Origin of the sequence: Tatumella saanichensis (genome assembly GCF_000439375.1) — a bacterium.
Lineage (GTDB): Bacteria > Pseudomonadota > Gammaproteobacteria > Enterobacterales > Enterobacteriaceae > Tatumella > Tatumella saanichensis.
Map to the genome: position 1 here is coordinate 1 of NZ_ATMI01000056.1, position 57671 is coordinate 57671.

56 protein-coding genes (1 of these 56 running past the window's edge) are annotated in these 57671 nt (G+C 51.7%); 48 read left to right on the forward strand and 8 right to left on the reverse strand.

Translation table 11 applies throughout. The features are described from left to right. From DW47_RS17170 to DW47_RS0115775, 11 genes are all read left to right on the forward strand, one after another. Positions 1-659: Bbp16 family capsid cement protein (locus tag DW47_RS17170; protein ID WP_241430781.1), on the forward strand; the 659-nt coding region annotated here is incomplete at its 5' end. 50 nt (positions 660-709) lie between these two features. Continuing rightward, positions 710-1312 carry a phage connector family protein gene (locus tag DW47_RS0115730; RefSeq protein WP_029687384.1) on the forward strand — a complete coding sequence of 201 codons (603 nt, stop codon included), beginning with the start codon at positions 710-712 and terminating at the stop codon, positions 1310-1312. After that, positions 1313-3628 carry a phage tail protein gene (locus DW47_RS0115735; protein ID WP_029687385.1) on the forward strand — a complete coding sequence of 772 codons (2316 nt, stop codon included), beginning with the start codon at positions 1313-1315 and terminating at the stop codon, positions 3626-3628. It abuts the gene before it with no gap. Beyond that, the gene (locus DW47_RS0115740; protein ID WP_029687386.1) at positions 3625-4038 is read left to right on the forward strand and encodes a hypothetical protein; all 414 of its coding nucleotides are present in this window, start codon (positions 3625-3627) and stop codon (positions 4036-4038) included. The genes DW47_RS0115735 and DW47_RS0115740 overlap by 4 nt, the downstream gene beginning before the upstream one ends. 2 nt (positions 4039-4040) lie before the next feature. Continuing rightward, the gene (locus DW47_RS0115745) at positions 4041-4481 is read left to right on the forward strand and encodes a hypothetical protein (protein ID WP_029687387.1); all 441 of its coding nucleotides are present in this window, start codon (positions 4041-4043) and stop codon (positions 4479-4481) included. A 21-nt stretch (positions 4482-4502) separates the two neighbouring features. Further along, positions 4503-6902 (forward strand): hypothetical protein, encoded by a 2400-nt coding sequence (locus tag DW47_RS0115750; RefSeq protein ID WP_029687388.1) that lies wholly within the window; start codon positions 4503-4505, stop codon positions 6900-6902. Continuing rightward, complete coding sequence (locus tag DW47_RS0115755; protein WP_029687389.1) at positions 6899-8686, forward strand: hypothetical protein; 1788 nt, start codon at positions 6899-6901, stop codon at positions 8684-8686. Before DW47_RS0115750 ends, DW47_RS0115755 begins: the two co-directional genes overlap by 4 nt. A gap of 1 nt (position 8687) precedes the next feature. Next, a complete protein-coding gene (locus DW47_RS0115760) occupies positions 8688-11180 on the forward strand; it encodes a hypothetical protein (protein ID WP_029687390.1) in 2493 nt (830 codons plus the stop codon). A gap of 60 nt (positions 11181-11240) precedes the next feature. Next, positions 11241-11699: a hypothetical protein gene (locus DW47_RS0115765; RefSeq protein ID WP_029687391.1), complete on the forward strand. Its 459-nt coding sequence runs from the start codon at positions 11241-11243 to the stop codon at positions 11697-11699. A 115-nt stretch (positions 11700-11814) separates the two neighbouring features. Next, positions 11815-15861, forward strand: a complete 4047-nt coding sequence (locus DW47_RS0115770; protein ID WP_029687392.1) for a tail fiber domain-containing protein — start codon at positions 11815-11817, stop codon at positions 15859-15861. Positions 15862-15871: 10 nt separating this feature from the next. After that, positions 15872-16165: a hypothetical protein gene (locus tag DW47_RS0115775; RefSeq protein WP_029687393.1), complete on the forward strand. Its 294-nt coding sequence runs from the start codon at positions 15872-15874 to the stop codon at positions 16163-16165. A 421-nt stretch (positions 16166-16586) separates the two neighbouring features. Here the strand turns inward: DW47_RS0115775 and DW47_RS0115780 are convergent, their stop codons facing one another. Then, the gene (locus tag DW47_RS0115780; protein WP_029687394.1) at positions 16587-17522 is read right to left on the reverse strand and encodes a DMT family transporter; all 936 of its coding nucleotides are present in this window, start codon (positions 17520-17522) and stop codon (positions 16587-16589) included. A 137-nt stretch (positions 17523-17659) separates the two neighbouring features. Between DW47_RS0115780 and DW47_RS0115785 the strand changes: the two genes are divergently transcribed. Next, positions 17660-18142, forward strand: a complete 483-nt coding sequence (locus DW47_RS0115785; protein WP_029687395.1) for an Lrp/AsnC family transcriptional regulator — start codon at positions 17660-17662, stop codon at positions 18140-18142. 34 nt (positions 18143-18176) lie between these two features. On the opposite strand, the gene DW47_RS0115790 is transcribed toward DW47_RS0115785, so the two are convergent. Further along, entirely contained in the window at positions 18177-19064 is an 888-nt protein-coding gene (locus DW47_RS0115790; protein ID WP_071846666.1) for a formate/nitrite transporter family protein, read from the reverse strand. A 444-nt stretch (positions 19065-19508) separates the two neighbouring features. Here DW47_RS0115790 and ccmA point away from each other — a divergent pair, with 444 nt between their 5' ends. From ccmA to sixA, 12 genes are all read left to right on the forward strand, one after another. Then, on the forward strand, positions 19509-20132 hold the full coding sequence (gene ccmA, locus DW47_RS0115795; protein WP_029687397.1) for a cytochrome c biogenesis heme-transporting ATPase CcmA: 624 nt from the start codon (positions 19509-19511) through the stop codon (positions 20130-20132). Beyond that, on the forward strand, positions 20126-20785 hold the full coding sequence (gene ccmB / locus DW47_RS0115800; RefSeq protein ID WP_029687398.1) for a heme exporter protein CcmB: 660 nt from the start codon (positions 20126-20128) through the stop codon (positions 20783-20785). The genes ccmA and ccmB overlap by 7 nt, the downstream gene beginning before the upstream one ends. A gap of 44 nt (positions 20786-20829) precedes the next feature. Beyond that, positions 20830-21570 carry a heme ABC transporter permease gene (locus DW47_RS0115805; protein ID WP_029687399.1) on the forward strand — a complete coding sequence of 247 codons (741 nt, stop codon included), beginning with the start codon at positions 20830-20832 and terminating at the stop codon, positions 21568-21570. Beyond that, positions 21567-21800, forward strand: coding sequence for a heme exporter protein CcmD (gene ccmD, locus DW47_RS0115810; RefSeq protein ID WP_029687400.1), 234 nt, complete (start codon positions 21567-21569; stop codon positions 21798-21800). The genes DW47_RS0115805 and ccmD overlap by 4 nt, the downstream gene beginning before the upstream one ends. Then, positions 21797-22288 carry a cytochrome c maturation protein CcmE gene (ccmE, locus tag DW47_RS0115815; protein WP_029687401.1) on the forward strand — a complete coding sequence of 164 codons (492 nt, stop codon included), beginning with the start codon at positions 21797-21799 and terminating at the stop codon, positions 22286-22288. The genes ccmD and ccmE overlap by 4 nt, the downstream gene beginning before the upstream one ends. Continuing rightward, positions 22285-24246, forward strand: a complete 1962-nt coding sequence (locus tag DW47_RS0115820; protein ID WP_029687402.1) for a heme lyase CcmF/NrfE family subunit — start codon at positions 22285-22287, stop codon at positions 24244-24246. The genes ccmE and DW47_RS0115820 overlap by 4 nt, the downstream gene beginning before the upstream one ends. Continuing rightward, the gene (locus tag DW47_RS0115825) at positions 24246-24803 is read left to right on the forward strand and encodes a DsbE family thiol:disulfide interchange protein (RefSeq protein ID WP_029687403.1); all 558 of its coding nucleotides are present in this window, start codon (positions 24246-24248) and stop codon (positions 24801-24803) included. The genes DW47_RS0115820 and DW47_RS0115825 overlap by 1 nt, the downstream gene beginning before the upstream one ends. Position 24804: 1 nt before the next feature. Further along, entirely contained in the window at positions 24805-25263 is a 459-nt protein-coding gene (locus tag DW47_RS0115830; protein ID WP_029687404.1) for a cytochrome c-type biogenesis protein, read from the forward strand. Beyond that, positions 25260-26471 (forward strand): c-type cytochrome biogenesis protein CcmI, encoded by a 1212-nt coding sequence (ccmI, locus tag DW47_RS0115835; protein ID WP_029687405.1) that lies wholly within the window; start codon positions 25260-25262, stop codon positions 26469-26471. The genes DW47_RS0115830 and ccmI overlap by 4 nt, the downstream gene beginning before the upstream one ends. A gap of 33 nt (positions 26472-26504) precedes the next feature. Beyond that, positions 26505-27362 carry a phospholipid-binding lipoprotein MlaA gene (gene mlaA, locus DW47_RS0115840; RefSeq protein ID WP_029687406.1) on the forward strand — a complete coding sequence of 286 codons (858 nt, stop codon included), beginning with the start codon at positions 26505-26507 and terminating at the stop codon, positions 27360-27362. Between the two features lie 311 nt (positions 27363-27673). Continuing rightward, positions 27674-27970 (forward strand): YfcZ/YiiS family protein, encoded by a 297-nt coding sequence (locus DW47_RS0115845; RefSeq protein ID WP_084689085.1) that lies wholly within the window; start codon positions 27674-27676, stop codon positions 27968-27970. Positions 27971-28293: 323 nt separating this feature from the next. After that, positions 28294-28776 (forward strand): phosphohistidine phosphatase SixA, encoded by a 483-nt coding sequence (gene sixA, locus DW47_RS0115850; protein ID WP_029687408.1) that lies wholly within the window; start codon positions 28294-28296, stop codon positions 28774-28776. A gap of 27 nt (positions 28777-28803) precedes the next feature. Here the strand turns inward: sixA and smrB are convergent, their stop codons facing one another. After that, the gene (gene smrB / locus DW47_RS0115855; protein ID WP_029687409.1) at positions 28804-29355 is read right to left on the reverse strand and encodes an endonuclease SmrB; all 552 of its coding nucleotides are present in this window, start codon (positions 29353-29355) and stop codon (positions 28804-28806) included. Positions 29356-29628: 273 nt separating this feature from the next. Between smrB and prmB the strand changes: the two genes are divergently transcribed. The 6 genes from prmB to DW47_RS0115885 are packed head-to-tail and all read left to right on the forward strand — an operon-like array spanning position 29629 to position 34226. Further along, positions 29629-30561 (forward strand): 50S ribosomal protein L3 N(5)-glutamine methyltransferase, encoded by a 933-nt coding sequence (gene prmB / locus DW47_RS0115860; RefSeq protein WP_029687410.1) that lies wholly within the window; start codon positions 29629-29631, stop codon positions 30559-30561. Between the two features lie 54 nt (positions 30562-30615). Then, positions 30616-31701: a chorismate synthase gene (gene aroC, locus DW47_RS0115865; RefSeq protein ID WP_029687411.1), complete on the forward strand. Its 1086-nt coding sequence runs from the start codon at positions 30616-30618 to the stop codon at positions 31699-31701. Between the two features lie 4 nt (positions 31702-31705). Then, the gene (gene mepA, locus DW47_RS0115870) at positions 31706-32530 is read left to right on the forward strand and encodes a penicillin-insensitive murein endopeptidase (protein ID WP_029687412.1); all 825 of its coding nucleotides are present in this window, start codon (positions 31706-31708) and stop codon (positions 32528-32530) included. Positions 32531-32538: 8 nt separating this feature from the next. Further along, entirely contained in the window at positions 32539-33333 is a 795-nt protein-coding gene (locus tag DW47_RS0115875; protein WP_029687413.1) for a TSUP family transporter, read from the forward strand. Between the two features lie 57 nt (positions 33334-33390). Next, positions 33391-33936: an elongation factor P hydroxylase gene (locus DW47_RS0115880; protein ID WP_029687414.1), complete on the forward strand. Its 546-nt coding sequence runs from the start codon at positions 33391-33393 to the stop codon at positions 33934-33936. 14 nt (positions 33937-33950) lie between these two features. Then, complete coding sequence (locus DW47_RS0115885) at positions 33951-34226, forward strand: YfcL family protein (protein ID WP_029687415.1); 276 nt, start codon at positions 33951-33953, stop codon at positions 34224-34226. Positions 34227-34242: 16 nt separating this feature from the next. Here the strand turns inward: DW47_RS0115885 and mnmC are convergent, their stop codons facing one another. Continuing rightward, a complete protein-coding gene (gene mnmC, locus DW47_RS0115890; protein ID WP_029687417.1) occupies positions 34243-36252 on the reverse strand; it encodes a bifunctional tRNA (5-methylaminomethyl-2-thiouridine)(34)-methyltransferase MnmC2/FAD-dependent 5-carboxymethylaminomethyl-2-thiouridine(34) oxidoreductase MnmC1 in 2010 nt (669 codons plus the stop codon). 153 nt (positions 36253-36405) lie between these two features. On the opposite strand from mnmC, the gene fabB reads away from it, so the two are divergent. Together fabB and DW47_RS0115900 are read left to right on the forward strand one after the other, a co-directional pair. Beyond that, positions 36406-37626, forward strand: coding sequence for a beta-ketoacyl-ACP synthase I (gene fabB / locus DW47_RS0115895; protein ID WP_029687418.1), 1221 nt, complete (start codon positions 36406-36408; stop codon positions 37624-37626). A 540-nt stretch (positions 37627-38166) separates the two neighbouring features. Continuing rightward, on the forward strand, positions 38167-39369 hold the full coding sequence (locus DW47_RS0115900) for an arabinose transporter (RefSeq protein WP_029687419.1): 1203 nt from the start codon (positions 38167-38169) through the stop codon (positions 39367-39369). Here DW47_RS0115900 and pdxR read toward each other — a convergent pair. Further along, positions 39342-40763: a MocR-like pyridoxine biosynthesis transcription factor PdxR gene (gene pdxR, locus DW47_RS0115905; RefSeq protein ID WP_029687420.1), complete on the reverse strand. Its 1422-nt coding sequence runs from the start codon at positions 40761-40763 to the stop codon at positions 39342-39344. The two genes, DW47_RS0115900 and pdxR, sit on opposite strands and share 28 nt — an antisense overlap. A gap of 88 nt (positions 40764-40851) precedes the next feature. Between pdxR and DW47_RS0115910 the strand changes: the two genes are divergently transcribed. After that, positions 40852-41295, forward strand: a complete 444-nt coding sequence (locus DW47_RS0115910; RefSeq protein ID WP_029687422.1) for a rhodanese-like domain-containing protein — start codon at positions 40852-40854, stop codon at positions 41293-41295. Here DW47_RS0115910 and flk read toward each other — a convergent pair. Together flk and DW47_RS0115920 are read right to left on the reverse strand one after the other, a co-directional pair. Next, positions 41292-42320, reverse strand: a complete 1029-nt coding sequence (gene flk / locus DW47_RS0115915) for a flagella biosynthesis regulator Flk (RefSeq protein WP_029687423.1) — start codon at positions 42318-42320, stop codon at positions 41292-41294. The two genes, DW47_RS0115910 and flk, sit on opposite strands and share 4 nt — an antisense overlap. Positions 42321-42448: 128 nt before the next feature. Then, the gene (locus tag DW47_RS0115920) at positions 42449-43354 is read right to left on the reverse strand and encodes a DMT family transporter (RefSeq protein WP_029687424.1); all 906 of its coding nucleotides are present in this window, start codon (positions 43352-43354) and stop codon (positions 42449-42451) included. A 159-nt stretch (positions 43355-43513) separates the two neighbouring features. Between DW47_RS0115920 and pdxB the strand changes: the two genes are divergently transcribed. The 15 genes from pdxB (at position 43514) to yfcD (ending at position 57534) form a co-directional block, all read left to right on the forward strand. After that, positions 43514-44686 carry a 4-phosphoerythronate dehydrogenase PdxB gene (pdxB, locus tag DW47_RS0115925; protein WP_051150986.1) on the forward strand — a complete coding sequence of 391 codons (1173 nt, stop codon included), beginning with the start codon at positions 43514-43516 and terminating at the stop codon, positions 44684-44686. A 76-nt stretch (positions 44687-44762) separates the two neighbouring features. Then, positions 44763-45770 carry an aspartate-semialdehyde dehydrogenase gene (locus DW47_RS0115930; protein ID WP_029687426.1) on the forward strand — a complete coding sequence of 336 codons (1008 nt, stop codon included), beginning with the start codon at positions 44763-44765 and terminating at the stop codon, positions 45768-45770. A 2-nt stretch (positions 45771-45772) separates the two neighbouring features. Beyond that, the gene (gene truA, locus DW47_RS0115935; protein ID WP_051150987.1) at positions 45773-46603 is read left to right on the forward strand and encodes a tRNA pseudouridine(38-40) synthase TruA; all 831 of its coding nucleotides are present in this window, start codon (positions 45773-45775) and stop codon (positions 46601-46603) included. A gap of 2 nt (positions 46604-46605) precedes the next feature. Continuing rightward, on the forward strand, positions 46606-47262 hold the full coding sequence (locus DW47_RS0115940; protein ID WP_029687428.1) for a DedA family protein: 657 nt from the start codon (positions 46606-46608) through the stop codon (positions 47260-47262). A 152-nt stretch (positions 47263-47414) separates the two neighbouring features. Beyond that, a complete protein-coding gene (accD, locus tag DW47_RS0115945) occupies positions 47415-48326 on the forward strand; it encodes an acetyl-CoA carboxylase, carboxyltransferase subunit beta (RefSeq protein ID WP_029687429.1) in 912 nt (303 codons plus the stop codon). Positions 48327-48391: 65 nt separating this feature from the next. Then, positions 48392-49660 (forward strand): bifunctional tetrahydrofolate synthase/dihydrofolate synthase, encoded by a 1269-nt coding sequence (gene folC / locus DW47_RS0115950; RefSeq protein WP_029687430.1) that lies wholly within the window; start codon positions 48392-48394, stop codon positions 49658-49660. Then, positions 49650-50507 (forward strand): cell division protein DedD, encoded by an 858-nt coding sequence (gene dedD, locus DW47_RS0115955; RefSeq protein WP_029687431.1) that lies wholly within the window; start codon positions 49650-49652, stop codon positions 50505-50507. Before folC ends, dedD begins: the two co-directional genes overlap by 11 nt. Before the next feature lie 209 nt (positions 50508-50716). After that, the gene (cvpA, locus tag DW47_RS0115960; RefSeq protein WP_029687433.1) at positions 50717-51205 is read left to right on the forward strand and encodes a colicin V production protein; all 489 of its coding nucleotides are present in this window, start codon (positions 50717-50719) and stop codon (positions 51203-51205) included. A gap of 38 nt (positions 51206-51243) precedes the next feature. Continuing rightward, a complete protein-coding gene (gene purF / locus DW47_RS0115965) occupies positions 51244-52761 on the forward strand; it encodes an amidophosphoribosyltransferase (protein WP_029687434.1) in 1518 nt (505 codons plus the stop codon). A gap of 122 nt (positions 52762-52883) precedes the next feature. Then, the gene (locus DW47_RS0115970; RefSeq protein ID WP_029687435.1) at positions 52884-53462 is read left to right on the forward strand and encodes a UbiX family flavin prenyltransferase; all 579 of its coding nucleotides are present in this window, start codon (positions 52884-52886) and stop codon (positions 53460-53462) included. Between the two features lie 255 nt (positions 53463-53717). Then, the gene (locus DW47_RS0115975; protein WP_029687436.1) at positions 53718-54500 is read left to right on the forward strand and encodes a lysine/arginine/ornithine ABC transporter substrate-binding protein; all 783 of its coding nucleotides are present in this window, start codon (positions 53718-53720) and stop codon (positions 54498-54500) included. A gap of 63 nt (positions 54501-54563) precedes the next feature. Then, complete coding sequence (gene hisQ, locus DW47_RS0115980; RefSeq protein WP_029687437.1) at positions 54564-55250, forward strand: histidine ABC transporter permease HisQ; 687 nt, start codon at positions 54564-54566, stop codon at positions 55248-55250. Further along, on the forward strand, positions 55247-55951 hold the full coding sequence (locus tag DW47_RS0115985) for an ABC transporter permease (RefSeq protein WP_029687439.1): 705 nt from the start codon (positions 55247-55249) through the stop codon (positions 55949-55951). Before hisQ ends, DW47_RS0115985 begins: the two co-directional genes overlap by 4 nt. 17 nt (positions 55952-55968) lie before the next feature. Then, complete coding sequence (hisP, locus tag DW47_RS0115990; protein ID WP_029687440.1) at positions 55969-56742, forward strand: histidine ABC transporter ATP-binding protein HisP; 774 nt, start codon at positions 55969-55971, stop codon at positions 56740-56742. Between the two features lie 246 nt (positions 56743-56988). Beyond that, the gene (yfcD, locus tag DW47_RS0115995) at positions 56989-57534 is read left to right on the forward strand and encodes an NUDIX hydrolase YfcD (protein WP_029687441.1); all 546 of its coding nucleotides are present in this window, start codon (positions 56989-56991) and stop codon (positions 57532-57534) included. A 46-nt stretch (positions 57535-57580) separates the two neighbouring features. Here the strand turns inward: yfcD and pta are convergent, their stop codons facing one another. Further along, positions 57581-57671 carry the 3' portion of a phosphate acetyltransferase gene (gene pta / locus DW47_RS0116000; RefSeq protein WP_038027659.1) on the reverse strand. 2045 nt of this gene lie beyond the right edge of the window, so 91 of the gene's 2136 nt are visible here — the last part of the coding sequence; the start codon falls outside the window, past its right edge; its stop codon occupies positions 57581-57583.

Below are 57671 nucleotides of genomic sequence, written 5' to 3' on the forward strand. Positions count from 1 at the left end.
AACCCGCCGTTTCAACGAACGTGGTCGACCTAGGCGTCGATCGTGATATCGGTATCGGCGAGCCCATCTATCTTGCCGCCCAAGTCGGTACTGCATTCGCGGGCCTGACTTCATTGACCGTGACGCTGCAGACCAGTACTGATAACAGCACCTGGACTGACCTCAATTCCTCCGGTGCAATTCCGGTTGCCGAACTGACAGCCGGCGCACAGCCGGTCCGTGTCGTGGTACCAAGCCGCACTGAGCGTTATCTCCGCGTCAACTACACCGTTGTGGGAACCGGTACTGCCGGGACCATTACGACAGCGTTGCTGCTCGGCCCGGATGGTTACCGCGCTTATCCATCAGGATCACCGACGCCAGACTTCTCGGCAATCTCGGGCGATGATTCGACAGCGGTTACTGGCGTAACTGTCAGTCCTTCAACCGCAAGTGTCGCAGTCGGTAGCACGGTTGCTCTGACAGCAACCCTGTCACCATCTGACGCAAGCAATTCTGGCATCACCGCTAAATCGTCTGATACCAGCAAAGCCACTGTGACCGTTAGCGGTGATACCGTTACCGTAACCGGTGTAGCTGCAGGCTCTGTGACTGTCACCATCACCACAGATGACGGAAGCTATACAGCGACTGTTACAGTTACTGTTACTGCTGCGTAATATCAACTGGTTCACTAGCCCTCTACGGAGGGCTTTTTTATTGGTGCGTTATGGCAACGAAAATTGAAGTAATCAACAGGGCGCTGATCAAGATCGGCAGTGAGCGCCTCATGAACGAAACGGACAATAATAAAGCCTCCCGAACCATCGAAGCCATCTATGATGGATTGCTCGACCGTATTCTGCGCAACTACCGCTGGGCTTTTGCCATTAAGCGAGTGCAGATTGCACCACTCGCTACACCTCCTGCATATGGATACCAGTTTGCGTATCAACTTCCGGCCGATTGCCTGCGCATTGATGTGGTGGGTGACAACCTGCCTCGTCATATTCACTGCGGCCACCATGAAATTCACGGTCGTCCAGTATGGCAGCGAGAAGGCAATCAGATCTTAACCGACATTGAGCCACCACTTTTCTTGCGCTACGGGGCGCGGATGACTGACTCGAGCCAATGGGACGCAGCATTTAGCGATGTGTTCTGCTGCTTTCTCGCATCAGAGATGGCAGAGGCCATCACCCAGTCATCCACCAAAAAGCAATCAGTGCTTCAGGATATGCAATTGGCTCTTGCCGAGGCCCGCCAGTCAAGCGCCATTGAGCGACCACCTATTCAGCAGCAGGAAACATCGTGGTTTACAGCGAGGTTATAAATGCCGTCAGTATCTCCCGCCATTAACTCCTTCAACGCCGGGGAGTTCAGCCCACTGATGATGGGGCAAACAGATTTCCAGAAGTGGAAGTCCGGCGTCAAAACGATGCTCAATTTTATTCCTCGCAGCCAGGGGCCTGCGGAGCGACGTGGCGGTACCTACTTTGTCAAAGAGGTAAAGGATTCATCTGCTCGGGTCTGGCTTGCTTCCTTCGTGTTCAATACGACCCAAGCGTTTATTCTTGAGTTCGGCCCGTCTTATATCCGATTTTATTCAGATCATGGCGTAGCTGAAGATAGCAGCGGTGCGGCCTTAGAAATATCATCCCCATGGTCTGCATCTGACCTGATTAACGATGATGGGGGCTTTGGCCTATCAATGGTGCAGAGCGGTGATGTCGTCTATCTCTGCTGCCACTCAGGATCGGTTGAGCCTTATAAACTTAAGCGAGTGTCAAATAGCGATTGGACGCTTGAGGCTTTCGACATCGCTGGAGCTATGGGACCTTTTGCCGATATCAACTCTGATAAAGGCAATGTTGTCTATACTGACCAGTTCCGTATCTATTCTTCTGACGGCGCTACACTTCCGGATGGTACGCCCACAACAACCAGCCTTTGCACGATTACTTCCAATCAGGCGATCTTCAAGTCTGGTCATGTTGGTGGCCTTTTCTATATCGAATCGTCTACAGATGCTGTGGATGATGATACGGGTCACAGTGGGTATATTCCCGCTTGGGTAGCAAGTACCACAGCGACATTTTCTCCCGGTGTATTCTGCAGGTCAGAAGGAAAATACTATGAGGATATGGATGGGACCAAGACCGGAAGCACTCAGCCGACCTGGACTGCTGGCGCGCACCGTGATGGTTCTGGTAGTGATGCGTCACTATGGCGTTACTCTAATGGTGGCTGGGGTGTCATACAGATAACGGCAGTTGCCAGTGATGGCCTGACCGCTACTGGTAAAATTCTGTCAGAGCTACCCCCCAGTGTACGTTCTACAACGGGCCAAACATTCAAATATGCGTTTGGTGACTGGTCAACGTATCAGGGATTTCCCACTAAGGTATCGTTCTATAAAAACAGATTGGCTTTTGCTGCTCGCGGAAAACTGTGGTTTTCGGTTTCCTCAGATTATGAAAATTTCACCCCCATGACCAATGGCTATGAGGTTGAAGCTGACGATGCAATTAATGTTCAGATTGAGGCTGACTCAACCAATGCCATCCAGTGGCTGGCTCCAGGTAGCTCTCTGGTCATAGGCACTGCCGGCGCAGAACATGCCTGTTCACCTTCAACAACCACCTCATCGTTTGGGCCTGACAATATCCAGATCAGCAAAGAATCTTCATACGGCTCAAAAGAGATAGCGGCAGAGTCGGTGGGGTCTGAGTCTGTTTTCGTGCAACGCGCAGGCCGTAAGGCTCGCGCAGTTACAGCGGACTTTGAAAGCGGGTCATATGCATCGAGCGATCTAACCGTTATTGCGGAGCACATCACCACCGGAGCTATCATCGATATGGCCTGGCAACAGGAGCCTGATTACGTTCTGTGGGTAGTATTAGCTAACGGTGGACTCCGCGGCCTTACCTACAACAAAGAGCAGGATGTGATTGGTTGGCACCGGCACGAACTGTCCGGTGCCGTTGAATCAGTTGCCGTCATTCCAAGTCCAGACGGTGGACGGGATGATTTGTGGCTGGTAGTGAAGAGAACGATTAACGGTGAGACAAAGCGTTATATCGAATACATGCGCGCGCCATGGGATGCTGAAACAGAAAGCCTCTCTGCAGCCTTCTATGTCGACTGTGGGCTAACGTATTCAGGGGATGCCGTTGATACGGTATCCGGGCTATCTCACCTTGAGGGGATGACCGTTTCTGTTCTGGCTGATGGTGCGGCGCATCCTGACTGCACTGTAGCTGATGGCTCCATTTATCTTGAGTGGGATGCATCAGTCATCAGTGTTGGCCTGCCATTCACCTCACAGCTGATCACCTTGCCTATGGAGTTATCCATGGCCAACGGTACTGCTCAGGGTAAGACAAAGCGCATCAACAAGGCGACGCTGAGATTCGTTAACACCCTTGGTGGAAAAGTCGGTGATGAAAGCGGGAATTATCTCGACATCATAGAAAGCCGCGATTACAGCGATCTGATGGATAACCCTCCTGCGGCATTTACTGATGACCGCAATATCGACTGGCCGGGAGATTACAACAGCAATGCCTGCCTTCAGATTGTGCAGGACCAGCCGTTACCTATGACCCTTGCCGCAATTTATCCGAGAGTGTGGGTAACCAGTGAATGAACATAATCGACTTTGAACCTGAACATCTTGCCCTGATTAAGCCACAGGAAAAGCAGCAGGAAGTGGTGCTGGATACCGACTACGCCCAACTGATTTCTGCAGGTCGCTGCTTCACTGGAGTCAGTCATGGGAAGGTCATCGTTATTGGAGGCCTAGTGCCGGTGACACAGAATCGGGTTTACCTACACATGATTGTGGCAGATGGCGTTCCTCACCAATGGCTGAGTATTTATCGGGCTGCCCGTCGATTGATTGATGGGTTACCGGACACTGTCTGGCGCATTGAGGCCCTAAGCACTTTTCCGGAGGCCGATCGCTGGCATGAAATGTTGGGGTTTGAGTTTGAGGGTATTCTACGGCGGGTCATGCCAGATGGCAGGGACGCTAAATCATACAGTATTGTGAGGTAGTTATGGCTTACGCCGCTGCAGCATCTGCCGGCTTACAGGCAGTGAATGGAATGGTGAGTGCGCACAATGCGTCGAAGCAAAGCTCAGCTAATGCAAGTGCAATGGATCAATATGCCGGTAACCTCGCGCTGCAAACTGGCTCGCAGGTTAACCAGATTCGTAACCAAGGCGCTCAGGTGCTTGGGCAGCAATCAGCAGACTTCGCTGATAACGGAACCGGGACCGGTGGGAGTAATGCATTACTGCAAAAGTCATCAGCTATTGATACTGAGATGGATGCAGCAAACGCCAACTATAACGGCCAGATACAAGTGGCTAACGCACAGAATCAGGCCAATGCATTAAGGGCACAAGCTAAAGCGCAGAAGCCAGGCCTAATGAGCCTACTGGGTGGTGCCGCGAGTGCGGCCGGATCTTATAGCATGGCTGGCGGAAAGTTTTAGCACTTTACTAAAGGGTGAGAAATGCCACGTATACCAGTTTATCAAAGCCAGGTTGGTATCAACGCTGGCGCACCTTCTATCGTCCATACCCCAACTGAAACGACTGACCAGCAAATGGTACAGCAAGGTGTCGGCGCTTTCGCTGATGCAGCCGTCAAACTTGCTCAGCAGCATCAGGCTGTGACCAATACCCAAAATATGACTGCCTTCATCAACTCCAATAACAATATGGATCAGGCGCTGAACGATGCGCGGCAGCAGTCAAAAACAGGCGTTGATTATATCCCAGCGGCACAGGCGATCATCAAGCAGCATCAGGATGACTTCTTCTCTAACAACCCCAACATGACTGACCAGGAAAAAGCGCAGTACCAAGCGCGCTGGGCTCAGGTTCGCGGACAAACGGAGAATCAGGCCATTAACTGGGGGCAGTCACAGGCCAACTCTATCAAGGTTACTAACCTGCAAAATGCTGCTACTGATATCAGTAACCGAATCCTGCAGGACCCGACCAGCTCGAAAGCGTTACAGCAAGGCTGGATTCAGGACGTGAATAACAGCGTTCTGGACCCGGCGACTAAAGCGCAGTTGCAACAGAAAGGCTTGAACTCTTGGGCTTATGCTAATGGGCTGTGGGGGGTGAACAACGCCCCGGAGCATGTCATAAGCCAGTTAGACCAACATACTTCAGATCAGTCTTCAGGCTCATCAGGCACTTTAGCTGACCAGAACAATAACCCACTCAACATACGTTATTCATCCGTAAACAATTGGGTTGGGAAATCAGGGAATAACGGTACCGGGTTCGAACAGTTCGACACTCCGGAACACGGTTTGCGGGCCGGTTTTAAGCTGATGCGTAATCAGATCGCCAACGGTAACGACACAATTAGCTCTCTGGTGAGTAAATGGGCGCCGGCCGGTGATGGAAATAACCCTGTGCAATACGCCCAGTCAGTGAGTAAGGCTACCGGCATTCCTCTGGGCCAGAAGCTGGACGCCAACAATCCGCAGCAAATGATTGGCATCGCCAAGGCTATGGCAAATCAAGAGGGCTATGGCCGCACTATTGATGATGGGCAGGCGGAAAGGGCGTGGACGTCAGTTGATGACCCGTCGACATTGGCACCCGGTGTCATGCCTGGGCACCTGTCGCTTGAGCAGAGTGAATCACTCCGAAGAACAGCGCAGGCTAACATTGATCGCCAGCAATCGTTGCAGATAGCTCAGCAGAATCAGATTCTGGCTATGCAAACCAAGATGGAGAATGCTGCAGGCCATGCCACTGACACCATGCAAACTCGCATCGCCAGCGGGCAAATACCCTCATCTGATGACTGGCAGAACTACGAGAACATGACGCAGGGCACGAGCTATCAGGGTAATACTGAAACTCTGCGCAATGCCATGGTACAAACCCAGAAGCTTTACAGCATGCCGCCGTCACAGGCTCAGCAGGAACTGCAGACCATGCAGCTTGACCTGAAAAATAATGGGGGCTCTGAGCAGCAGTATAAGATCCTCGGCTTAGTGCAGAAAGCTATCAGCCAGCGCCAGACGGATGTGCAAAAGAATCCTCAGTCAGTTTGGGCTATGGATTCGGGGCAGCCCTTGCAGCCGGTTGACCCAAGTGATGCACTGGATAACCCAGGGCAGCTTGGGCAGGAGCTAACGCAGCGCATGGTTAACTCTACATCGATCAGCCAGAAGTATGGCCCGACCGCCGGGAAAAACCTTCTGACCACCGACGAACTGCATAACTTCCAAGATGCTTACGCGAGAATGGGGGCTGATCAGCGCATCCAGTTTTGGCGGAATACTCAGGCCAGTAGCTCTCCAGCTGTGGCAACACGTCTTGCAACAGAAATGGGTGGGGATTCTCCGCTCATCTCGACTATTGCGGGGCTAGCCAATACACCGTCAGGTTACAGTGCGGCATTGTCTGTCGAAAAGGGCAATCAGCTTATGAACCCAAAAGACGGTGCAGCCAAGGTCTCGTTCCCGCCAGCATTCGATACATCATTACAGACCAGCATTAAATCTGAATACCCCAACATGAGCCCAGCGCAAGTTCAGAGAATGATACCTCTGGTCAAAGCCTATCATCTTGGGAGCGGTGGTGAACCTCAAGGGGTAGTCGGTACCGACGAACTCCACAACATTATTGGTACACCGGTGAAAGTAAGCGGAGCTTCTGTAGTGGCGCCACCTGGGGCGAATGTGAATGCCTTCAAAGACAGCATTACTACCGGCATAAGCAGTCTTGGTGGGATGGCAGATAGCGTACGAAATGGGCTGAGTAACGGGACTTACTCGCTAGTGCCGGACATTAACGGTAACCAGATGCTAATTGCGGCGGCATCACAGCGTAAAGTTGTAGGAGCCAACGGTAAGCCAGTTGTTATTGAGGTGAGTCAATGAGCGCGCTTTACGATCCTGAACTGAATGCTGAACTAGATCAGAACGGCACTGAAGATATTCATCATATTGATGCCGGCGCTTTAACCGGCATAGGTAAGGGGATCGAAACCGGCCTATCGAACGCTGGCACTTCTTTGTCACGGATATCCTCCAATATCGGTACTGCTCAGATGAACGTGTCCGGTGGTGAGATGATGGCGGGCGGTAGCCTTACTGGCGAGGATAGTACCGTTCAGACCGGTGCTGATTTGTCTGCTGTAACCCAACCAGATGAGTCCCAACTCCCACAGTATAAATCCTTCGACCCAGAGCAGATAGGAACAGTGGGCACCATTCTCGGTGGGCTCGCCCAGCAGGTTCCATCTCTTGCGGCAATGGTTGCCAACCCGGTGGCGGGGGCAGTCATGGCTGCTGTTCAGGGGCAAACTGAGGCTCATGCTGAAGGTGCAAAGCTGGGTCTGACGGGATCTTCGCTTGAAGACTATGGCGGGGTTGGTGCCGTATCAGGTGCAGTCGGTGCATCCATTCCGGGATTTGCAGGGATTGGTCGTGGTGCCGTGCTGTATGGCTCGCGTTTTATCCTCGGCGGCCTAGCGAATACAGCAACAAGCGAGGCTGACCGGTGGGGGCGTGCCGCTATTCTGGATAACGCAGGATTTCATGATCAGGCCAACCAGATGCGTCAGGCTGACGGAGCAAGTATCGCCACTGACTTTGCGTTGGGTGGAGCGTTCGGGTTACTGGGTGGTGGTCATCGAGAGGCATCATTGCCAGAACGTGATACCCCATCACCTGAACAGCCCGTACATAATGATGATCAGTCCGGTAATTCTGATCCCTCAGCGGCGCCAGAAGTAGTTCCGGATAACTCTGGCGCAGCACCATCCAGCAACATGCCACCTCTCAGTGATTACACTGACTCATTGCAGGGCAAGGCATCTCAGTTGATGAGCAGAGGTGACCGAAAAGTCTGGCAGTCAGAGGTGGCTAATAGCCAGCGTATTTTGGACCAGCTTAACCAGCAGCGTTCAGAAATCGTTGCATCACCGCTTTCAGGGTCAGGGAAACAACTCTCTCAGGCAAGGCGGGAAAGGTCTAGCCAATTAGCCGATTTAGACAGCCAGATTAATTCTGCACGTTCACGTTTGCAGGATGCGACAGATACCCTTGCTCCTCATATGCCAGGCGGAGAGTTATTTGATGCAAAGGCTAACTTGTCGAGGCTCTATGACAGGATGCAGGCTGACCAAGCCATGGTGTCCAGCATCCACGAAGATGCTGCAACGGCGCATATGCTGCACGACAACTATGTGACGGAATCAGCACCTGGTTTGGCTACTGACTCGGCCAGTGAAGCCGCGCATGTCCGGGCAATGGATTCTGCAGGCGAGTCGGTGAACACAGGAAAGGCCGTTGATGTTTCCGATCACATCAATGATGCCAGCACTTATATCGTCCATGGTGATATCGATGGCCCTACGCTGTCTCGTCAGTCTATGGCGGGTAATGCGACACAACGGATGGATAGCATTTCTCAAGCGGCTGACCGTCAGGCTGTTCCTATACCGGATATGCAGGAAAGCCAGCCTGGACCCCTGAGTGAGCAAGGCAGCCCATTTGACTCAATAAGGGAACAGGCTGCCGTCATGCGGGATACCCATCCCGAGCTTTCTGACCTCATCAATACCCACCTCGAAACTGTAGAGGCCGAACATATTGCCGAGCATCAAAATGCAGACTCATACGATGTTGCTGCGGCGTGCGCCTTGAAATACGGAAGCTGATATGAAACCTGAATGCATCCAAGCTGTAGAAGATCACTTGTCTAAGGCTGCCGGCAAGGCAGTCAAACTGACAGATGCGCAAATAAAGCGAATTGATTCGCGAATGCATGAAGGGGCAAAAGTTCTCGCGAGACAGGATAGATCAGCGTGGCAGGCAATGGGCCCAGATGAAAGGACTATTGCTATAGGTAACTGGGTTCGTGATCAGGAGCGTTTACAGGCTGACGCTAAAGCCCGATCCCAGCTCCGCCAGTTATCAGCAACGATAGATGCTGCTCGCCGTATGGACGAGTTCGCCGCGGCTAGAAAAGATAAGCCAGGCAAGTGGGGTAACGCTCTTATTGATGTGCTTGAAGGCGTGGACAACACTTTGCGTGGCGCTGAGCAGGTGGCAGTACGCGGTCTTGGAGACATGCTGGAAAAGGCCAAAGTGGGTGGGTTCAATCTCGACTTTGGCAACAAAAATAGCGATGCCTTTTTCTCTGATGTCGTCCGTGAAATTTACGGACACGATACCGGCAACGGTTCAGCTAAATCCTTTGCCAAGCAGTGGTCTGATTCAATGGAAGGGTATCGTCAGGCCCGTAACCGGGCTGGAGGTACAATAGGGAAGTTGGACCATTACGCCCCTCAGTCTCATGACCCAACCATAATGCAGCGATCCGGAGGGGAGGAAAAGTGGACCAGCTTTATGATGAAGAACCTCGACCGTGATCAGTATCTTGATGATAATGGAAACAGGCTGAGCGATGACGCCCTTCGCGAAGTCGTTGGCAAAATGTATAACTCCATCGTCACTGATGGCGTAAACAAAATTACGCTGGACCAGCTGGGGTTGGCTGAAAACTCGAACCCATCATTTGGTTCAGCCAATATTGCCAGATCGTTTAACGCTAGTCACCGAGAAGTACATCTCAAGGATGCGGATTCGGTTATTGCCTACAACAAGCAATTTTCTAATAAGTCATTAGGGGTTTCATTTTTCTCTCATCTCAATCGCTCAGCCAGAGATAATGCGCTGATCAACGAGCTTGGCCCCAACCCCGGGCATACTTTTGCTGTGCTCAATGATACTGCTCGCAAGCGGGATAGCATGATGCCCGGGGCAAAGTTTGACGGCGGTGGATCTGTTTCTGGGTCTGGCCGTGGTGGATTTAAGGCAGACGCCTATTTCCGGCAGATGATGAAGAACAACACCGATTTTACAGACCTTGACCGAATCAGTAGTGCTATCACTGCTTATCAGGCAGCAACGAAACTGACCAGCACAGCCCTGCGTTCACCGTTCCAGGATACTCCAGGTATATTCCTGAACATGGCGGATGTTGGTCAGTTGGGTAGAGTTGGGTCGATACTGAAAACAGCTTTCAGTCCGGCTGAGGCCAAACGCTTCGGGATCGGTGCTGAAGTGGCTACGCAGGCCGCCCGTGAAGGCTCAGAGAGAATAATGAGCCAGGGTCGTTTTAATATTGCCAATGCAATGTCCCGGTACGCTCAATCCACGATGAAGTATACGCTTCTCGATGCATGGACCAATGCAGCAAGGCGCGCGGGCCAGACATCGCATGCCTTTGCACTCGCCGACTGGTCGAAAACATCGTGGTCGGCCCTGGACGTTAGCCAGAGAGCGTTATTGAACAATGCCGGGATTACTGACGGTGACTGGCAGAACATCATGAACGTGCCGCGCCAGAAACTCCGTGGTAATGATATTCACGATATTTCTGACGTGTCTGCTCTTGGCCTGAATGAAGACGAGGCTATGCGGCTGCAATCACGCATGATGGGCTTTATCCGCATGGGTGGTGATATCGTTACATCTGAGCATAACCTGACGGCTCAAACTATTATGAGTGCCGGGGGCCGGACTAATGCTCTGACAAAACAGGTTATGTTATTCAAGAACGCAGGTGCAATCCAGACGGCACATATGCTGGATAGGCTGGGAAGAAAATCAGGAACATCCCGCATAGGCTACGTGGCCGCGACCGCAGCAATGTCATTAAGCTTTGGCTATATGGCACTGGTGGCGCAGGCTTTAAGTAACGGGCAAAACCCTCCACCTATTGATGACTGGCGTACAATAGGAAGAGCGATGTCGGTGGCGGGCGGCTTTGCAATGGTGCAGGATTTAATCGTAAGTATGTACGATGCGGCGAGTGGTGATAATTCAGGGCATAGTTCAAGTGCCGTGCCTATATTCGGCGACGCAGCTACGGCCCTAAAAATCGGGGGCAGCCTCGTCGCCGGTGATACAAGCAAGGCTGGGTACCAGGCGATCAGGTTCGCCCGGCAGCAAATAGCCCCACTTAACTACTGGTATACCAAAGCAGCAGTAGACCACCTGTTTTTCAATGACGCCGCTGAAGCAATGAATCCTGGGTACCAGCAGAGGCTAAGGAAGTATGCCGGCCAGCAGGGGCAGCAATACTTCTATGATCCGTCAGGTAGTCTGCAATCGCCGGGGATTGGTCAATATGCAAAACCATTTTGATAATTATAGGTAGCATCTTTAATATGGCATTACATAACATTGACCAATAATGGATGCTGTATGAGCTTACTTTATGACCCTGAGCAAGATGCTGAAATGAGCCAAAGAGGCATGGAAGAAATTCAGGATATACCCTCTCCAGGTTTTTACGAATTACACCACACGGTTATTAATAGTATTGTGACTATTTTTGTTGTTATTTTAATTCTATGGGTAATTCGATTCTTATGTAGGAGATATAATGTGAAGGTTATTTACCTTCATACTCCACTGAAAAGAATTGGCTTCACGCTATCATTGTTAGGTATTTTTATGTCAATAATTGGGATGATATCAAGCAACGAAGTGTCGGGGTCTTTATTTGTCAATTCACTTACTTTTAGTAAGTGGTTCGCTCCAGAAAGCAATATTCTTGGAATTGGTTTTTACATATTATTAGCAGGGATATATATAGTTTATCTTCATGATATTACAGGGGAGTTACTACTTAGGTGGATTGTTAAAGGCACCGTAAAATAACTCACCATCAGGCAAGAATAATAACCTGATCACATAACCCGCTCCGGCGGGTTTTTTTATTACCCAAAATACCGCAGCCCGACTGTGGGGATTACTCACGCCTGGAGAATGGCTAATGGCAATTTCATCTACACAATCTTATGTAGAATATACTGGCGACAGCTCGACAACATCCTTCACTATCCCGTTTTATTTCCTGCTCAATAGCGACATCTCAGCGATGGTTGCTGATGCTGACGGGAGTATCACAGAACTGACCAACGGTACTGATTTTACTGTGACAGGGCAGGGTGTATCTACCGGCGGGACCTGTGTACTGAATACGGCGTACAGCAACAGCTACAGCATCCTTATCTACCGTGAACCGCCGGAAACGCAAGAGACCAAGTACTACGAGAACGGTAAGTTCCCTGCCAAATCCCACGAATCTGCACTCGATAAACTGACAATGCTGATCCAGCGTTTCGGTTGGATGTGGGACTCGCTTGCACTAAAGCGCCCAAACTATTTTGCTGATTATTTTGAGGCGAATGGGCATCGCATTGCTGACCTGCAAGATCCAAAAAATGCGCAGGATGCTACCACGAAAAAATATGTTGATACTGGGTTATCTTCAGAAGCTACTGAAAGGGAAATTGCTGATGATATGATCAGGAAATCATTGGCAGCAGAAATTCAAGCAAGGAAGTTAGGTGATACGGATCTAGCTAATAATATTAAATCCCTGAGGGGCGACTTAGTAACTGAATCAACCATCAGAGCTGCTGGAGATAAAACAACCCTTTCTTTAGCTGAGTCATATGCTAATACTCTCTTAGCCGGGAATATATCGATTAATGGAGGGACAAATGTAGGTTTTTGGCTTCCTGATGCAGTAGCAATTTTTGATATTACGGTTAGTTATTTTTTAATTCAGGTCAGAGGTTTCTACCAGGCTGGCGATGGTGGGGCTGGGCTTTGGCGGGCAACCGGCAACTTTGACTCATCGAAAGCAAGATCACACATACCCTCAAAGGCATTGATTTATGATGCCAGTGGGCGTGAGTATCAACTTGTCATTGACAACATTGAGATTAATGCAGCAGCTAATGGACTAAAGTCTTACACTCAAGATGAAGCGGTTGCAGATGTAGCAGCTGCCGATACAGTATGTGCTGGTGAAGTGATTAACGGTATAACCTCACTTATTGATGCTAAATTCGCATGGGAAGGTATGCCGGGTACTTCTATTCGCGTATTACCAAGCACATATCGTATATCCAAAGAACACATAAAAACTGCTGACTCTACAAACTTTCACTTTGAAGAGTCATGGTTCTATGTGTTCGCAGCTAACGAGTACAAGTATTCTGTAACAGGTAAGCGCCTGGATGGCTTTGGTCATACAGTTGCAGACATTGAGGCAGACTACGAAGCAGCAGGTGGGACAGGAGAAGATTGGGGATTAGTTTCAGCCCGTAACATCAATGTATATGGTGGCCACTTTATTGGAGACCAGGTACTTGATAAAACAATGGACAACTACACAGCAGGTTGCGGTATTATCGTACTGAACCCTGAGTATGTTCTGTTCCACGGCACCACTGCCCAGCACTTCATTTGGCCTTGTGTAGTAACTAAAGCAGAGTACCAAGCAACCGATTGGGCTGCTGATGGAGACTTCGATGTAGAAGGAACCGACTATAACTACATTGTGCCATTCATGACCACAGCAGGAACTCGTTGGGGTAACTTCTATGGGGCAAACTTTGAGAACTGCCGATTCACATCTGGCATCCGAGGGAGCTTCCGTAGTAACGTAGACTGGTCTCGTTTTGATGGCGGCATCATCACAACTGACTGGGTACTGTCAGGTGATGGAGCAAATGCATCAGGACAAGTTCCTTCATACTTCGCAGTAGTAACCGGAACTGGATTCCATTGCTCAGGCGCCTACATCTCTTCAAATGGTGGTATTGGTGCGTACTACAGCAACCCATCAAAAGGAATTGTATTCACTTCAGCTAAGGGACATGTGTTCTCTGGCATTTATACTGAATGGACGATTCGTAACTTCGTAATTGATAAGTGGATTTATAGCAACGCATCTAACTCTCGCTCGATGGGTCTGCATATTCAATCCGTTACACAGTACAAAGAGAATGCCTCTACAATGGGTATTGTAGAATTCCAAGATGGATGCTTCGGTCATTACGATGATAATGACACTTGGGTGTCTGCATCTAACTTCTCTGGCTCTACACCAACCCCTCAAGGTACTACTGAGTTGGTGGTAGGCAGTCCAGTGCGGGATATGGGCGCATTCCACCACGGTGGGTACAACTTTAAGTATGGCACTTATAACATCATCAATGATGGTGATAACCCAGATTTCGAGTTTGTCCGAGATACCAAAACTGCAAAAGAGATGTTCAACTCTTACGGGGTTATTTCTAAGAACACTGACTGGATTTTCCCTACAAAGGAAATGGGTCAACGCAGCATGGTGTGCATTTGGATTAAAGACTTAACCGGAAACTTTGACCCGACTAACTTCGCGCTGTACCTGAACGCCGCCCAAGAAACACAGGCAGTAAATGCCAACGACTTCTTAAGCTACGGCGAACTGCAAGTCGACTATGGCAACGGCTATAAAATGATCATGCTGTCCAACCGTCGGGAATACCCGAACGATGGTCGCAGTTCCTGGGACCCGCAGATCGGTTTACGCTTGCAGAATACCAGCGGAGATACTCCTATTCTGCTGAAAGCCATTGAAGCGTATAACGGAGGTTTCCCGTTATTCCCTCAAGGTTGCGACTATATCCCGTCCGCGGACACTAACTCGGGTGATATTTTCGGGGTAGCCCCGGGCTTTGAGAACGGCGGCGCAGGCGGCGGGATCTTCTTTGCTGGAGATATTGTTAACCCTTGGTCTGGGACAAAGTTCGGTCTTGATTACGACACACGCACCTTGTCAGATAACTATGACGCACTGCCGGCTATTGTGGAAGGGGGATTTAACCTGCCATCGCGGATGCAAGCGAGCTTCACGGCAACTGTAACCGCAGTGGATTCTACTAACTCAACCACTACAGTTAGTGTCCCCTCAACGTATTCCGCGGGTATTGCACAGGGCATTCCTTTGCATATTGTCAGCGGCGGGTCAGCCACCGGAGATACGAAGATCCTGAAACGGGTCGCCAACTCTGATGGTACGCTAACCTCAGACTACGTCCTCAATGGGGTGGTTGGTGCTGTTGGTGACTCATTGGCGATTGACCAGTCTAAGGTAACTGCGTTAACTCTGCGTCGTGATATTAAAGTGAACAATGCCACTGCTGAGGAAAAAATTACCTCGCCTGAAATTGAGGCAACTACCGAGATAAACGCTTCTGGCGGATATGTTCATTTAGGGCGCGGGCGTACTGATGCCCATACAGATCACTTAGAGTTTCACCCATCAGGTAACTATGAAGCTGATGCAGAAATTACCGCATATAAGAATGGTGATAACGCCCAGATAAACTATATTGCCGACACCCACTCATATTCTGGCACAGTTGTACCTTCCGCAACTGCTACGGACAATTTGGGCGCATCCAACGCAACATGGAATAACCTTTTTGTTCAAAACGACGTAACTGTTATCTCTGACCAGTATCTGAAATCAAATATCACGCCAATTGCTGATAACTTAGATGCTTCATCACCGTTAATCACGAAAGCGCTGTTAACTAACATTCTGAATATTCCGTTCCAGATGTGGCAGTTGAATTCTGCAATATCTTCCAAAGGCACTGATGCTCGTTATCATGCTGGGGTTATTGCGCAAGACATTGTCAAGGCATTTACTGATGCGGGTCTTGATTGGACCAAGTATGCTGTTGTCACGAAGGACTCGCACTCGCAGGTTGTCACGAAGGATGCGAGTGGCAATTATACCCCAGTACTTGATTCCGACTCCGACGGTAAGCTCATCAGTTCGTCATCAATTCCCCTCAGTGCCTCTGGTTATATTGAGGTGGTAGATGGTCGTGATACAGTTACTACTGATTCATCTGGTGTTATAACAATAACGCGAGTGACTTACATGGTTAGAATGTCAGAGTTTTATGCATTAAGGTTGGCGGCGCTTGAAAATAAAATGGGGCTATACTCAAGTACTACGGCATCTTCCTAGGCAATAATCCATGGCCTTCCCATCCCCTGCAGCAGATTACGTAGAAAAACGGCTGACCCCTGAGGGCGTCATGGGCATCACTGCTTCATCGGTGGTTATCCAGACAACCGAAGGGTATGCCGTTGCGGAACCGGGTATTCCGGCCAAGATGGGGAGCATGGTGTTGCTGGAGTTATCTGGCCGCCTGGTATTTGCGGAAGTGGGCGCCAGGCGGTATATCACTAACGATGGGGTTATCGAAGGTGATGCCTTGGACGATGCCAGAGTGATCGGCGTGGTGACGTTTATGGTGAAGGGATTTTGAATGGGATGGTAAAGTTACCTGACCGTTAGAATTGTGCCGTAGCGAAAAACGTTATTTCCAGCCCTAATGGGTAAAGTTATGGGTAAATTTAATAAAGGAATCTGGATATTCTCAATTCTTACATCGAGTTATGATTTTTTTACGGTTCCTGCAGGGGACACCATCGTAGTACTTCCCTCCATCACTTCAAAGTGACTGTCTTGAGCTTTCTACACGATACCGCAATAACGCAACTGTAGTTAATGGAATGCACGTCCTGTTGCAGGCATAACCCGAGTACACACATTGGTGCCCGCAGCCGTTTTACGGGGTAATTTCGATAAACTCTCTGGCTAATCACAGGTTTAGTCGGTTAGAAATAAGAGGAAAGTTTCTGCAGGTGTCGGGGAAACAGTCCGGGGATCCTTCCCCGGAAGTCAGTTTAGGCGTTACGTTTGCTGGCTGACAGGGCGGTGACGGAAACACCGACAAACACCAGTACTAACCCGGTGATAAATAACCAAGATAAGCTCGACCCCAGAAACATCACTGACGCCAGTGCGCCGATAAAAGGAACGCCCAGGGTGAAGTTGGACATGCCGAAGACGCTGATACGGCGACCATGTTCTGAGGAGATCACAAAGCAGAACGAGGTAGCGATTGGGCCGATAAAGAACAGCAACCACAATACATGTGCTGAGAAATGGATGGTGGTTGGCGAACCGTCAAACCACGCGGCAAATCCGATTAACGGCAACGCTGCCAGCAGCATCTGCCACGGGGCTAGCGATAATGGCGATCCTACCCACTTGTGATGTTTGACGTGGACGATAACCAGTGACCAGGCAATGGCACCGGTCAATAGGAAGCAGCAGCCCATGATAACCCCAGGACGTGACCAGTCCATCTCCGCAGGGGAGCAGATCAAGGCAATTCCCGCCAGCCCGATAAACAGTGCAACGATTTGCATGGCAGATGGGGTGTGACGCAGCAGTAACCAAGACACTAACGTGCCCCACAGCGGCGTGGTGTAGGCCAGTAATACGGCATGGCTGGTATCAGTAAATTCCATCGCAATCATACCGAGGCCGGTAAAGACCACCATTTGCAGAATACCGATACTTAAAATAATGGGTAAATCTTGCTTTGCCGGCAGACGTAACTCTTTTTTCATCGCCACAAAGAAAAACAGACAGACACCGGCGCTACCGAAACGGATGGCCGCCAACCATAACGGTGGCACCACATTCAGTGCCAGTTTAGTGGCAGGCCAGCTTAGCCCCCACAGAAGAACCATGACTGACAGCCAGATAACGGTACTGTTTATCGGTGAACTTTTTGCAGGTGTGGCGATGGCTTGCTCATTACTATTATTCATCAGTCAATTACCGGCTCAAGGGAATAAAGCTAAATATTAACCAGGCTTTTGCGAAATTTCTGTTCCATTTTTCCTACATAAACGTTAAAAAAGGGTAAGTTGACCTTAATGAATACTCTTGTAGGAAAAGTTTACCGATGAAGAATATTATGCTGGATGAAACCAGTCTGAAGATCCTCGATTTACTGCAAGCGGATGCTGATATCAGTAATGCCGAACTGGCTGAGCGGGTGGGATTGTCGGCCTCACCTTGCTGGCGGCGGGTGACCGAAATGAAAGAGAAGGGGGTGCTCAAGCGATCGGTGATGCTGGCGGATGCGCTGAGCCTGGGGTTATCGGTAAACGTGTTTGTTCACGTTTCGCTTAAGCAGCAGGATGAGAAATCCTTGCAGCATTTTACCGACGCGATCAGTGAGCGCCCTGAAATCATGGAGTGCTATCTGATGACCGGAGAGTCAGACTTCTTGCTGCGGGTAGTGGTGGAGGATTTACAAAAATATCAGGGGTTAGTGACTGAATGTCTGACCCAAATTAAGGGCATTGCCAGTATCCGTTCCAGTTTTGCCCTTAACCAGGTGAAATACACCACGGCGTTACCGACCCAGCATTTACGTCAGTAGGTAACAGGCCGGAGACTGTCTCCGGCCTAGGAGGTTATTTCTGTTTGTTTAGTTCGCTAAAGTCGTTGCGGATCTGCACGTGGCTCAATAATGCGAAAATAAAGGTGCCGCCGGTAATATTTCCCAGCAGAGTAGGGATAGCAAACGGCCATAAAAACTCACCCCACGTCATATGCCCGTTAAATACCAAGAAGAAGGCCTCAACGGAACCGACCACAATGTGTGACAGTCCGGCCAAAGACATGATCCAGGTCACCATAATAATTACCAAGATTTTGGCAGAGCCAGCATGAGGAAACATCCATACCATGGTGGCAATTAACCATCCGGAGACCAGCGCTCCGCAGAACATCTGGGTAGCATCGTGCTGTACTGCGGTTTCACTGAGGTGGATAAACGCCTGTTGCAGGGTATCGTCAAACACGGGCATGTGGTTGAAAGCCAAAGCAACCAGCGATGTGCCGATAAAGTTGCCGATCAGTACCACTCCCCATAACCGCAGTAGCAGTAGAAAATTACTTTTCACCGGCTTGTGCATCACCGGCAACACGGCGGTAATGGTATTTTCGGTAAACAGTTGCTGGTGGGCGAGGATGACGATAATAAAGCCGACACAGTAGCCGAAATTTTCCAATAAAAAACTCCCTGGCAGTCCTTCGGTATGAACCTGCAATAGGCCTTTTACCAGTAATGAGGTGCCCATTGATAAGCCTGCAGCAATGGCTGACAGAAGCAGTGCCATGCCATCGCGTTCCAGCTCCTTCTCGCCGCTCTGACGGATGGTTTCATGAATGGCGACCGAGCTCGAAGGGAGTTCCTCCTCATCAGTGATAATTTCGTCTTCCTGGCTCTTTTCTTCGCTGTCCACTTCTTTGGCACGAATATGATGAGTTTGCTGTTCCACACTCTGCTCCTGAGTCATGTCATTCAATAAGTATTTCAGTAAGTTTAGCTGCTTTTTAGCAGAACGCCGCACCAGGTAGAGCGGATAAATAGGCTGTCTTAATTGTTATCCTAGTGTTGACTTTATGGAACCAGTGCACGAATTTTCGCCTGCTGTCCTCTAACCGAAATGTGAGTGGGGAATGATCAAGGGAAAGCCATAATAAGTGCCGTCCAAGGCATACAATACGGGACAACTACCCGTAGTAAGTTGAGGATGGATGCCCTCGGTGAGTAAAAAAAACGGCTAGCTTCACCGATATAAAATAAGATAAGCGTAACAAAATTTTATCATAGTCGTTTTTTTATCCACAAATGGCGAATTAATGCACTTTTTATGGAACCGTGACCATTTTGAACAACTGACAGCGGTTTTGCTTATGCTATAGTTCGACTTTCTTTATCTTGAAGCGATAACTGTTGCATGCTGGAAGCCAAAGTTCTTACCTGTGTTCGTGATGAAAGGGCGCTATTCAGCCAACTTTCTTTCACGGTTGGCCCTGGGGATATTGTCCAGATAGAAGGCCCAAATGGTGCTGGCAAAACCTCCTTGCTGCGTCTATTGGCTGGGCTTAGTCGTGCGGAATCTGGTGAAGTGCTTTGGAATCAAACACCTATTTCTTCACAGCGGGACGTTTGGCATCAGGAGATGCTGTATCTTGGGCATTTACCCGGCATTAAACCGGTACTTTCTCCGTTAGAAAATCTGCGCTTTTTTCATCCTCAACACAGCGATGAACAGATCTTTCAAGCCTTAGATGAAGTAGAACTGACCGGCTATGAAGATGCCGTGGTGTCGCAGCTCTCCGCTGGGCAGCAGCGTCGTGTCGCACTGGCGCGTCTGTGGCTAACGTCAGCAACATTATGGATCCTTGATGAACCGCTTACGGCGATAGATAAAGCGGGAGTTGAAAAAATAATGTCACAATTTTCAGCACACGCTCGGCGAGGCGGATCCGTTATTCTGACGACGCACCAAGATTTACCGCATCGAGAAACGGCTGTCAGGAAAATACGGCTTACAGCAGAAGGAAATGAAGCATGCTGATACGTATTTTGCGGCGGGAACTAAAAGTGGCTTTTCGCAGTGGTTCGGAAATTATTAACCCTCTATGGTTTTTTCTGATCGTGATCACGCTGTTCCCCTTGGGAATCGGTCCTGATATCAAACTGCTGGCGCGGATTGCCCCGGGGATTGTATGGGTTGCCGCTCTGCTTTCCTCACTGCTGGCGATGGAAAGGATATTTCGTGATGATTTTCTGGATGGATCGCTAGAACAGTTGGTGTTATTGCCGGCGCCATTGCCGCTGACGGTATTGGGTAAGGTGATTGCCCACTGGCTGGTGACGGGATTACCGCTGATTATTCTGTCGCCGTTGGCCTCTTTGCTGCTGTCGCTGAATTTTCCGGGATGGTGTGGTCTGGCGCTAACCTTACTGTTGGGCACCCCTACGTTGAGTTTTTTAGGGGCCATTGGGGTAGCCTTAACCGTCGGTTTGAGACGGGGTGGGGTACTGCTCAGTCTTTTGGTGTTACCGCTAGCGGTGCCAGTGCTTATTTTTTCCAGTGCAGCCATTGAAGCTGCCAGTCAGGGAGTCTCCATCGGTGGTTACTTGGCGATATTAGGCGCAATGCTGGTCGCCAGTATTACGCTGGCACCTTTTGCCACAGCCGCAGCCTTACGCATTAGCCTGCAATAGCTGCGTGTTGTGTCGCTTTTGTCAAAATCAGTGAGCAATACAAAATGTGGAAATGGTTACATCAACTGGCAAAGCCAGAGAGACTTTATAATATCTGCGGTAAATGTGTTCCCTGGTTCGCACTGGCGGCGGTGCTGACGCTATTTCTGGGTTGGATTTGGGGCTTTGGTTTTGCGCCAGCGGATTACCAGCAGGGCGACAGCTACCGCATCATGTACATCCACGTTCCCGCGGCGATGTGGTCAATGGGTGTGTATGCCTGGATGGCAATAGCTGCCTTTACCGGGTTGGTATGGCAGATGAAAATGTCAGACCTGGTGGCCGCAGCCATGGCGCCCATCGGCGCTGTTTTCACCTTTATCGCCTTAGTCACCGGTTCTGCATGGGGAAAACCGATGTGGGGCACCTGGTGGATCTGGGATGCTCGGTTAACCTCTGAATTGGTGTTGCTATTTATCTATATGGGGGTCATCACCCTGTATAACGCGTTTGACGACCGCCGCGTCGCCGGACGGGCTGCCGGGATCTTAATCCTGGTGGGCGTCGTTAACCTGCCGATTATTCATTATTCCGTTCAATGGTGGAATACCCTGCATCAGGGCTCATCCGGGCTGTTGCAACAAGATATCGCGCCATCAATGCGTACGCCGTTACGCTGGTCCATTCTCGGTTATTGGCTGGTTTTTATTACCCTGACATTGATGCGTCTGCGTAATCTTATCTTACTGACCGAACGTAATCGTCCCTGGGTCTCAGCCATCGCAAATAAGGGGCGTAAATCATGACACCTGCATTTTCTTCTTGGTCTGACTTTTTCCAGATGGGCGGTTATGCCTTTTATGTCTGGCTAGCGGTCAGTATTACTCTGGTGGCCTTGGTTTGCCTGATTGTGCACACCCTTGTCCAGCGCCAAACATTGCTGAAACAGATCCGTCAGCGTGAATCCCGTGAACGCCGGATTAGAGCGGCCAAACAGCAAAAACACGCGGCGGTCAGTCGCAAGGAGGCGTTATGAATATTCGTCGTCGTCGACGCCTAATGGTAGTGGTTGCCATCCTGGTAGGGCTTGGCCTAGCGACCGGACTGGTGATGTATGCGCTGCGCTCCAATATCGATCTCTTTTATACGCCGAGTGAAATCCTCTATGGGCGGGGTGCGCAGCACACCGATATTCCCCATGTTGGCCAGCAGTTAAGGGTCGGTGGGGTCGTGATGCCTGGCAGTGTTCAACGTGATCCCAATACCCTGGCAGTACGGTTCAAACTTTATGATGCCAATGGCGTAGTCGAAGTCAGTTACGTGGGTATTCTTCCGGATCTGTTCCGGGAAGGGCAGGGGATCGTCGCCCAGGGTGTTCTGGAAGACGGTCATCTGATTAAAGCACAACAGGTGCTGGCGAAGCATGATGCAAAATATACACCGCCGGAAATTGAGGATGCGATGAAAAAGAACCCTAACGATCCGGTGGCTAACGGTGTACCGGTACAAGGCGGTCAACAATGATCCCAGAAATAGGCAGTTTTTTATTATGTCTGGCACTCGGCTTATCGTTACTGCTGAGTATCTATCCACTGATTGGGGCTGCCCGTCTCGATAGCCGATTAATGAATTTGGCCCGGCCGCTGACTTACGGGCTGTTTGCCTGTATTGCGGCGGCGTTTCTGGTGCTGGTGCACGCTTTTGTGGTGAATGATTTTTCAGTTGCCTATGTAGCTGAAAACTCGAATACCTTATTGCCGGTCTGGTACCGGGTGGCGGCAACCTGGGGGGCCCATGAAGGTTCTCTGCTGTTATGGTTACTGATGCTGAGTGGCTGGAGCTTGGCGGTCGCCCTGTTTAGCCGCAGTATGCCGCAGGATGCGATTGCGCGGGTGCTAGCAGTCATGGGAATGATTAACCTCGGTTTTCTGCTGTTTATTACCCTGACCTCCAACCCGTTTATCCGTACCTTACCGGACTTTCCGATCGATGGCAGTGACCTTAACCCGATGCTGCAGGATATCGGCCTAATTTTTCATCCACCATTATTATACATGGGCTATGTCGGTTTCTCGGTCGCCTTTGCTTTCGCTATTGCCTCACTGATGACTGGCCGTCTGGACACTGCTTGGGCGCGCTGGTCACGTCCGTGGACCACCGCAGCTTGGGTGTTTCTGACGGTAGGTATCGTGCTCGGTTCTGCGTGGGCCTATTATGAACTGGGCTGGGGTGGCTGGTGGTTTTGGGACCCAGTAGAAAATGCCTCGCTGATGCCTTGGCTGGCGGGTACTGCGCTGATCCATTCCTTGGCAGTCACTGAAAAACGCGGCAGCTTTAAATCATGGACGGTATTGCTGGCGATCACCGCTTTCTCCCTCAGTCTGTTAGGGACCTTCCTGGTACGCTCCGGGATTTTGGTGTCGGTTCACTCCTTTGCCTCGGATCCGTCCCGCGGTGTATTTATCCTGATCTTCCTAGTGATCGTGATCGGCAGTTCACTGTTGCTGTATGCGGTGAAAGGTGGGCAAGTTCGCAGCCGCATTCAAAACCAGGCTTGGTCGCGAGAATCCTTCTTGTTGGGCAACAATGTTCTGCTGATGGCCGCGCTAATTGTGGTATTGCTGGGGACCTTGCTGCCGCTGGTGCATAAAGAACTGGGACTTGGCAGTATCTCTATCGGTGCGCCGTTCTTTAATACTATGTTCACCTGGATCATGGCGCCGTTTGCCCTGATGCTGGGGATCGGGCCCCTGGTCCGCTGGCGCCGCGATGAACCGCAGAAACTGTATAAGCGTCTAGCGCTGGCGGTAGTGGTGACCCTGATCTGCTCTATCGTCCTACCGCTGCTGCTGCAGGATCGGATTAAAGCGATGGCTGTTACCGGTCTGCTGATGTCGGTATGGGTGATTATTCTTACCCTGTTAGAGCTGCATGAACGTGCTACCCATCGTCACAGCTTCCTACGCGGCTTAACTCACTTGTCACGCAGTCACTGGGGGATGGTACTGGGCCATCTTGGCGTGGCGGTCACCATTATCGGTATTGCCTTCAGTACCCAATACAGCGTTGAACGTGATGTGCGGATGAAAGCCGGCGATAATATCGATATCGACCATTATCACTTTATCTTCCGTGATGTGCAGCGACTGGTTGGCCCGAACTATACCGGTGGGGTCGCCATTATCGATGTTACCCGTGACGGTAAACCAGAAGCCGTGCTGCGTGCCGAAAAACGTTTCTATACTGCGGCCCGCACCATGATGACCGAAGCGGCGATCAATGGTGGTTTCAGTCGCGATCTCTATGCCGCATTGGGCGAAGAGATTGGCGATGGTTCTTGGGCGGTGCGTATTTACTATAAACCTTTTGTTCGCTGGATCTGGTTTGGCGGTGTCTTTATGGCAGTTGGCGGCATTTTATGTCTGCTCGATCCGCGCTACCGTTCCCGTAAAAAAACACAGGTGCAGGAGGCGCAGCACTGATGGGCAAAAAAGTCCTGTTTATTCCACTGGTGTTATTTCTGTTACTGGCAGCAGCATTTTTATGGCAGTTGAACCGTAACGCGCACGGCGATGATCCGACGTTGCTAGAATCGGCATTACTAGGGAAATCCGTGCCAACCTTCCGGGTACAGTCGCTGCAAGATCCGAACCAGTACGTGACTCAGACAGCGCTGATCACCGGTAAACCATTGCTGGTCAATGTGTGGGCGACCTGGTGTCCGACCTGCCGTGCTGAACATGACTACCTGAATACCTTGGCTGAGAAAGGTATTCCGATTGTCGGTATTGACTACAAAGATGACCGAACTAAAGCGGTTAACTGGCTGAATACCCTTGGCGACCCCTACATGCTTAACTTATGGGACGGTGATGGCATGCTTGGCCTGAATTTCGGGATTTACGGAACGCCGGAGACTTTCTTGGTCGATGCAAAAGGAATCATCCGTTACCGCCACCCAGGAAATGTTGATGCGCAGGTTTGGACACAGCAGATCCAGCCGCTGTGGGAAAAGTACAGCAAGCTGGCGGAGAAGTAATATGAAAAGAGCCATCCTTTTCCTGGCAGCAATGATGACAAGTTTCAGCCTGTGGGCTGCCATTGATGCTTATCAGTTTAAATCGCAGGCTCAGGAAGAAGAGTATCGTTCCCTGACTGAATCGCTGCGTTGTCCGAAGTGCCAGAACAACAGCATCGCCGATTCCGGGGCGATCATTGCCGCCGATATGCGGCAGAAAGTCTACGATATGCTGCAGCAAGGACAAAGCCGTCAGCAGATCATCAACTATATGGTCGGCCGTTATGGCAACTTTGTTAACTATAACCCGCCGGTCACGGCTTCAACCCTGATTTTGTGGGCTGGACCGTTGTTGTTTGTTATCGGAGGGGCTGCGGTGATTATTTTACGTAGCAGAAGAAAAAATATCCGCAGTCAGCTGGATTTGTCTGAACAGCAACGACTGGCTGCGTTACTGGATAATGACAGGAAGCCGTTATGAGCGCCTTATGGTTAAGCATCTGTATTTTATTGCTGGCGGCGATTGCCCTGTTTTTGACCAGCGGCTGGCGTGCCGGTAAAGATACCAGCAATCAGCGTGATCAGCTGAATAAAACCTTTTACCGTCAGCGTCTGACTGAGCTGGAGCAGGATGAGCAACAGGGCGTGGTGGCCGAGCGTCAGGAGATGATCACTGAGCTGCAACAGACCCTGTTAACCGATATCCCTGACCAGCAGCATCAGACCTCTCGTACCTCAGGTCGCTGGGTGCTGTGGCCAGGTGTCGTGGTTCTTGTGGTCGTGACCCTGGGTATGTACTTGAAAACCGGTGGTCTGGCACAGGTGATGCAGTGGGAGCAGATCAATGCTCAATACCCACAACTGCGCGCCCAGCTAATGAACCCGAATGATCGGTCGCTGAGTATGCAACAGTTGCAAGAATTTGCCGTTGGGTTGAGAACATCACTGCAGTCCGATCCGCAAAACATGGATAACTGGGCGATGCTTGGCCGTCTTGGCATGGTACTGAATGATATTCCACTGTCGACCCAAGCATTTCAGCGTGCGCTTAGACTGGCGCCGGACAATACTGCTCTGAAACTGGATTACGCGGAAGTGCTGGTACGTTCTCCAGATCCGCAAGATAACCGCCAAGCACAACTGATGCTCACCGAACTGCTCAAAGCCAATCCTGGCAACCTGCGGATTTATAGCCTGCTGGCAGCAGTGAATTACACCCAGCAAAACTATGATACAGCGATTGGTTTTTGGCAGAAAATGCTGACCATGGTACCGGCCGGTTCGAAACAAGCTGATGCGATTGAGCAGGGTATTGAGCAGGCCCGCACCAATGCTGGCCAGCAGACCAGTAAGCTGACCTTGAATGTCGGTATTACACCGCAGGCAGAAAAAATGTTAACCCCGAACGGAATATTGTATATTTCAGTAACCGATGGTGTTTCACCGGTGCCGGTTGCCGTCAAACGAATTCCGCTAAGCCATTTCCCGCTGACCATTACGCTTGATGACAGTAATGCGATGATGCAGCAGAGGTTATTATCTGCTCAGCATACCATTCAGGTACGGGCGCGGATCTCCCGTGACGGCAGTGCCAATCCGCAAACCGGAGACTGGTTCGGCCTAACAAATAAACAACCGTATAATGGCCATCAGACCGTTACTGTAGAGATTAACCAGCAGCAACCCTGAGGAGCCACCTGAATATTGTATAGGGAGATCAGCATGTATTACCGCCTGACCATTCCGGGGTTAGTGGCGCTATGTTTAGTAGGCTGTGCCGGTAAGCCGGCCACCTCGACGCAACCGTCACAGGTCACTACGCCTCAGACCCAGACGACGACGGCTCCTACGACCACTGCGGCGTCAGCCCAGGTTCAGCCTGAATCTGCCAGCAACAGTGGGCAACGCAGCGATCCGTTACAGGGTTTCAACCGCAGTATGTTCAACTTGAACTACAACGTGCTGGACCCGTACATTGTCCGTCCGGTGGCGGTGGCATGGCGTGATTACGTTCCGGTACCGGCGCGTAACGGTATCAGTAACGTGCTGAGTAACCTCGATGAGCCATCGACCATGGTCAATTACCTATTAGTTGGAGATGTGCACCGGGCGGCGATCCACTTCACCCGCTTTTTCCTGAACTCCACACTGGGGCTAGGTGGGCTGATTGATGTGGCGGGTAAAGCTAATCCGCAGTTGGTCCGTGAGCATGCCTATGGCTTTGGTAGCACTCTTGGTCATTATGGGGTCGGCTATGGCCCATATGTAGAACTGCCAGGTTACGGCAGCTTTACCCCGCGTCAGGATGGTGGTGATATGGTTGATACCTTCTATCCACCGCTGAGCTTCCTGAGCATCTGGTTGTCAGCAGGGAAATGGGTACTGGAAGGTATCGAAACCCGCGCCGATCTGTTGGATTCCGATGGCATTCTGAAACAGCAGAGTGATCCTTACGAATTTATTCGTAATGCTTACTTCCAGCGTTATGACTTCTTGGCCAACGGCGGTACCCTGAAGCCAGAAGTTAACCCGAATGCTCAGGCGATCCAGGGCGATCTCAGTGAGATTGACTCCGACTGATAGCAAGGACTTTTCACCTGCGGGCCGCATCTAGCGGCTCGTTTTTTTATAGCGACGGTAAGACAACGTTTGTCTTAGTCGGCAGTTCTGCGCTCGCCATCAGCGCTGTCTCTGATTTCCCTTAAAGTCTGGCTATCCTATTTTACTTCCACGGTCGTTAATAAACTTGCCGACTCAATCGGTTTTACCCTTGGAAATTGAGGTGAATCAAGCTTTCCTCGCTTAGGGGAGTTTGGCGCAGTATTCATCTGGCGGCGCTGCCTTTTTGCAGCATACACTGTGTGCCGGATACTACAGTTCAGGAGCTTGTTATGACGGATGCCATAAAAAAATGCAGTGCTAATGAAACCGCCGCCTGTTGCTGCGTCGATGTCGGCACAGTGATAGATGATAGTGACTGTACGGCGATTTGGACGGCGACCTATGCTGACCGGGCCAGCGCTGTCCAGGCACTGCAAACACTTAGCGAGCGTGCTAAGGCGGTGGAATCTCAGCCTTGTCAGATAAACAGTAGCTTGCAGGAGACCTCAAATGGGATCTGTCTAGAAGCATCCTTTCACTTCAGTTGTCAGGCTGAAAACATGATATTTCAGTTAGGGCTACGTTAAGCTGCGCGAAAAGAGACTGGCGGGCTTGCTGCTCGCCGTACCGCCGTATGGGTAGGGCGCATGCTTAGGAAGGAGCCATTCAAATATCCTATGCCCCGTCCTCTGCGACTCTGGTACTCTCTAACAGCGGTCGCAGCCTAAAGGTTACCGTGGCAGCCCTCAAACTGTGCAGTACCTCCCGGCAATATACATTTTTATTGTCTACTAAATGAACAATCGGTTGACTGTCAGCGTGGCTTTAGGTAAAACACCCGCTTCATCTTCCGGTGCAGTACGCTTTGGGTGATGAAACCGTTCTTTTTTCAATCAACAGCGGTGCTCTAATGCAAGTTTATATCATGCGTCACGGTGAGGCGGCGCTCGAGGCAGCGAGTGATTCTGCCAGACCTCTCACTCACTGCGGATGCAATGAGTCACGCCAAATGGCTCTTTGGCTGAATAAACAGGTGCCGGGGATCGACTTGGTACTGGTTAGCCCTTTCCTGCGTGCTGAACAAACACTTTCCGAAGTTCAGGATTGCCTAGCTCTGCCAAAAAAAGTAGAAGTGTTGCCATCCCTCACTCCTGACGGTGATGTGGTAAAGGTTGCGCGCCATCTTGAGGCTCTCGCTCATCAAGGTCTGAGTGCGGTACTGGTGATCTCTCATCTGCCATTGGTCGGGTATCTAGTGTCTGAACTCTGCCCTAATGAAGCACCACCTATGTTTGCCACTTCAGGTATTGCCTGTATCCACTACGACCCGCTGAACGCTACCGGTAAACTGGAATGGCAGGTCAGTCCATCCCGGTTGGACAAAGCCATCTGAGTGCTCTCTACTGAGTTCCCCGGAGGCTTAAAGTAGCTCTGGGGGGTGCCATTCTTCGACTTCAATCAATACCAATAATGCGGCATCGCCGCCAAACAGCTTAGGTGCTTGATGGAAGGCCATCACATAAGGATGTTGGGCGAGCCACAGTGGGGCCTTCTGCTTAAGAATATGCTTGCCGTGACCGTGCATAATGCTGGCACAAAACAGATGCTCACGACGACAGGCGGCCAGCAGCGCCCCTAGCTCCTGTTTGGCCTGTTGTTGAGTCAGGCCATGTAAGTCGAGAAAAATCTCTGGTGTGTAATCGCCACGTCGCAATTTTTTCAGCTCATAATGGCTGACATCCGCGCGCACATAGCGCACCGGTCCTTCCTCCGATAACAGTGGCTGAAATTCATCGGAAAAATAGTGGCTGTTATCCGCCTGCTCGGAACGTAGTCGCTTTTCAGGAATACGCTGACGACTGGCCCGTACCGGTTGATGTAACACGGTGTCCTGTTTCAATTTTCGGGTGTCAGACATCAATTGCCGGAACAATGCCTGATCATCCTGGCCAGTTTTTTTTTCAGAAGTCATAGGATAATGGGCTTGGTATGGGATGAATCTCTTATTTTTCCTAGCTTAAGCCGAAAAAGCAAATGCCTTTGTTCACCGAGTTCATCACTTTTGGTGATTTAGCTAGCGCGGTGTGCCCACCGCCCAGCAGATTAACTGGATTTTTCAGACTTTAAGGCCTGGCAATCGCCAGCATCAGAGAAAAGGTCGCTTTTTATCATTCCGGCGCTGAATTCTCAGTGACTTCATGGCAAACTATCGCCCGGAATTCAGGTATCGTCCCCGGAGGACATTGTGGACAAAATTTTCGTTGATGAGGCAGTGAACGAACTGCACACCATTCAGGACATGCTGCGCTGGGCGGTCAGTCGTTTTTCTGCGGCAGATATCTGGTACGGCCATGGCACCGATAATCCGTGGGATGAAGCAGTACAACTGGTATTGCCCACCCTCTATCTGCCACCGGAATTTCCGGAAGAGATGTATCAGGCGCGACTGACCCTGAGTGAAAAACACCGAGTGGTTGAGCGTATCATCCGTCGTGTGAATGATCGTGTGCCGGTTGCCTACCTCACCAATAAAGCCTGGTTCTGTGGTCACGAATTCTATGTGGATGAGCGCGTATTGGTGCCTCGTTCCCCGATTGGCGAGCTGATTAACCAGCGCTTTGCTGGTCTGATTAACCATCATCCGGAACGTATTTTAGATATGTGTACCGGCAGTGGCTGCATCGCCATTGCCTGTGCTTACGAGTTCCCGGAAACAGAAGTGGATGCGGTCGATATTTCTGCGGACGCGCTGGCCGTGACCGAATACAACATCGAATCTCATGGATTAATGCATCAGGTTACGCCACTGCGCTCTGATCTGTTCCGTGATCTGCCGGCGGTGAAATACGATCTGATTGTCACCAACCCGCCTTACGTCGATGCGGAAGATATGGATGACCTGCCAAACGAATACCGCCACGAACCGGAACTCGGGCTGGCAGCAGGCAGCGATGGTTTAGTGCTGGTACAGCGTATTCTGGCCCATGCCGCCGACTATTTAACCGATGACGGTGTGCTGATCTGCGAAGTGGGTAACAGCATGGTGCATATGATTGAACAGTATCCGGAAGTGCCGTTTACTTGGCTGGAATTTGAGCACGGCGGTGACGGTGTCTTCATGCTGGATAAGCAGCAATTAATTGATGCACTGCCACACTTCAGACAATACCAGTTTTAATTCCCGAAAAGGCTGCCGTTAGGCGGCCTCTGTTTTGAGATACAAGGAACTACGATGGCCGGAAACAGCATAGGGCAGCTTTTTAAAGTCACCACTTTTGGTGAATCTCACGGAATTGCACTGGGGTGCATTGTCGATGGTGTCCCGCCAGGCATTCCGTTAACCGAAGCCGATATTCAGCATGATCTCGACCGGCGCCGTCCGGGCACCTCCCGCTATACCACGCAGCGCCGTGAACCGGACCAAGTGCGTATTCTCTCCGGCGTGTTTGAGGGGGTCACCACCGGGACTTCCATCGGGCTGCTGATCGAAAATACCGACCAACGCTCTCAAGATTACGGTGCCATCAAAGATCTGTTCCGTCCTGGGCATGCAGATTACACCTACGAGCAAAAATACGGTTTGCGTGATTATCGTGGCGGCGGTCGCTCCTCCGCACGTGAAACGGCCATGCGGGTCGCTGCCGGGGCTATCGCCAAGAAATACCTGAACATGAAACACGGTATTGTTATCCGCGGCTGCTTGACGCAGATGGGCGATGTTCACTGTGAATTACGTGACTGGGACCAAGTCGAACAAAACCCGTTCTTCTCGCCGGATGTGAACGCTTTGGACGCGTTAGATGAACTGCTACGCGGACTGAAAAAAGAGGGTGATTCCATCGGCGCTAAAGTGACCGTGGTGGCAGAAGGGGTTCCGCCGGGATTGGGTGAACCGGTGTTTGATCGACTGGATGCTGACTTGGCGCATGCGTTGATGAGCATTAATGCGGTCAAAGGCGTGGAAATTGGTGACGGATTTGCGGTGGTCGGGCAGCGTGGCAGCCAGCATCGTGATGAGATCCGCCATGACGGCTTCCAGAGCAACCATGCCGGTGGCGTGTTAGGCGGTATTAGCAGTGGTCAGACCCTGCTGGCTAACTTGGCCCTGAAGCCAACCTCCAGTATTACCGTTCCGGGTAACACCATTACCCGCAGCGGCGAAGAAGTCGACATGATCACCAAAGGGCGTCACGATCCCTGCGTCGGCATCCGTGCAGTACCAATTGCAGAAGCCATGATGGCGATCACCCTGATGGATCATCTGTTACGTCACCGCGCGCAGTGTGCGGATGTCACCACCTCGATACCACGCTGGTAACCCCATGAAAAAATATGCGCTTGCGGTTCTGTTGTCTCTGATAAACCTGTCGGTAATGGCGGCAGCCACTCCTTGGCAGAGTATTCAGCACCCGGTGAGTGGTGCACCACAATCCATTGGCAGCTTTGCCAATGGTTGTATTGTTGGGGCACAGGCACTGCCGCTGAATGCACCTGATTATCAGGTTATGCGGCAGGATCAGCGGCGCTATTTTGGTCATCCGCAGTTGATTCAGTTTATTCAGCGTTTTACTGCGCAAGTCGCCAATGCAGGGCTTGGCGAAGTATTGATTGGTGACATGGGTATGGCCGCCGGTGGGCGGTTTAGTAGTGGCCATGCCAGCCATCAGACAGGCCTTGATGTGGACATCTGGTTACAGTTACCAAAAAAGCGCTGGACTGAACAGCAACTGCTGCATCCGCAACCCCTGGATTTGGTCAGTGCCAACGGCAAGCAAGTGGTGGGCCGTCTTTGGTCACCGCAAATCCTGGAGATGGTGAAGCTCGCCTCTGAAGACCCGAAAGTGACCCGTATTTTTGTCAATCCGGCGATCAAGCAGCAACTCTGTCTGGATGCGGGCAGTGATCGGGGCTGGTTACGCAAAGTTCGTCCATGGTTTGGCCATCGCGCTCATATGCATGTTCGTCTTAGCTGCCCGCCAGGGAGCAGCAACTGCCAGGATCAACCGGCACCGCCTCCTGGGGATGGCTGTGGCGCGGAACTGCAGAGTTGGTTTTTGCCCGCCAGTTCTCCTACCTCCCCAGTAAAACGGACGCCGCCGGTTTTACCGGCAGCCTGTCAGGCGTTATTGGATGATCATAAATTATAAGGATTGCTATGGAGTGGTTTGCTGTCAGTCCGCTGGTGGTGGTGGCGCTGTTTTTTGTAGCGGTCGCTGCGGCTTTTATTGATTCTATCGCCGGTGGTGGCGGGTTATTAACGGTACCCGCGCTGCTTGCTGCCGGACTTTCTCCGGCACAGACCCTTGCGACCAATAAATTACAGTCGGTGGGCGGCTCTTTCTCCGCCACGCTCTATTTTATTCGCCGCAAAGCGATAGATATCTCTAAGCAGTGGCCGAATATCCTGATGACATTTTGTGGCGCAATGCTCGGATCGCTGTTGATCCAACATCTGCGTGCCGATCTGTTACGTCAGATCCTGCCGCTGTTTTTGATTGCCATCGGTTTGTGGTTTCTATTGATGCCTAAGCTCGGTGAAAGCGACCGGGCGGCCCGACTGTCGGGCTTTGCTTATGCGCTGGTAGGTGGCGGCTGTGTCGGCTTTTACGATGGATTTTTTGGACCTGGCGCAGGTTCCTTTTATGCGCTGGCGTTTGTGGTTTTGGCAGGGTTCAACCTAGCGAAAGCCACCGCCCATGCCAAGTTGTTGAACTTCACCTCTAACCTTACCAGCCTGCTGTTTTTTATGTTTGGTGGCAAGGTAGTGTGGGGGTTGGGTCTGGTGATGCTGTTAGGTGCTTTCTGTGGTGCCCGCTTGGGCGCGCGCCTGGTACTGAGCCGCGGTCAGCAATTGATCCGCCCTATGGTCGTAACGGTATCGGTGATTATGAGCTTGAAGCTGTTGTGGGACAGCCACGGCCAGGCGTTGATACAGTTACTGGCCCATTAAAACCAGGATTGCGATGCCCGTCGCAATCCTGTCGTGAAATATCTGATGAGTAACAAAATGAGTAGCCATCATTATCAGGATCTGATCACTATTTTTGATCACTGTTTTTTTGACGAATTTATGACCCGCTTGGTGAGGGGAGAAGATGAACCAGTCTACCTACCGGCAGACAATCAGTGTGACTATCACCGGGTGATCTTTGCTCATGGCTATTATGCCAGCGCCTTGCACGAGATTTCACACTGGTGTGTGGCCGGAGAAGCCCGCCGTCAGCAGGTCGATTTTGGTTACTGGTACTGCCCCGATGGTCGAGACAGGATCACCCAACAACAGTTTGAGTCGGTAGAGGTTACCCCACAGGCGCTGGAATGGATGTTTTCGATGGCAGCCGGTTTCCCGTTTAATGTCAGTTGTGACAACCTGAGCGGTGACCATGAGCCGGATCGTATTGCTTTTCAGCGCAAGGTACGCACGAAAGTGGAAACCTATCTACAACAAGGGGTCCCACCACGTCCGCAACGCTTTATCCAAGCACTGCACCGCTTTTATGCCACACCGCCTTTGGAACTTTCACAGTTCCCTTGGCCGGAAGAGTTAGTCTGAGCAGGGAAATACCGATGATTGAAACAGAAGCAAAAATTCTGGCAATAATTGACGAAATGGTAGACAGCGCCTCGGATGATCAGCTATTTGCTGGCGGCTATATCCGTGGTCATCTGACTCAGTCCGTGGCCGAACTGGAAAATGAAGGGCTGAGCAGTTCAGCAGACCTGAAACAGCGCGTCGAACAGAGCCTGCAAAGTGCCATCGCGCAAAAAGAGCTGTCGCCCCCCGATCAGGTTCTGGTGCTGGAGATGTGGTATCAACTCTATCAACAGGCAGCCAACGCCTGATGATCCCGTCGGCCGGCTAGCTAACCGGCCGTCCTTTCAGTAGTTTTCTTATCCAAAAACGGTTTGGCTGTAAGGCATCCAGGGTCGGTTTATCCAAGGGCTGTGGCTCACCACTGATCTGAGCTGCCAGCACTTCGGCTGCCAGGGGCGCGCTACAGATCCCCCGAGATCCGAGAGCAGACAACAGGTACACACCCGGCCATTGCGGGGCTGCGGGCACCGATTCGGGATGATACTGTTGCTGAGCTAGCTGTTGATAGGTGCTGAGGGTCGCCGCGTGATCCGACAGCGACCCGACCATCGGCAGATGATCGCGGATGGCACAACGTACGCCATTACGGGCCTGCTGATCATGGACCTCTACCTGACGGGGCCAATCCACATCAGGTAGACAGTTGATCAATCGCTGATGATTCTGCTGCTGATCTTCCGAGCGATACACTCCCTGACGCTCGCCACGATGGTAACTGGCACCGATACAGTGGCTCTGGTGCAGTGGGCTGCGTGGGGTGAGATAGCCGTCATAGCAGAGTACCGTTTTCAAATTACTGAGAGCCTGGCACTCTGAAACATGGCTGACTTGCCCGGACACCGCATACAGCGGCAGTTGCTGCGACTGAGTGAATTCCGTCACCCGATGCCCATTCGCCAAGATCAATGCGGCGTGAAACCTGTCGGGTTTGTCGGTAAATTGTAGGCACAGCTGGTGCTGTTGCTGATGCCAGTTGTGTAACTCGTGCTGCCAATGACAGCGTAATCCCTGCTGTTGTGCCAGGGAAATCAGTTGTTGCGTCAGCTGTGCTGGGTTGATCCAGCCAGCGAGTGGATAAAATAGACCGTTACAAGGGATCTCTACCCCCGCAAGGTCGCTGGCTTGTGCGGCATCGACCGCTCTCGCCAAGCTTTCTGGCAATGCCATCGCCAGCATTTGTTCGATTTTATGCTGACTTTTTTCATCCCAGCCAAGTTGCAGTACGCCGCTCCATTGGTGTTCAACGTTGCAGGGCATAGCATCGTAATAGCGGCGTGAGAAGTCGAAAGCCGATGGAAAGAAACTGGCTAGCGCTGGGTCGTGGCTATTGAGCAGCGGATAGACAGCCGCCTGCCGATTTCCGGACGCATTTTCTGCTGGCTGCTGATCCGCACAATACAGGGTGACCTGATAACCTCGACGTAACAGGGCCAGAGAGAGACAGGCGCTGGCAATGCCGCCCCCGATAATGGCAATCTCCTTTGCGGGGGCAGGCGGTCGGGCATACCAGGGGCGGGAAAGGGTGAGCTGTGGTTGGTGTTCGATACTGCCACACAGCATTTCCCGTTTATGACCAAACCCTTTACGTCTTTCCACGCGGTATCCTGCCTGTTGCAGCCCACGGCGCACAAATCCTGCTGCGGTAAAGGTGGCAAAGGTCCCGTCCGGCCTCGACAGACGTACCATGGTGTCAAATAGGCGGTCAGTCCACATCTCGGGATTTTTCGAGGGGGCAAAGCCATCGAGGAACCAAGCATCCACTTGACGATTCAGGCTGTCATCAAAGGTGTCCATCAGGGTGTTAATATCCCCGAGCCACAGATCGAGGGTGACCTGACCTTGGCGGAATATCAGACGTTGACAGCCGGGTAGGGCTTGTGGCCACTGGGCTTGTAGTTGTGCGGCATACTCTGCCAGTTCCGGCCAGTGGCGATGGGCAGCCTCTAAATCTTGCCGGGTCAGCAAAAATTTTTCACAACTGATAAAGTGCAACCGCTGCACAGTCTGTGATGGATGTTGTGCCAGAGCTTGATCAAAGGCCTGCCAGAGTGTCAGAAAGTTCAGCCCAGTGCCGAAACCGGTTTCCGCGACGATAAAAAGATCACGGCTATGGGTGTCAAACCTCTGCGGAAGCTGGTTTCCATTTAGGAAAACATAACGGGTTTCTTCCAAACCGTTGTCATTGGAGAAATAGACGTCATCAAAAAATTGGGAAACAGGTGTACCCTGTTCGTTCCATTGCAGAGTTGCGTGTTCGATCCGGGAGGTTGTCACTGTCGGGGCTCATTGGTCAGGCAATAGGCGGATTTTATCGATATCGCACGAATGACGCAAATTTACACGGGAATTTGCTGATCGGACTTGTTCGGCTTACAAGTGTAAGCTAAAGTGCATCGTCAACAGAAAAGATGTGAAAGAGGATTTTGAATGAAACGTGCAGTGATCACTGGCCTGGGGATTGTTTCCAGCATTGGTAATAATCAGCAGGAGGTTCTGGAATCCCTGCGGGAAGGGCGTTCTGGTATCACCTTCTCTGAAGAGATGAAAGAAGCAGGCATGCGCAGCCATGTGTGGGGCAATGTAAAATTGGATACCACAGGCCTTATCGATCGCAAAGTTGTGCGTTTTATGAGCGATGCGTCTATTTATGCTTTCCTGTCTATGGAAGAAGCGATTAAAGACTCTGGCCTGACTAATGAGCAGTACCAGAGCAACCCACGGGTCGGCTTGATCGCCGGTTCCGGTGGTGGTTCTCCGCGCTTCCAAGTATTCGGTGCTGATGCGATGCGCAGCCCGCGTGGTCTGAAAGCGGTTGGTCCTTATGTCGTGACCAAAGCGATGGCGTCTGGTGTGTCTGCCTGTCTGGCAACACCGTTTAAGATCCACGGCGTTAACTACTCTATTAGCTCTGCCTGTGCGACCTCTTCGCACTGTATTGGTAACGCGGTTGAGCAGATCCAGTTAGGCAAGCAGGACATCGTGTTTGCCGGTGGCGGTGAAGAATTGTGCTGGGAAATGGCCTGTGAGTTCGATGCGATGGGTGCATTGTCGACCAAATACAACGACACGCCGGAAAAAGCGTCTCGTACTTACGACAAGCAGCGTGATGGCTTCGTCATCGCCGGTGGCGGCGGAATGGTCGTCGTCGAAGAGCTGGAACATGCTCTGGCCCGTGGTGCCCATATCTATGCGGAAATCGTCGGTTATGGTGCCACCTCTGACGGTGCCGATATGGTTGCGCCATCAGGTGAAGGAGCGGTGCGTTGTATGAAGATGGCGATGGAAGGTGTTGATACCCCTATCGATTATCTAAACACCCACGGTACGTCAACGCCAGTCGGTGATGTCAAAGAGTTAGGGGCTATTCGCGAAGTATTCGGTGACAACACCCCAATGCTGTCTGCCACCAAAGCCATGACCGGTCACTCTTTAGGGGCTGCCGGGGTTCAGGAGGCTATCTACAGCCTGCTGATGCTGGAACACGGTTTTGTTGCCCCAAGCATTAACATCGATGAGTGTGATGATGCGGCTGCGGGTATGAACATCGTGACCAAAGCGACTGACAAAAAACTGACGACAGTGATGTCAAACAGCTTCGGTTTCGGCGGTACCAACGCCACCCTGACACTGCGTAAATACCAAGCGTAATCAGGTGTGAGACAAGACAAACCGGTCGACATGCGACCGGTTTTTTTTTGTCTATCAACCGTCGCATACTCCCCATTGACCCCATCGCCATCAACGGCCGTATTACGCGGACTGGCCTTCCGAGGCTGGCATTAATCCAGAAACGGTAGCGAGGTCTTGCGTACCAGACTGTATTATATCTTTGTTGACGGAGTCGGCTTGCGGCAGCAAGTGGACAGACCCGGCACGGTTAGATCAACCAAGCTTTCGCCAAGACCGTTCAGCAGGCTACATCTGTCACAATGAGTGGGGCCGTAACGTCATATCCCAGATCTAGATAATGAATATTGCCTGTGGTGGCTTCGTGATTTTCGGATTTTAGTCCGAGAGTAGCAGCGGAGTCTGGGCCATGACATGTTGATGATATGATTAGGGCGATCGCTTTTGACAAAGCGGACCTGATTATAAACACTTAACAGTCTATTCGGACTGTACCAGCCCTGAAGCCCGCTGTGCTGGTGTGTTGTTTCCTAATATCGGGCATCGTGGAGCTAATTTTCAATGACGGATACCTCTGCTGGCACTGACCAGTCTTCACAATCATCATCCTTGCCAGTAGCACTGACCTCTTTTTCGGTGTTTCTCACCTATCTTACCGCTGGGCTAGCGCTGCCGGTGATCCCGCTGTATGTCCATCAGCAACTGGGCATGAATGATGTGATGGTCGGTATTGCGGTGGGGATCCAGTTTTTTGCCACCTTACTGACCCGCGGTTTCGCCGGTATCAGGGCAGATCAGCACGGGGCGAAACGAACCACCCTACAGGGTATGGCGGTCATTGTGATGGTTGGTGTCGCGTATCTGGCGTCCTCACTGCTCAACGGAGCGCTGGCGTTTCAATTTGGATTATTACTACTTGGCAGACTGTTACTCGGTTTTGGTGAAAGCTTGCTGTTTACCGGCAACCTGACATGGGGATTAGGGCTTATTGGCGCAAAACGGTCCGGTATTGTGATGTCCTGGAATGGGATGGCAATTTACGGCGCGCTGGCCGCTGGTGCACCGTTAGGGGTGTGGATCCAACATCACTACGGTTTCAGCGGTGTCAGTCTCGTCGCGTTGTTCTGCCCATTACTGGCGTTATTGTGCAGTTGCCGTATTGCCTCAGTGCCGGTGAATTCTGCAGAACGGATCCCGTTATTCAGTGTCGTCCGCCAAGTATTTTCCCCGGGGGTGATACTTGCTTTGCAGGGAGTCGGTTTTGCCGTGATCGGCGCCTTTACATCGCTCTATTTTGCCGATAAACATTGGGGTAATGCGGGCTATACCTTGACTGTGTTTGGCGTCGCTTATGTGATGGTCAGGGTATTATTTGGCCACTTACCGGACAGAGTGGGCGGGGTCCGCGTGACACTGGTGTCGCTGCTGGTGGAAACCGTGGGTCTACTGCTACTAGGTTTAGGCAACCATGAGTGGATGGCGTTCACCGGTGCAGCCCTGACCGGTTGTGGTTGTTCACTGGTGTTCCCGGCGATGGGCGTCGAAGTGGTCAAAGCTGTTGAGGCGCGGGTTCGGGGCACTGCTTTGGGCTGTTACTCCGCCTTTCAGGATGTGGCCTACGGAGTGACCGGTCCGCTGGCAGGGGTGTTGGCGAACGGATGGGGTTATCCTGCTGTTTACCTAGCCGGTGCTGGCTCTGCCTTTGCGGGGCTTAGTATCAGTGCGTTATTACTGTTCTATCGAAAAAGTGCTGCCAGTGCCTGACAGGCGGTGAGAATTTCCGAGCGTTGTAGGGCTGAAAAACCTAAAATCCAGCCCATGATTTTCGGCTCGGTTACGCAGAGCGGTGAAACCGGTGGCAGGATCAGGCCTTGTTCGGCGGCTCTACGGGTCAACAGACTTTCTTCGCCTACGAATAACTCGACAGTGAGTTGTAACCCCCCGCTGGCGGGCAAGATCCGTAGCGGTTGGGCAGTAAGCCTTTGCAGTTCTTCGGTCAGTAAGCGGCAGCGGCTGGCATACAGGGCGCGCATCCGCCGCAGATGTTGGGCAAATTGCCCCGATTGTATGAACGCGGCCGTGACAGCCTGAGGGAGCTGTGGCGAATGTCCATCCATCAGGGTACGAGCCTTGACGACGCTATCGGTCAGAGCCTGCGGCACGACCATCCAGGCCAAGCGTAGGGAAGGGAATAAGGTTTTGGAAAAGGTCCCCAGGGTGATCACCCGCTCATGGCGGTCACCGCTCTGCAGTGCAGGCAGCGGATCTGCCTGATAATGAAACTCACCATCGTAATCATCCTCAATGATCCAGCTATTGGTTTTCTGCGCCCAGTCCAGCCATGCGCGGCGGCGTGCTTGGCTGAGTGACATTCCCAGAGGATATTGGTGCGCCGGGGTCAAATACACCAGCCGGGCAGGCGTGTCACTGATTATGGCTCCCTGCTCATCAAGCTGTAGCGGGCAGAGGTGGGCACCGGCCGCTAAGAAGGCATTCACTGCCCCGGGATAACAGACTTCTTCAACCAATACACTGTCTCCGGGGTCGAGCAGTAATTGACTTAGCAGCTGTAATCCCTGCTGCGAGCTACTGAGGATCACAATCTGTTGCGGCGTACACTGTATTTGCCGCGATAATCCGAGATAGGCGGAAAGGGCGGCCCGGAGATCACTCAGCCCCTGTGGATCGCCATAGCCCATCAGGGCAGTGCCACGGGTACGCAGCACCGATGCCGAAATTTTCTGCCACTCTGCCAGCGGAAACTCTCTGAGGTCAGGGCTACCGGCCGCAAAGGGCAACGGATGTCGTGGGTCATGGCAGCCACCGGTGGCCAGTATTTGCCTGCCCCGTGACGATAGCTGACGACGTGGTAGACCTCGGGGCGCAATCCGCGGCACTGGCCGGGCTTGGGTACTGACAAAGCTCCCCTTTCCTTGCTGCCGTGTGATCCAGCCTTCGCTCTCCAATTGGGCATAGGCAGCTTCGGTTGTGACTCTGGATAAGCCGAGATCTATCGCCAGTTGTCGGGTTGAGGGCATCTTTTGCCCTGAGATAAGAAATCCCTGATGAATAGCCCGTCGCACTGTTTCACAGACTTTCTCTCGGCGTGAGGTGACGGTCAGATCAGCAAATATCAGTAGCCAGGGGGAGGGGGTCATTGAGGTGGTCTTATCCTGAGCACGAAAGTGGTCTTATTAACGACAGTATCTGTGGATATTCTGTCTAAAACAACCATAGGGGATAGGAATGACACATCAGATGCTGTTACCTCAACTCTCGGCGGCAGAGACGTTAGCATTTTTGCAGCAGAAACTGGCCGTCTACACCGATGCTTGGGATTTGGCGGAGGCCCTACGGACAGGGGCTCCTGGTGTTCAAGTGCTGGATGTACGTGCCCCAGAGCGCTACCAGCAAGGGCATATCCCCGGTGCTGTCAGTTTCCCGCATCGGACTATGACCGCAGAGACGCTCGCGGCACTTGATCCTAATAAATGTTATATCACCTACTGCGACGGGATTGGGTGTAATGGTTCTACCAAGGGAGCGCTAAAATTAGCTAAGGCGGGGTTGTCGGTACGGGAATTGCTGGGCGGTCTGGATTTCTGGCTGCGTGACCAGCATCCGCAACTGAGCGGTGAACTGCCGGGTGAATGGCCCGTGGCTGGCACGGGCAAGGAGTGTGGCTGTTAAAGCAGAGTGTAAGCAGCGAACAGAATAATCAGTATCACCATGACCCAACATAACAGCGGGGTACGAGGCGCTACCGGTCGTGATGGGCATTCAACCGGTGGAGCACCGGTTGGCGTAGCTTCTTCACTGGCCGGTTTTGCCTTGGTCTGCTGTAGAGCATCCGCGCGGTGACGGAACAAGGCATTCAGTAACGCTTCGCCTTGGGCACCCGTTAAGGGTTGGTCAGCGGACAGCTGGAAATTTTGCTGTGCGTTGCGCGTGATTAACGCATGCTCTTGCGCTGACACCGGTTGTTTCAGCGATTGCAGTAAACTCTGGAGGGTCACCGCAGTGGTTTCGGTACTTAGGGCAAGACGTGCGCTCAGGTACTGTGACAGCAGCGGGTAATAGCGGGAAGGGATCGGATCACCATTTTTCAGGGCTATCAGGCTGAAAAGATTCTGCCAAACTGCGGCGTGCGTACCGCCACCCGCGATCGTCAGCTTGATCACCAGTTGCTGTAGGTAACGGTGCTCTGCGGGCAGTAGACTACGGTCACTGGCCGGGGTCAGTTGCGGCGATGGAATATCCATGCTGCCATTCTGTAAACTGCTCAACACCTGCTCCAACTGGGGGCGGGTTAGTGAGCTGAGTACTGTCTGGCCAAAATGATGACGGATGTAATGACTCACTGCCTGACGGTTATTACCTTTCGGCAGTAGATCGGTCAGTTGCTGTAATAGCACCCGCTCAGAGTGGCTGTTTTGTGCTTGGCGTAATTTTTCCGACAGCCACTGTTCCGCTGCCGGGAAATGGCTGGACAGGAGTTCATTGTCATTTCTTACGCCCGCTTGATGACGGATCCCGGCCCATAGTTCAGCGGATTTTAACGAACTGATCGCCATAATTTTGACAATAATTCTCTCCAGCGTCGTACGCTGCTCGGTGGTCAGCGGCGCAGCGGAAGCAGAAGAAGGAAAATCAGACGGATGAACAGAGGAGGTTCTGTCATCCGTGGCCTCAGAAGGGCCGCGGAGTGGTTGCATGACAATCATTCCAGCAAAAGAGGTTTCAGGCCGGGGGTGAGCCGGAGTGGAGTCCGGTTATGATAACAATCCCCCCGCCAAATCCCAAGTGCCGCGGAGAGAATAGTCGCTATTTCTGTGTGAAAACGTCAGTAGGAACCTATGGCTTTACTGGGGCGACGTAACGGGATACGCAACCGTTGAGCTAGGATCACACCCGCCAGGGTAAGTCCCCCGCCGGTGAGATGCCAGCTGTGTAGCTGTTCATGTAAGAACAAAATGGCAATCACCGCGGTAAACAGTGGCGATAAATTCAGGAAAATACTGGCGGTATTGGCACCAAGACGGATAACGCCTTGGATCCACAGATAGGGTGCCAAGATAGAGGCAGGTAACGCCGCAAACAGCACTAATGGCAGGTTCTGAGCGGTCAAGTGGATATCCGTGGTATGCACAAACCCCGGGATCAGCATAAGCACCGCAAATAAGATCTGCATATACAGACTTTGCCAGTGGGGCAGGCGACTGAGGTCAGCGGCCCAGCGTTTGGTTAACACCCCGTACAGTGCATAGGCCGCCGCGGCCGCCAGCATCAAAATCTCCCCTTTTCCTAACCCTTGATGCAGTAACTGGGCGGGATGCCCCTGACTGACCAGTAGGGTCAGGCCACAGAGCGACAACAGCGCCCCACTGATAATGCCCAGGGTGGGGGTAAGGCGCAAAAAGAACAGGCTGAATACTACTGTCAGCAACGGAATACTGGCGACCAGTATTCCAATAAACAGGGCACTGACCGTTTGCGCGGCGTAATAGGCAAGGCTTTGATAGAGCACCATTCCCAGGGCACCGAGGGTCAGCAATTTTAGCAAGTTACCCCGTAAGGCGGCCCGATGACGGATCAGACCAGGCAGTGTCAGGGGGGTCAGAACCAGCAGGGCGATTGCCCAGCGGTAAAAGGAGATGGCTTCCGGGGTGATCAGCCCAACTGTCATCTTACTGACCACAGAGTTGACCGCCCAGATCACTACGGCGCCCAACGGGAATAAAAAATTCATAACCGATCCTTAATACGTCACAACCTGCCGTGCGGACGGCAAGTACAGAGAAAAAATCAGCGAATCATTTTTCGCGCCCTAAGATGACCGGATCTGGGGGAGTAAAGCAAGGGCTGTGACCCATAATCACGGATGTTTTCGCGCAAGCTTTATGCCAGAATGTTCACAAATTTCAGCCACCACAGGATCTGTGCAGTGAAAATTGTTGTTGATGAAAATATGCCCTATGCCCGCGAACTGTTCAGCCAGCTTGGCGATGTCGATGCTGTCGCAGGGCGTTCGCTGACCCGTGAACAATTGACCTCTGCCGATGCCTTGATGGTCCGCTCGATCACTCAGGTGGATCAGGGATTACTGGAACAGACAGCAGTACGCTTTGTCGGTACCGCTACCGCCGGGATGGATCATCTGAATACCGCGGATTTAGATGCAGCAGGTATCGCCTGGTCAGCCGCACCGGGGTGCAATGCGATTGCGGTGGTGGAGTATGTGTTCTCCGCATTATTGATGCTGGCGGAGCGCGATAACTTTCAACTGACTGACCGAACCGTGGGGATTGTTGGGGCCGGTAATGTAGGTGGACGCCTGCAGCGCCGTCTAGAAGCACTGGGGATCCGCACCCTGATTTGTGACCCGCCACGGGCTGATCGTGGTGACCAGGGTGAGTTTCACTCGTTGCAGACGTTAGTGGAACAGGCAGATGTGATCACCTTCCACACGCCGCTGTTCAAAACAGGGCAGTACAAAACTCTGCATATGGCCGACGAAACCTTACTGGACGCATTGTTGCCAGGCACCATATTGATCAATGCATGCCGCGGACCGGTGGTGGACAATCAAGCATTACTGTCTGTGCTGGAGCGGCGCACCGATCTGTCGGTGGTACTGGATGTTTGGGAACCAGAGCCTGAACTGTCACTGCCGTTGCTGGCAAAAGTGGATATCGGTACCGCCCATATCGCCGGATATACCTTAGAAGGTAAAGCCCGTGGCACCACCCAAGTCTTTGAAGCTTGGTCGGCGTTTATTGGTCAGCCACAGCAGGTGGCGTTAGCCGACCTATTACCCGCACCGGAGATCCGCGAAATCACGGTCAGCGGCGAGTATCAACAGTCTCTGCTAAAACGTCTGGCCCATCTGGTGTATGATGTGCGGCTCGATGATGCACAGTTGCGTGCAGTGGCAGCCGTGCCCGGTGAATTTGACCGTCTGCGTAAGCAGTACTGGGAGCGTCGTGAATGGTCATCATTGCAGGTTAACTGCGATAACGCTGCCACGGCTGAAAAACTTCAGCAACTGGGCTTCACGACAATATTTACCGGTGATTGCTGATCCCTACAGCGATACCCCTTTTTATTCAGGCGGTGTAATACACCGCTTTATTTTTTGTTTTCTGGAGTAATTCAACATGTCTGACGGCTGGAATATCGCTGTTTTAGGAGCAACCGGTGCTGTGGGCCGCGCGGTACTGGAGTTGTTAACGGAGCGTCAGTTCCCGGTTGGCGAATTATTTTTATTAGCCACTGAGAACAGTGCCGGAGAAACGGTACGTGTTGACAGTAAAAATTGCATCGTCACCGATGCCGGTGACTTTGACTGGTCCCAGGCGCAATTGGCCTTTTTTGTCGCCGGCACTGACGCCTCTGGGCAATATGCTGAACAGGCGGCCAACGCTGGATGTCTGGTGATTGACAGCAGTTCGCTGTTTGCCTTGTCACCGGATGTGCCGCTGGTGGTGGCCGATGTCAACCCGCAAGTGCTGGCTGACTACCGCAATCGTAATATTGTGTCGGTGGCCGACAGCTTGGTCAGTCAGCTGCTGTGTGCCCTTAAGCCGGTGATGGACAATGCTGGCCTGGGCCGCTTACAGGTGACTAACCTGATCAGCGCCTCCAGCCATGGTAAAGCCGCGGTGGATGGATTGGCAGGAGAGAGCGCCCGCTTACTGAACGGTGTGCCCGCAGAGCAGCACTATTTTGGTCGCCAGTTGGCGTTTAACCTGTTACCACTGGTACCGGACGAGCAGGGGAGCGTAGCAGCTAATCGCCGTATGGTCGATCAGGTGCGTAAAATCCTGCAGGATGAAGGTTTGCCAGTATCAGTCAGTTCAGTCCAGACGCCGGTATTCTACGGCAATGCTCAAAGTGTTCAGGTCGAAACCTTACGTCCCTACTCGGCAGACGAAGCTCGCGGTGATCTGATGCAAGTTAGCGATATTCAACTTAGCGATGAAGATGACTATCCGACTCCCGTCGGTGATGCCATTGGTAATGGTGCCCTTTGCCTGGGTGCCGTACATAACGATTATGGTATTCCTGAACAGTTGCAGTTTTGGTCAGTGGCCGACAATGTCCGTTTCGGTGGTGCCTTAATGGCCGTCAAAGTCGCTGAGCGTCTGGTGCAGGAGTATCTGTAAGTATGTCTGAGGTGAAAACACTGAAGATAGCGCTCGGGGTTGAGTATGATGGCAGCAGTTATTATGGCTGGCAGCGTCAGCCGGATGTCCGCAGCGTACAGGGCTACCTTGAGAAGGCATTATCCAAAGTGGCTGACCATGAAGTGAATGTGTTTTGTGCGGGCCGCACCGATGCTGGCGTGCACGGCACCGGCCAAGTGGTTCACTTTGAAACTACCGCGCAGCGTGCTGATGGCGCATGGACGTTAGGCGTCAATGCTAATTTACCCAAAGACATCGCCGTTCGCTGGGTAAAAACCGTCGCTGAAGATTTTCATGCACGCTTCAGTGCTACTGCCCGCCGCTACCGTTATATTATTTATAACCAGCGGTTGCGCCCGGCGATCCTCGGGCAGGGGATCACGCATTTTTATCATCCTCTGGATGCTGAAGCAATGCACCGAGCGGCGCAAAGTCTGTTAGGCGAGAATGATTTCACCTCCTTTCGTGCCGTGCATTGTCAGTCGCGGACCCCGTGGCGCAATATCAGCCACGTGCAGGTCTGGCGGCAGGGTGCTTTTGTGATCATCGACATAAAAGCCAATGCATTTGTCCATCATATGGTGCGCAACATTGTCGGCAGTTTGATGGAAGTCGGCTGTGGTAATCGCCCGGAATCCTGGATGGCAGAGTTGTTGGCGGCTAAAGACCGAAAACTCGCTGCCGCTACCGCACGGGCGGAAGGGCTTTATCTGGTGGAAGTGGATTATCCGCCACAGTTTGAATTACCTCGTCCGGCTCCCGGCCCGCTGTTTTTGATGCAGGATAATGCTGCTTTTACAAAGGTTAACTGACCATGGAATATATCCATTTTATCATTGATTTTATCCTGCACATCGATGTGCATCTGGCACAGCTGGTGGCAAACTATGGACTGTGGATTTACGCGATCTTGTTTGTGATCATCTTCTGCGAAACTGGTCTGGTAGTGACACCTTTCCTACCTGGAGACTCGCTGTTGTTTGTCGGTGGTGCGCTGGCCGCTCTGCCTAGTAATGATCTCAATATTCATTTGCTGCTAGCGGTTATCGTGGTGGCCGCTATTCTCGGTGATGCGGTGAATTACAGTATTGGCCGGCTATTTGGTGAGAAACTGTTCAGTAATCCTCAGTCCAAAATTTTTCGTCGTAGTTACTTGGAAAAAACCTACGGGTTCTATGATAAACACGGCGGAAAAACGATTATACTGGCGCGCTTTATTCCTATTGTCCGGACTTTTGCACCGTTTGTCGCGGGTATGGGTAAAATGTCTTACCGCCGTTTCGGGCTGTTCAACATTGCCGGCGCATTGGCATGGGTTCTGCTGTTCGGCTATGCCGGTTACCTGTTCGGTGACCTGCCGGTGGTGCAGAAAAACCTTAACTTACTGATCGTTGCCATTATTGTGGTGTCGGTCCTGCCGGGCCTGATTGAGTTCTGGCGGCAGCGTAGAAAGATGAGTACAGAAAAATAGTTTTTTCTGTAGGACGACGACCGCTCAACCAGATTTTTATCCACAGTGCCGACAGGTTGTGGTTTAATGGGCGTCATTTAGCGGCTGTTGAATAAAAATTCAGCAGGAACAATATCACTGGAAAAACCCAGGTTCAAACAGAAAGGTCATCAATGAGCTGGATTGAACGAATTCTTAGTAAGAACAATGTCACCCCGACGCGGAAAGCGAACATTCCTGAAGGGGTATGGACCAAATGTGACAGTTGTGAGCAGGTTCTGTATCGTGCAGAACTAGAGCGCAACTTGGAAGTCTGCCCGAAATGTGATCATCACATGCGTATGCATGCCCGTGATCGCCTGACCCACTTTATGGATCAAGATACTCTGACTGAGCTGGGTAGCGAGCTGGAACCGAAAGATGTATTAAAGTTCCGTGATTCCAAGAAGTATAAAGATCGCATCCTAGCGGCACAGAAAAGTACCGGTGAGAAAGATGCTCTGGTGGTCATGAAGGGTGAGCTGCACGGCATGCCAGTTGTGGCTGCGGCCTTTGAGTTTGCCTTTATGGGTGGCTCGATGGGATCAGTGGTCGGGGCTCGTTTTATCCGTGGTGTCGAATATGCCTTGGAAAATAACTGCCCATTTATCTGCTTCTCAGCCAGTGGCGGCGCCCGTATGCAGGAAGCATTGATGTCACTGATGCAGATGGCGAAAACCTCTGCTGCATTGGCTAAAATGCGTGAGCGTGGATTACCTTATATTTCGGTACTGACAGACCCAACCATGGGGGGCGTCTCCGCCAGTTTCGCGATGCTGGGTGATCTTAACGTAGCTGAGCCGAAAGCGTTGATCGGTTTCGCAGGACCGCGTGTTATCGAACAGACGGTGCGTGAAAAACTGCCGCCGGGCTTCCAGCGCAGTGAGTTCCTGATCGAGAAAGGGGCGATTGATATGATTATTCGTCGTCCTGAAATGCGCTACAGGTTGGCCAGCTTACTAGCGAAGATGATGAATCTGCCGGCACCGCTGCATGATGGCGAACAGCCTGAAGTAAAGGCCGAACCGGAACAGAATGACGCCTGACACGTATGAAAAAGACGCTTTTATAGCGTCTTTTACTTATGCACCGTATAACACTCTCGGGACCTATGGAAAATTTTCACCACCCTCAGGCCACATCATCCCTTGATTCGTGGCTGACCTATCTAGAAAACCTTCACACCAAGGCGATTGAGCTGGGCCTGGACCGTATCCGTCGTGTGGCGTCACAGCTCAACTTGCTAAAACCTGCACCGTTTGTCTTTACGGTGGCGGGAACAAACGGCAAGGGGACGACCTGTCGGACTCTTGAAGCGCTGCTAATCGCCTCAGGCTATCGGGTCGGCGTCTATAGCTCACCGCATCTGGTGCGTTATACCGAACGGGTGCGTATTCAGTCACAGGAACTCACTGAGGCGGATCATACCCAAAGCTTGGCATTTATCGATCAGGGCCGTGCTAAGACGTCATTGACCTATTTTGAGTTCAGCACACTGTCTGCCCTGCATCTATTTCGCGAAGCGGACCTGGATGTGGTGATCTTGGAAGTGGGGCTAGGTGGCCGTCTCGACGCAACCAATATCGTCGATGCGGATGTCTCGGTGATCACCAGTATTGCCCTCGATCATATTGACTGGTTGGGGCCGGACCGCGAAAGTATTGGCCGAGAAAAAGCGGGTATTTTCCGCAGTGGCAAACCGGCAGTGGTCGGTGAACCGGATATGCCATCCTCCATCAGTCAGGTGGCTACTGATAAAGGGGCTGTATTGCTACAGCGTGATCAGCAGTGGTCTTATCAGGATCATGGCGATAGCTGGGATTTCCGTGATATACGCGGTGAGATTAGCCGGTTACCTTTGCCGCAGGTGCCGCTGCCGAATGCGGCGACTGCCTTAGCGGCATTGCGGGTCTCAGGACTGCAGGTGAGTGAGGTGTGTATCCGTGAACAGCTGGCGGACATTGTGCTGCCAGGGCGTTTTCAGGTGATCAGCGAGTCACCCAAGGTGATCCTTGATGTCGCCCATAATCCCCACGCGGCAACCTACTTGGCATCACGATTGGCGGCACTAAAACCTACCGGTAAGATCAGGGCTGTGGTCGGGATGCTGCATGATAAGGATATTGCTGGCACACTGGCGGCGCTGTGTCCGCAAGTGGATATCTGGTACTGTGCCTCGTTGGAAGGACCGCGCGGTGCCAGTGCGGACGAGTTAGTGAGCCAGTTACCGGGGGCGACTGCTTATGAATCAGTTGAAATGGCCTGGCAGACAGCACAGCAACAGGCTGACAGTGACGATATTATTCTGGTGTGTGGCTCGTTCCATACGGTTGCTCAGGTAATGACCGCTGTCTCAGGAGAGCAGGGAAATGGCAAGTAAATTTCAAAACCGCATGGCAGGCACCATTATTCTGGTAGCCATCGGGGTAATTATTCTGCCGGGTCTACTGGACGGTAAGAAAAAACATTATAAAGAAGAATTCGCGGCTATCCCGCTGGTACCAAAACCGGGTGACCAGCAGGAGCCAGATCTGGTGCCTCCGGTGACACAGCCGTTAAGTGGTACGCCAGCCTCGAAACCGGTCAGTTCGGTGCCGGGGATTACTACGGCGGCTCAAGGCAGCGCTGCCTCCGCGGATGAACAGAGCGAGTCTGAAAGCAGTGGTGCAGCAGCAGCGGGCAATAGCGCAAATACTGCTTCGGCTCATAGCGCTTCCTCCTCTGCTGCGCAGACGGCTGAAGCGCAGGAGAAACAGCAGCAACAGGCAGATGCCGCCCGTGCTCGTCAGCAGCAATTGGCGCAACAGCGTCAGGCGGAACGTCAGGCACGTGCAGAACAGCAGGCCAGCGATGCTGCCGCCGCTAAAGCTAAGGCCCAGCAGCAACGTGAAGAACGTGAGCGTCAACGGGCTTTACAAGCGCTGAATGGTAATGCATCGACTCCGGCATCTCAGCCGACGGCTGATCGTCAGGATACCCCGGCCGGTGCAGCGTGGGTTATCCAGCTGGGGGCGCTGCGTAATGCTGCTCGCGTCAGTGAGATCGTCTCGCAGTTGCGTGCTGCTGGCTTCCGGGCATACTCGCTGCCATCGCAACCGGTACAAGGCCAGATCAACCGTATCTTGGTGGGGCCGGACAGTTCGAAGAGCGCACTGCAAGGGCAGGTTGCTGAACTGAAAAGCAAAACGGGTTTAAGCGGCGTCGTCAGGCCCTATTCTGCGCGCTGAGTGATACCATGACTGGCAGGCCAATACTGTCGGTTAACCCACTGTAATTAAGTGGGTATTTCACATTTTGTAGACGGGGAATGACAATGATGGTCATTCCCCTTTTTTCTCTTCATCTAGGGGTAAAACGGTACGCAAACGTTTTCTTTTTCTGATAAACTGCGCCCCGAGCAGATTACAGAAAGGATTATGTTGCGCCGGAAACAATCATGAACTGGATTGATTACGTTATTATAGGCATCGTCGGTTTTTCATCTCTGGTCAGCCTGATCCGAGGGTTTGTCCGTGAAGCCTTATCTTTAGTCACCTGGGGATGTGCGTTTTTTGTTGCCAGCCACTATTTTTCCGATCTGGCCGTCTGGTTTACCGGGTTCCAAGAACCTATGGTACGAAATGGTGTCGCTATAGCAGTGCTGTTTGTCGCAACACTGATTGTCGGAGCAATTGTGAACTACGTGATCGGCACCCTGGTTGAGAAAACGGGATTGTCTGGCACTGACCGAGTTCTGGGTGTCTGCTTCGGGGCGATAAGGGGCGTGCTGATTGTTTCTGCACTCCTGTTTTTCCTCGATACCTTCACCGGGTTTTCGAAGAGCAGCGATTGGGCTCAGTCACAACTTATTCCGCAGTTTAGCGTGATCATCAGATGGTTTTTTGATTATTTACAGAGCACGTCGAGTTTTTTACCTCGCACATAGCGTGTGGGGGGATGCGGCTTTAATGAGGAAATGACACCATGTGCGGTATTGTCGGTATCACCGGATTTCTGCCGGTTAACCAGTCTATTTATGATGCATTAACAGTGTTACAGCATCGCGGTCAGGATGCAGCGGGTATCTGTACCATTGATGGCATGAATTGCTTTCGTTTACGTAAAGCAAATGGACTGGTGAGCGATGTGTTTGAAGCACGTCATATGCAGCGCCTTCAGGGAACGATGGGCATTGGCCATGTTCGTTACCCGACAGCAGGTAGCTCAAGCGCCTCCGAAGCCCAGCCTTTTTATGTTAACTCTCCTTACGGGATCACCCTGGCACATAACGGTAACCTGACCAATGCCCATGAGCTGCGCTCTCGTCTGTTTGAACACGGACGCCGCCATGTGAATACCACCTCAGATTCCGAAGTGCTGCTAAACGTGTTTGCCCAGGAACTGGATCGCTTCCAAGATTACCCGCTGTCTGCGGACAATATTTTCAGCGCCGTGGAATGTCTGCATAAGCAGGTTCGCGGTGCCTACGCGGTGGTTTCCATGATCATCGGCCATGGTATGGTGGCGTTCCGTGACCCTAACGGTATTCGTCCACTGGTACTGGGTAAACGTGTACTGCCGGATACCCGTGTTGAATACATGGTGGCCTCTGAAAGTGTGGCACTGGATACCCTGGGCTTTGAGTTCCTGCGTGATGTCGCACCGGGGGAAGCGGTTTACATTACTGAGAAAGGGCAACTGTCCACCCGTCAGTGTGCTGAGCATCCGAAATACCATCCGTGCCTGTTTGAGTATGTTTACTTTGCCCGTCCGGATTCTTTCCTCGATAAAATCTCGGTTTACAGTGCCCGTGTGCGTATGGGTACTAAACTGGGCGAGAAAATTGCCCGTGAGTGGGAAGACTTGGATATCGATGTGGTGATCCCTATCCCAGAGACGTCCACCGATATCGCCTTGGAAATCGCCCGTATTCTCGATAAGCCTTACCGTCAGGGCTTTGTCAAAAACCGCTACGTTGGCCGTACCTTTATCATGCCCGGCCAGCAAATGCGCCGCAGTGCGGTCCGCCGTAAACTGAACGCTAACCGTGCGGAGTTCCGTGATAAGAACGTGTTGCTGGTGGATGACTCGATTGTACGTGGCACCACTTCGGAGCAGATTATCGAGATGGCCCGCGAAGCAGGCGCGAAGAAAGTGTATCTGGCGTCTGCGGCACCAGAAGTGCGTTTCCCGAACGTCTATGGTATCGATATGCCAAGCGTCACCGAGCTTATCGCCCACGGCCGTGAAGTCGAGGAGATCTGTCAGTTGATTAAAGCCGATGCACTGATCTTCCAAGACCTGAACGATCTAATCGAAGCGGTACGTGAAGAGAACCCAGAAATCACTGAATTTGACAGTTCGGTGTTCGACGGTGTCTATGTCACCAAGGATGTGGACCAAGGCTACCTCGACTATCTGCAGTCATTGCGCAACGATGACGCCATGGCTGTTGCCCGTCAGACCGAGACGGAAAACTTGGAATTGCATAACGAAGGCTAAGTCCGCGTTACGCACTGACCACAGCAACGGGGCGACTTTCGCCCCGTTTTTTTTGGCGAATCTATTCGCCTCGTGGGCGGCACCCGCGCTATCATACGCCTTTTACGCAGTGCGGAGCAGTGATGAAAAGACTGATAGTGGGCATCTCCGGTGCCAGTGGGGTGATCTACGGCATCCGTTTATTGCAGGTTTTGCAAGCGTTGCCGGATACCGAAACTCATCTGGTCATGAGTCAGTCCGCCCGCCAGACCCTGGCCTTGGAAAGTGACTATTCGGTACGCGATGTCCAGGCATTGGCCGATGTAGTCCATGATATTCGCGATATCGGTGCCAGCATCTCCTCCGGCTCGTTTAAGACCCACGGTATGGCGTTATTGCCCTGTTCCATGAAAACTCTGTCCGGTATTGTCCACAGTTATAGTGACAACTTATTGACCCGGGCGGCGGATGTGATCCTCAAAGAGCGCCGGACACTAGTGCTGGGGGTGCGAGAAACGCCGTTACACCTCGGACATTTACGGATGATGACCACCGCTGCCGAAATGGGAGCGGTGATTATGCCGCCGGTTCCGGCTTTTTATCACCGCCCCGAAAAGGTGATGGACATTGTCGATCAGACAGTCAACCGGGTATTGGATCAGTTTGATATCGAACTGCCGGAGGAATTGTTTGCTCGCTGGCAGGGCAAAACCCCCTCATAAATGCATTATCACCGTGCAATAATACTCAAAGGCACCATTATGGTGCCTTTGGTGTTTTTTAATGGTGCATGAACTGGCGCGCTGATAAGGATTCGACGGCCGCAAAGCCGCTATTTAGCGGGCGGCGCGTGCTTTGTTTTTCTAGAACAGAATGGGCAAAGGCTAGCGCAATCTGGCATGAAATATGCAAAACTATCTTGGTACACACAACATTCGTCAGTAAACACTATAAAAAAACTAATCAGAGGGTAATGTATGAAGAAGCGTATTGTGGCTCTTTCGATAATGCTGGCCTGCTCCAGTGTCGGTAGCGTATTCGCGGCTCTGCCGACAACACTGCGCATTGGTACCGATCCTACCTATCCTCCTTTCGAGTCTAAAAATGCTAACGGACAGATTGTCGGGTTTGACATCGACCTCACCAATGCTATCTGCGAGCGCATCCACACCAAATGTGTCTATGTGGAAGGGGATTTCGATGGTCTGATCCCATCGTTAAAAGCCGATAAGATCGATGCCATTATTTCTGCACTCTCTATCACTCCACAGCGTGAGCAACAGATCGATTTCTCTGAAAAACTCTACGCTGCGAATGCACGTTTGGTCGCAGTGAAAGGTTCGCCACTGCAGCCTACCCTGGCATCATTGAAAGGTAAAACCATCGGGGTACAACAGGGGACTACTCAGGAAACCTACGCCAACAAATACTGGCGTCCGAAAGGGGTTAACGTGGTGTCCTACGCTAACCAGGATCAGGTCTATCAGGATCTGAATGCCGGACGTATCGACGCGGCCTTCCAGGATGAAGTACAGGCCGGTGAAGGCTTCCTGAAGAGCTCAGTCGGAAAAGGCTATGCCTTCGCGGGCCCAGCGGTGAAAGACGATACGATTTTTGGTGTCGGTACCGGTATGGGGATGCGTAAAGGGGATACACAGCTGAAAAATGCGGTGGATAAAGCCTTCGAATCGATTCGTAAAGATGGGACTTACGACAAACTGGCGAAAAAATACTTTAACTTTAATGTGTACGGCGATTAACTCGCACTCAGCTGCCCGCCATCGGCGGGCAGTGGTTGTTTCTTTTGTTGCAGGAATTATTTGATGCTCTATGGATATACCGACGTCATTGTAAAAGGCGCACTGGTCACTATTGAACTGGCATTAAGCTCTGTGGTACTGGCCGTCCTATTAGGGCTTATCGGTGCGGGCGCAAAGTTATCGAAAAGTCGTGTGCTAAACACGGTGTTTGGACTCTACACCACTATTATTCGCGGTATCCCGGATCTGGTGCTGATGCTGTTAATTTATTACGGGTTACAGATAGCCCTAAACCAGGTAACCGATGCCTTGGGACTAGGGCAAATCGATATCGACCCAATGGCCGCCGGGATCACCACTATCGGTTTTATCTACGGTGCCTATTTTACTGAAACGTTCCGCGGCGCTTTCCTATCAGTGCCTAAAGGACAGATCGAAGCTGCGACGGCATATGGGATGACCTCATCACAGGTATTCCGTCGGGTTCAGTTCCCATTAATGATGCGCTTTGCGCTGCCAGCTATCGGTAACAACTGGCAAGTGATTCTGAAAGCGACGGCACTTGTCTCACTGCTGGGCCTGGAAGATGTAATCAAAGCCACTTCGTTGGCCGGCAAAAGTACCTGGCAGCCATTTTATTTCTCATTGGTGGCCGGGGCAATTTATCTGTTTTTTACCACGGTTTCTAATGGTGTGTTGTGGTGGCTGGAACGCCGCTATTCAGTAGGAGTGAAAAAGGCTGAATTATGATTGATATTCTTCACGACTATTGGAAGTCCTTGTTATGGACCGATGGTTACCACTTCACTGGTGTTGCCATCACCCTATGGTTACTAGTGTTGTCAGTGGTGATTGGTGGTGTAATGGCTATCTTCCTAGCAATTGCCCGCGTCTCATCAAACCGCTTTATCAGTATGCCGGTGTGGCTGTTTACTTATGTTTTCCGCGGGACGCCGCTGTATGTGCAGTTACTGGTGTTTTATACCGGTATGTATACCCTGGAAGTGGTTAAAGGTAACGAATTGCTGAATGCTTTCTTTCGCAGTGGTATGAACTGCGCGGTGCTGGCATTCACCCTAAATACCTGCGCCTATACCACCGAAGTGTTCGCCGGTGCGATCCGCTCGGTACCGCACGGTGAAATTGAAGCGGCCAGAGCTTATGGGTTCTCGACCTTTAAAATGTACCGCTGCATTATTTTGCCGGCGGCCTTACGTATTGCCTTACCAGCCTACAGCAACGAAGTGATCTTGATGTTGCACTCTACCTCCTTGGCGTTTACTGCCACTGTGCCGGATGTGCTGAAAGTTGCCCGAGATATCAATGCCGCGACCTATCAGCCGTTTACGGCCTTTGGTATTGCCGCGGTGATCTATCTGGTCATCTCTTATTGCCTGATCATGCTGTTCCGCAAGGCGGAACGTCGCTGGTTAACCCATGTTAAATCCTGATCCCGCTGAGTATAACTATGTCTGAATTAAAATTAAGTGTGACAGAACTTCATAAACACTATGGAGAACATGAAGTTCTTAAAGGGGTTTCGTTACAGGCTGCGGCAGGTGATGTGATCAGTATCATCGGATCGTCTGGGTCTGGGAAAAGTACCTTCTTACGCTGCATCAACTTCCTCGAAAAACCGAGCGAAGGATCGATTGCCCTGAATAACGAAAATATTAATCTGGTGCGCGATAAAGACGGCCAGTTGAAAGTGGCTGACAAAGAGCAACTGCGTAAATTGCGTACTCGCCTGACCATGGTATTCCAGCACTTCAACCTATGGAGCCACATGACGGTACTGGAGAATGTGATGGAAGCCCCAGTACAGGTGTTAGGGGTAAGTAAGCAGGAAGCGCGTGAGCGTGCCATCCGTTATCTGGATAAAGTCGGGATTGATGCCCGTGCCCGCGAAAAATACCCAGCACACCTGTCCGGTGGTCAGCAGCAGCGTGTATCGATTGCCCGCGCATTAGCGATGGAGCCGGAGGTACTGCTGTTTGATGAGCCGACGTCGGCACTCGACCCAGAGCTGGTCGGTGAAGTACTGCGCATTATGCAGAAACTGGCGGAAGAAGGGAAAACCATGGTGGTAGTGACCCATGAAATGGAGTTCGCCCGTCACGTTTCTAACCAAGTGATCTTTCTCCATCAGGGTAAAATCGAGGAACAGGGGGATCCAGAAACGGTGTTCAGTCAGCCGAAAAGCCCGCGCTTACAGCAGTTCTTGTCCGGTGCGCTGAAGTAATGGATTTGCCGGGCAGGGCTGTATTGTGGTGGAGCGCAAGCTCACTTTCCGGACTCACTTACGCTGTCTGAAACCTGTGAGGCTAGGGACTAGCAGGGAGGCGTGTGCCGTTTAGCGAAACCAATGCCAGTCAGGTTAACGAAAAATGTGGCTTAAGCCATTATTTAACACTAACTTAACGCCCGGAGTTGTCGTTGTCTGCTAGAATCGAATTTTCCGGGTATCTGCGAGATAAAAGGGTTACAGATGGTGGAGCAAGTTCCTGAAAACGATATCGAATGGGTTGATATTGTGAATGAAGATGATGAAGTCATTAAGACGGCCAGTCGTGCGGAAATGCGCGCTGAATGTCTTCGTCATCGAGCAACCTATATCGTGGTGCATGATGGAATGGGAAATATTTTGGTGCAACGGCGTACTGATACCAAGGACTTTATGCCAGGCAAGTTGGATGCTACTGCTGGCGGAGTGGTCCAAAGCGGCGAAGATATTCTGACTTCAGCCAGACGTGAAGCCGAAGAAGAGCTAGGGATTGCCGGAGTGCCATTGGCGGAACACGGTAAATTCTACTTTGAGGATAGTCACTGCCGAGTATGGGGGGGATTATTCAGCTGTGTCTGCCATGGGCCTTTTGCTATGCAGGAGAGTGAGATCGCGGAAATTTTCTGGATGACACCGGAAGAGATCACCGTGCGTTGTGATGAGTTTACCGATGATTCACTGAAAGCACTGTCGTTGTGGATGAGCCGTAACAGCGAGGGGCGTCGTGCCTCGGATGAGTTACACGGCTAACAACGTTCTTATATCACGGCAGGCCACAGGTGGCCTGCCGTGATCATTACTGCTTACCTTCCGCCTGTTCAGACTGGATCGCAGTCAGTGCAATCGTGTAGATAATATCATCCACTAATGCACCGCGTGAGAGATCG

Coding starts and splice junctions, on each gene's coding strand:
- DW47_RS0115775 (WP_029687393.1), top strand. CDS start 15,872: ATGGCCTTCCCATCCCCTGCAGCAGATTACGTAGAAAAACGGCTGACC.
- DW47_RS0115940 (WP_029687428.1), top strand. CDS start 46,606: ATGGAATATATCCATTTTATCATTGATTTTATCCTGCACATCGATGTG.
- ccmE (WP_029687401.1), top strand. CDS start 21,797: ATGAATATTCGTCGTCGTCGACGCCTAATGGTAGTGGTTGCCATCCTG.
- DW47_RS0115730 (WP_029687384.1), top strand. CDS start 710: ATGGCAACGAAAATTGAAGTAATCAACAGGGCGCTGATCAAGATCGGC.
- DW47_RS0115805 (WP_029687399.1), top strand. CDS start 20,830: ATGTGGAAATGGTTACATCAACTGGCAAAGCCAGAGAGACTTTATAAT.
- DW47_RS0115900 (WP_029687419.1), top strand. CDS start 38,167: ATGACGGATACCTCTGCTGGCACTGACCAGTCTTCACAATCATCATCC.
- DW47_RS0115740 (WP_029687386.1), top strand. CDS start 3,625: ATGAACATAATCGACTTTGAACCTGAACATCTTGCCCTGATTAAGCCA.
- DW47_RS0115745 (WP_029687387.1), top strand. CDS start 4,041: ATGGCTTACGCCGCTGCAGCATCTGCCGGCTTACAGGCAGTGAATGGA.
- DW47_RS0115765 (WP_029687391.1), top strand. CDS start 11,241: ATGAGCTTACTTTATGACCCTGAGCAAGATGCTGAAATGAGCCAAAGA.
- smrB (WP_029687409.1), bottom strand. CDS start 29,355: ATGACTTCTGAAAAAAAAACTGGCCAGGATGATCAGGCATTGTTCCGG.
- DW47_RS0115785 (WP_029687395.1), top strand. CDS start 17,660: ATGAAGAATATTATGCTGGATGAAACCAGTCTGAAGATCCTCGATTTA.
- folC (WP_029687430.1), top strand. CDS start 48,392: ATGGAAAATTTTCACCACCCTCAGGCCACATCATCCCTTGATTCGTGG.
- yfcD (WP_029687441.1), top strand. CDS start 56,989: ATGGTGGAGCAAGTTCCTGAAAACGATATCGAATGGGTTGATATTGTG.
- pdxB (WP_051150986.1), top strand. CDS start 43,514: ATGTTCACAAATTTCAGCCACCACAGGATCTGTGCAGTGAAAATTGTT.
- DW47_RS0115845 (WP_084689085.1), top strand. CDS start 27,674: ATGACGGATGCCATAAAAAAATGCAGTGCTAATGAAACCGCCGCCTGT.
- DW47_RS0115885 (WP_029687415.1), top strand. CDS start 33,951: ATGATTGAAACAGAAGCAAAAATTCTGGCAATAATTGACGAAATGGTA.
- DW47_RS0115820 (WP_029687402.1), top strand. CDS start 22,285: ATGATCCCAGAAATAGGCAGTTTTTTATTATGTCTGGCACTCGGCTTA.
- DW47_RS0115875 (WP_029687413.1), top strand. CDS start 32,539: ATGGAGTGGTTTGCTGTCAGTCCGCTGGTGGTGGTGGCGCTGTTTTTT.
- DW47_RS0115975 (WP_029687436.1), top strand. CDS start 53,718: ATGAAGAAGCGTATTGTGGCTCTTTCGATAATGCTGGCCTGCTCCAGT.
- ccmD (WP_029687400.1), top strand. CDS start 21,567: ATGACACCTGCATTTTCTTCTTGGTCTGACTTTTTCCAGATGGGCGGT.
- fabB (WP_029687418.1), top strand. CDS start 36,406: ATGAAACGTGCAGTGATCACTGGCCTGGGGATTGTTTCCAGCATTGGT.
- hisQ (WP_029687437.1), top strand. CDS start 54,564: ATGCTCTATGGATATACCGACGTCATTGTAAAAGGCGCACTGGTCACT.
- mepA (WP_029687412.1), top strand. CDS start 31,706: ATGAAAAAATATGCGCTTGCGGTTCTGTTGTCTCTGATAAACCTGTCG.
- truA (WP_051150987.1), top strand. CDS start 45,773: ATGTCTGAGGTGAAAACACTGAAGATAGCGCTCGGGGTTGAGTATGAT.
- aroC (WP_029687411.1), top strand. CDS start 30,616: ATGGCCGGAAACAGCATAGGGCAGCTTTTTAAAGTCACCACTTTTGGT.
- accD (WP_029687429.1), top strand. CDS start 47,415: ATGAGCTGGATTGAACGAATTCTTAGTAAGAACAATGTCACCCCGACG.
- DW47_RS0115825 (WP_029687403.1), top strand. CDS start 24,246: ATGGGCAAAAAAGTCCTGTTTATTCCACTGGTGTTATTTCTGTTACTG.
- DW47_RS0115780 (WP_029687394.1), bottom strand. CDS start 17,522: ATGAATAATAGTAATGAGCAAGCCATCGCCACACCTGCAAAAAGTTCA.
- DW47_RS0115735 (WP_029687385.1), top strand. CDS start 1,313: ATGCCGTCAGTATCTCCCGCCATTAACTCCTTCAACGCCGGGGAGTTC.
- DW47_RS0115920 (WP_029687424.1), bottom strand. CDS start 43,354: ATGAATTTTTTATTCCCGTTGGGCGCCGTAGTGATCTGGGCGGTCAAC.
- DW47_RS0115750 (WP_029687388.1), top strand. CDS start 4,503: ATGCCACGTATACCAGTTTATCAAAGCCAGGTTGGTATCAACGCTGGC.
- ccmA (WP_029687397.1), top strand. CDS start 19,509: ATGCTGGAAGCCAAAGTTCTTACCTGTGTTCGTGATGAAAGGGCGCTA.
- DW47_RS0115790 (WP_071846666.1), bottom strand. CDS start 19,064: ATGACTCAGGAGCAGAGTGTGGAACAGCAAACTCATCATATTCGTGCC.
- DW47_RS0115760 (WP_029687390.1), top strand. CDS start 8,688: ATGAAACCTGAATGCATCCAAGCTGTAGAAGATCACTTGTCTAAGGCT.
- ccmI (WP_029687405.1), top strand. CDS start 25,260: ATGAGCGCCTTATGGTTAAGCATCTGTATTTTATTGCTGGCGGCGATT.
- pdxR (WP_029687420.1), bottom strand. CDS start 40,763: ATGACCCCCTCCCCCTGGCTACTGATATTTGCTGATCTGACCGTCACC.
- flk (WP_029687423.1), bottom strand. CDS start 42,320: ATGCAACCACTCCGCGGCCCTTCTGAGGCCACGGATGACAGAACCTCC.
- DW47_RS0115770 (WP_029687392.1), top strand. CDS start 11,815: ATGGCAATTTCATCTACACAATCTTATGTAGAATATACTGGCGACAGC.
- DW47_RS0115755 (WP_029687389.1), top strand. CDS start 6,899: ATGAGCGCGCTTTACGATCCTGAACTGAATGCTGAACTAGATCAGAAC.
- DW47_RS0115830 (WP_029687404.1), top strand. CDS start 24,805: ATGAAAAGAGCCATCCTTTTCCTGGCAGCAATGATGACAAGTTTCAGC.
- dedD (WP_029687431.1), top strand. CDS start 49,650: ATGGCAAGTAAATTTCAAAACCGCATGGCAGGCACCATTATTCTGGTA.
- sixA (WP_029687408.1), top strand. CDS start 28,294: ATGCAAGTTTATATCATGCGTCACGGTGAGGCGGCGCTCGAGGCAGCG.
- cvpA (WP_029687433.1), top strand. CDS start 50,717: ATGAACTGGATTGATTACGTTATTATAGGCATCGTCGGTTTTTCATCT.
- hisP (WP_029687440.1), top strand. CDS start 55,969: ATGTCTGAATTAAAATTAAGTGTGACAGAACTTCATAAACACTATGGA.
- purF (WP_029687434.1), top strand. CDS start 51,244: ATGTGCGGTATTGTCGGTATCACCGGATTTCTGCCGGTTAACCAGTCT.
- ccmB (WP_029687398.1), top strand. CDS start 20,126: ATGCTGATACGTATTTTGCGGCGGGAACTAAAAGTGGCTTTTCGCAGT.
- DW47_RS0115880 (WP_029687414.1), top strand. CDS start 33,391: ATGAGTAGCCATCATTATCAGGATCTGATCACTATTTTTGATCACTGT.
- DW47_RS0115970 (WP_029687435.1), top strand. CDS start 52,884: ATGAAAAGACTGATAGTGGGCATCTCCGGTGCCAGTGGGGTGATCTAC.
- DW47_RS0115930 (WP_029687426.1), top strand. CDS start 44,763: ATGTCTGACGGCTGGAATATCGCTGTTTTAGGAGCAACCGGTGCTGTG.
- mlaA (WP_029687406.1), top strand. CDS start 26,505: ATGTATTACCGCCTGACCATTCCGGGGTTAGTGGCGCTATGTTTAGTA.
- DW47_RS0115985 (WP_029687439.1), top strand. CDS start 55,247: ATGATTGATATTCTTCACGACTATTGGAAGTCCTTGTTATGGACCGAT.
- DW47_RS0115910 (WP_029687422.1), top strand. CDS start 40,852: ATGACACATCAGATGCTGTTACCTCAACTCTCGGCGGCAGAGACGTTA.